Annotated in this window: 50 protein-coding genes, 1 tRNA gene, 1 pseudogene and 2 riboswitches (1 of these 54 only partly in view); of the genes and pseudogenes, 22 read left to right on the top strand and 30 right to left on the bottom strand. The window is 67.0% G+C overall.

Going from position 1 to position 56625, the window contains the following annotated elements:
• The 3 genes in view from ATE62_RS10855 to ATE62_RS10845 are tightly spaced (at most 58 nt apart) and all read right to left on the bottom strand, a layout consistent with a single transcriptional unit that may run on beyond the window.
• Positions 1-687: the beginning of an amino acid permease gene (locus tag ATE62_RS10855; protein WP_058808448.1), read on the bottom strand. The gene continues 714 nt to the left of window position 1, outside the view; only the first 687 of its 1401 coding nucleotides appear in the window; it begins with the start codon at positions 685-687; its stop codon lies off the left edge, out of view.
• A 58-nt stretch (positions 688-745) separates the two neighbouring features.
• A complete protein-coding gene (locus ATE62_RS10850) occupies positions 746-1384 on the bottom strand; it encodes a YoaK family protein (protein WP_058808447.1) in 639 nt (212 codons plus the stop codon).
• A gap of 4 nt (positions 1385-1388) precedes the next feature.
• On the bottom strand, positions 1389-1676 hold the full coding sequence (locus ATE62_RS10845; RefSeq protein ID WP_058808446.1) for a 4a-hydroxytetrahydrobiopterin dehydratase: 288 nt from the start codon (positions 1674-1676) through the stop codon (positions 1389-1391).
• Positions 1677-1729: 53 nt separating this feature from the next.
• Here ATE62_RS10845 and ATE62_RS10840 point away from each other — a divergent pair, with 53 nt between their 5' ends.
• From ATE62_RS10840 to ATE62_RS10820, 5 genes are all read left to right on the top strand, one after another.
• Entirely contained in the window at positions 1730-2161 is a 432-nt protein-coding gene (locus tag ATE62_RS10840) for a metallopeptidase family protein (protein ID WP_058808445.1), read from the top strand.
• On the top strand, positions 2158-2742 hold the full coding sequence (gene ccmA, locus ATE62_RS10835; protein ID WP_058808444.1) for a heme ABC exporter ATP-binding protein CcmA: 585 nt from the start codon (positions 2158-2160) through the stop codon (positions 2740-2742). Before ATE62_RS10840 ends, ccmA begins: the two co-directional genes overlap by 4 nt.
• Before the next feature lie 115 nt (positions 2743-2857).
• Positions 2858-3505 carry a heme exporter protein CcmB gene (locus ATE62_RS10830; RefSeq protein WP_058808443.1) on the top strand — a complete coding sequence of 216 codons (648 nt, stop codon included), beginning with the start codon at positions 2858-2860 and terminating at the stop codon, positions 3503-3505.
• Positions 3502-3912 (top strand): VOC family protein, encoded by a 411-nt coding sequence (locus ATE62_RS10825; protein WP_058808442.1) that lies wholly within the window; start codon positions 3502-3504, stop codon positions 3910-3912. Before ATE62_RS10830 ends, ATE62_RS10825 begins: the two co-directional genes overlap by 4 nt.
• Before the next feature lie 253 nt (positions 3913-4165).
• Positions 4166-5809 (top strand): alkaline phosphatase family protein, encoded by a 1644-nt coding sequence (locus ATE62_RS10820; RefSeq protein ID WP_058808441.1) that lies wholly within the window; start codon positions 4166-4168, stop codon positions 5807-5809.
• Here ATE62_RS10820 and ATE62_RS10815 read toward each other — a convergent pair.
• On the bottom strand, positions 5806-6126 hold the full coding sequence (locus tag ATE62_RS10815) for a DMT family transporter (RefSeq protein ID WP_058808440.1): 321 nt from the start codon (positions 6124-6126) through the stop codon (positions 5806-5808). The two genes, ATE62_RS10820 and ATE62_RS10815, sit on opposite strands and share 4 nt — an antisense overlap.
• 244 nt (positions 6127-6370) lie before the next feature.
• Here ATE62_RS10815 and ATE62_RS10810 point away from each other — a divergent pair, with 244 nt between their 5' ends.
• Positions 6371-7054, top strand: a complete 684-nt coding sequence (locus ATE62_RS10810; RefSeq protein ID WP_058808439.1) for a TetR/AcrR family transcriptional regulator — start codon at positions 6371-6373, stop codon at positions 7052-7054.
• A gap of 12 nt (positions 7055-7066) precedes the next feature.
• Here the strand turns inward: ATE62_RS10810 and ATE62_RS10805 are convergent, their stop codons facing one another.
• A complete protein-coding gene (locus ATE62_RS10805) occupies positions 7067-7732 on the bottom strand; it encodes a TetR/AcrR family transcriptional regulator (RefSeq protein WP_058808455.1) in 666 nt (221 codons plus the stop codon).
• 136 nt (positions 7733-7868) lie between these two features.
• Here ATE62_RS10805 and ATE62_RS10800 point away from each other — a divergent pair, with 136 nt between their 5' ends.
• From ATE62_RS10800 to ATE62_RS10790, 3 genes are all read left to right on the top strand, one after another.
• Positions 7869-8609 (top strand): SDR family oxidoreductase, encoded by a 741-nt coding sequence (locus ATE62_RS10800; RefSeq protein WP_058808438.1) that lies wholly within the window; start codon positions 7869-7871, stop codon positions 8607-8609.
• Between the two features lie 229 nt (positions 8610-8838).
• Positions 8839-9963 (top strand): phosphotransferase family protein, encoded by a 1125-nt coding sequence (locus ATE62_RS10795; protein ID WP_058808437.1) that lies wholly within the window; start codon positions 8839-8841, stop codon positions 9961-9963.
• Complete coding sequence (locus ATE62_RS10790; RefSeq protein WP_058808436.1) at positions 9960-10970, top strand: DUF7065 domain-containing protein; 1011 nt, start codon at positions 9960-9962, stop codon at positions 10968-10970. The genes ATE62_RS10795 and ATE62_RS10790 overlap by 4 nt, the downstream gene beginning before the upstream one ends.
• Before the next feature lie 13 nt (positions 10971-10983).
• Here the strand turns inward: ATE62_RS10790 and ATE62_RS10785 are convergent, their stop codons facing one another.
• Both ATE62_RS10785 and ATE62_RS10780 read right to left on the bottom strand, forming a co-directional pair.
• The gene (locus ATE62_RS10785) at positions 10984-12237 is read right to left on the bottom strand and encodes a cytochrome P450 (RefSeq protein ID WP_058808435.1); all 1254 of its coding nucleotides are present in this window, start codon (positions 12235-12237) and stop codon (positions 10984-10986) included.
• The gene (locus ATE62_RS10780; RefSeq protein WP_082662739.1) at positions 12237-14546 is read right to left on the bottom strand and encodes a TonB-dependent receptor; all 2310 of its coding nucleotides are present in this window, start codon (positions 14544-14546) and stop codon (positions 12237-12239) included. The genes ATE62_RS10785 and ATE62_RS10780 overlap by 1 nt, the downstream gene beginning before the upstream one ends.
• 189 nt (positions 14547-14735) lie before the next feature.
• Here ATE62_RS10780 and ATE62_RS10775 point away from each other — a divergent pair, with 189 nt between their 5' ends.
• Positions 14736-16889, top strand: coding sequence for a molybdopterin-containing oxidoreductase family protein (locus ATE62_RS10775; RefSeq protein WP_058808433.1), 2154 nt, complete (start codon positions 14736-14738; stop codon positions 16887-16889).
• A 9-nt stretch (positions 16890-16898) separates the two neighbouring features.
• Here ATE62_RS10775 and ATE62_RS10770 read toward each other — a convergent pair whose 3' ends face one another.
• Complete coding sequence (locus ATE62_RS10770; RefSeq protein WP_058808432.1) at positions 16899-17495, bottom strand: TetR/AcrR family transcriptional regulator; 597 nt, start codon at positions 17493-17495, stop codon at positions 16899-16901.
• Positions 17496-17582: 87 nt separating this feature from the next.
• On the opposite strand from ATE62_RS10770, the gene ATE62_RS10765 reads away from it, so the two are divergent.
• Both ATE62_RS10765 and ATE62_RS10760 read left to right on the top strand, forming a co-directional pair.
• Positions 17583-19325: an N-acyl-D-amino-acid deacylase family protein gene (locus tag ATE62_RS10765; protein WP_058808431.1), complete on the top strand. Its 1743-nt coding sequence runs from the start codon at positions 17583-17585 to the stop codon at positions 19323-19325.
• A 7-nt stretch (positions 19326-19332) separates the two neighbouring features.
• The gene (locus ATE62_RS10760) at positions 19333-20118 is read left to right on the top strand and encodes an SDR family NAD(P)-dependent oxidoreductase (RefSeq protein WP_058808430.1); all 786 of its coding nucleotides are present in this window, start codon (positions 19333-19335) and stop codon (positions 20116-20118) included.
• Here the strand turns inward: ATE62_RS10760 and ATE62_RS10755 are convergent.
• Positions 20115-20759, bottom strand: a complete 645-nt coding sequence (locus tag ATE62_RS10755; protein WP_058808454.1) for a TetR family transcriptional regulator — start codon at positions 20757-20759, stop codon at positions 20115-20117. The two genes, ATE62_RS10760 and ATE62_RS10755, sit on opposite strands and share 4 nt — an antisense overlap.
• A gap of 100 nt (positions 20760-20859) precedes the next feature.
• Between ATE62_RS10755 and ATE62_RS10750 the strand changes: the two genes are divergently transcribed.
• Positions 20860-22275: an aldehyde dehydrogenase family protein gene (locus ATE62_RS10750; RefSeq protein ID WP_058808429.1), complete on the top strand. Its 1416-nt coding sequence runs from the start codon at positions 20860-20862 to the stop codon at positions 22273-22275.
• A 54-nt stretch (positions 22276-22329) separates the two neighbouring features.
• On the opposite strand, the gene ATE62_RS10745 is transcribed toward ATE62_RS10750, so the two are convergent.
• Genes ATE62_RS10745 through ATE62_RS10735 form a run of 3 tightly spaced genes read right to left on the bottom strand, consistent with a single transcriptional unit; the run spans position 22330 to position 26757 of the window.
• Positions 22330-23688 carry an MFS transporter gene (locus tag ATE62_RS10745; RefSeq protein WP_058808428.1) on the bottom strand — a complete coding sequence of 453 codons (1359 nt, stop codon included), beginning with the start codon at positions 23686-23688 and terminating at the stop codon, positions 22330-22332.
• A 4-nt stretch (positions 23689-23692) separates the two neighbouring features.
• Positions 23693-24475 (bottom strand): DUF1868 domain-containing protein, encoded by a 783-nt coding sequence (locus ATE62_RS10740; RefSeq protein WP_082662734.1) that lies wholly within the window; start codon positions 24473-24475, stop codon positions 23693-23695.
• Positions 24475-26757, bottom strand: coding sequence for a TonB-dependent receptor (locus ATE62_RS10735; protein WP_082662733.1), 2283 nt, complete (start codon positions 26755-26757; stop codon positions 24475-24477). The genes ATE62_RS10740 and ATE62_RS10735 overlap by 1 nt, the downstream gene beginning before the upstream one ends.
• A gap of 30 nt (positions 26758-26787) precedes the next feature.
• Between ATE62_RS10735 and ATE62_RS10730 the strand changes: the two genes are divergently transcribed.
• On the top strand, positions 26788-28026 hold the full coding sequence (locus ATE62_RS10730; RefSeq protein ID WP_082662732.1) for an ROK family transcriptional regulator: 1239 nt from the start codon (positions 26788-26790) through the stop codon (positions 28024-28026).
• Between the two features lie 27 nt (positions 28027-28053).
• Positions 28054-28980 (top strand): aldose 1-epimerase family protein, encoded by a 927-nt coding sequence (locus tag ATE62_RS10725; protein WP_058808426.1) that lies wholly within the window; start codon positions 28054-28056, stop codon positions 28978-28980.
• Between the two features lie 60 nt (positions 28981-29040).
• Here ATE62_RS10725 and ATE62_RS10720 read toward each other — a convergent pair whose 3' ends face one another.
• Genes ATE62_RS10720 through ATE62_RS10710 form a run of 3 tightly spaced genes read right to left on the bottom strand, consistent with a single transcriptional unit; the run spans position 29041 to position 35260 of the window.
• Positions 29041-30492 carry an FAD-binding oxidoreductase gene (locus ATE62_RS10720; RefSeq protein ID WP_058808425.1) on the bottom strand — a complete coding sequence of 484 codons (1452 nt, stop codon included), beginning with the start codon at positions 30490-30492 and terminating at the stop codon, positions 29041-29043.
• Entirely contained in the window at positions 30489-32381 is a 1893-nt protein-coding gene (locus ATE62_RS10715) for an ABC transporter ATP-binding protein (RefSeq protein ID WP_058808424.1), read from the bottom strand. The genes ATE62_RS10720 and ATE62_RS10715 overlap by 4 nt, the downstream gene beginning before the upstream one ends.
• Positions 32378-35260 (bottom strand): type 2 lanthipeptide synthetase LanM family protein, encoded by a 2883-nt coding sequence (locus ATE62_RS10710; RefSeq protein ID WP_058808423.1) that lies wholly within the window; start codon positions 35258-35260, stop codon positions 32378-32380. Before ATE62_RS10710 ends, ATE62_RS10715 begins: the two co-directional genes overlap by 4 nt.
• On the opposite strand from ATE62_RS10710, the gene ATE62_RS23285 reads away from it, so the two are divergent.
• Positions 35249-35590 (top strand): hypothetical protein, encoded by a 342-nt coding sequence (locus tag ATE62_RS23285; protein WP_156420559.1) that lies wholly within the window; start codon positions 35249-35251, stop codon positions 35588-35590. The two genes, ATE62_RS10710 and ATE62_RS23285, sit on opposite strands and share 12 nt — an antisense overlap.
• A 620-nt stretch (positions 35591-36210) precedes the next feature.
• Here ATE62_RS23285 and ATE62_RS10705 read toward each other — a convergent pair.
• Positions 36211-36286: transfer RNA gene (locus ATE62_RS10705), tRNA-Trp, on the bottom strand.
• Between the two features lie 364 nt (positions 36287-36650).
• Here ATE62_RS10705 and ATE62_RS10700 point away from each other — a divergent pair.
• The 4 genes from ATE62_RS10700 to ATE62_RS10685 all read left to right on the top strand — a co-directional run bounded on the left by ATE62_RS10700 (position 36651) and on the right by ATE62_RS10685 (position 40440).
• A complete protein-coding gene (locus tag ATE62_RS10700) occupies positions 36651-37583 on the top strand; it encodes a DMT family transporter (protein WP_058808422.1) in 933 nt (310 codons plus the stop codon).
• Positions 37580-38203 (top strand): glutathione S-transferase family protein, encoded by a 624-nt coding sequence (locus ATE62_RS10695; protein WP_058808421.1) that lies wholly within the window; start codon positions 37580-37582, stop codon positions 38201-38203. Before ATE62_RS10700 ends, ATE62_RS10695 begins: the two co-directional genes overlap by 4 nt.
• A gap of 89 nt (positions 38204-38292) precedes the next feature.
• Complete coding sequence (locus ATE62_RS10690) at positions 38293-39609, top strand: hypothetical protein (protein ID WP_156422280.1); 1317 nt, start codon at positions 38293-38295, stop codon at positions 39607-39609.
• Between the two features lie 30 nt (positions 39610-39639).
• Complete coding sequence (locus ATE62_RS10685; protein WP_058808419.1) at positions 39640-40440, top strand: SDR family NAD(P)-dependent oxidoreductase; 801 nt, start codon at positions 39640-39642, stop codon at positions 40438-40440.
• A 413-nt stretch (positions 40441-40853) separates the two neighbouring features.
• Here ATE62_RS10685 and ATE62_RS10680 read toward each other — a convergent pair whose 3' ends face one another.
• Entirely contained in the window at positions 40854-41261 is a 408-nt protein-coding gene (locus ATE62_RS10680; RefSeq protein ID WP_058810222.1) for a GFA family protein, read from the bottom strand.
• Positions 41258-42814 carry a fatty acid--CoA ligase gene (locus tag ATE62_RS10675; RefSeq protein WP_058810223.1) on the bottom strand — a complete coding sequence of 519 codons (1557 nt, stop codon included), beginning with the start codon at positions 42812-42814 and terminating at the stop codon, positions 41258-41260. The genes ATE62_RS10680 and ATE62_RS10675 overlap by 4 nt, the downstream gene beginning before the upstream one ends.
• A 282-nt stretch (positions 42815-43096) precedes the next feature.
• Between ATE62_RS10675 and ATE62_RS10670 the strand changes: the two genes are divergently transcribed.
• Entirely contained in the window at positions 43097-44317 is a 1221-nt protein-coding gene (locus tag ATE62_RS10670) for an energy transducer TonB (RefSeq protein ID WP_156420679.1), read from the top strand.
• A gap of 69 nt (positions 44318-44386) precedes the next feature.
• Entirely contained in the window at positions 44387-45640 is a 1254-nt protein-coding gene (locus tag ATE62_RS10665) for a hypothetical protein (RefSeq protein WP_058810225.1), read from the top strand.
• Here the strand turns inward: ATE62_RS10665 and ATE62_RS10660 are convergent.
• The 12 genes and pseudogenes from ATE62_RS10660 to ATE62_RS23610 all read right to left on the bottom strand — a co-directional run.
• The gene (locus ATE62_RS10660; protein ID WP_058810226.1) at positions 45637-46260 is read right to left on the bottom strand and encodes a DUF938 domain-containing protein; all 624 of its coding nucleotides are present in this window, start codon (positions 46258-46260) and stop codon (positions 45637-45639) included. The genes ATE62_RS10665 and ATE62_RS10660 overlap by 4 nt on opposite strands.
• A 14-nt stretch (positions 46261-46274) precedes the next feature.
• A complete protein-coding gene (locus ATE62_RS10655) occupies positions 46275-46721 on the bottom strand; it encodes an ABA4-like family protein (RefSeq protein ID WP_058810227.1) in 447 nt (148 codons plus the stop codon).
• On the bottom strand, positions 46718-47362 hold the full coding sequence (locus ATE62_RS10650; protein ID WP_058810228.1) for a TMEM175 family protein: 645 nt from the start codon (positions 47360-47362) through the stop codon (positions 46718-46720). The genes ATE62_RS10655 and ATE62_RS10650 overlap by 4 nt, the downstream gene beginning before the upstream one ends.
• Positions 47363-47394: 32 nt before the next feature.
• Positions 47395-47745, bottom strand: coding sequence for a hypothetical protein (locus tag ATE62_RS23615; protein ID WP_058818508.1), 351 nt, complete (start codon positions 47743-47745; stop codon positions 47395-47397).
• 9 nt (positions 47746-47754) lie between these two features.
• Positions 47755-48678 (bottom strand): nuclear transport factor 2 family protein, encoded by a 924-nt coding sequence (locus tag ATE62_RS10640; protein ID WP_058818507.1) that lies wholly within the window; start codon positions 48676-48678, stop codon positions 47755-47757.
• Positions 48679-48719: 41 nt separating this feature from the next.
• Entirely contained in the window at positions 48720-50312 is a 1593-nt protein-coding gene (gcvPB, locus tag ATE62_RS10635; protein ID WP_058810231.1) for an aminomethyl-transferring glycine dehydrogenase subunit GcvPB, read from the bottom strand.
• Positions 50309-51667 (bottom strand): aminomethyl-transferring glycine dehydrogenase subunit GcvPA, encoded by a 1359-nt coding sequence (gcvPA, locus tag ATE62_RS10630; protein ID WP_058810232.1) that lies wholly within the window; start codon positions 51665-51667, stop codon positions 50309-50311. The genes gcvPB and gcvPA overlap by 4 nt, the downstream gene beginning before the upstream one ends.
• A 138-nt stretch (positions 51668-51805) precedes the next feature.
• Complete coding sequence (gene gcvH / locus ATE62_RS10625; RefSeq protein ID WP_058810233.1) at positions 51806-52177, bottom strand: glycine cleavage system protein GcvH; 372 nt, start codon at positions 52175-52177, stop codon at positions 51806-51808.
• A 3-nt stretch (positions 52178-52180) separates the two neighbouring features.
• Positions 52181-53326 (bottom strand): glycine cleavage system aminomethyltransferase GcvT, encoded by a 1146-nt coding sequence (gene gcvT, locus ATE62_RS10620; protein ID WP_082662729.1) that lies wholly within the window; start codon positions 53324-53326, stop codon positions 52181-52183.
• A gap of 56 nt (positions 53327-53382) precedes the next feature.
• A riboswitch (glycine riboswitch) is annotated at positions 53383-53489 on the bottom strand.
• Positions 53490-53591: riboswitch (glycine riboswitch) on the bottom strand.
• 58 nt (positions 53592-53649) lie between these two features.
• Positions 53650-54303, bottom strand: a complete 654-nt coding sequence (locus ATE62_RS10615; RefSeq protein WP_058810234.1) for an NAD-dependent dehydratase — start codon at positions 54301-54303, stop codon at positions 53650-53652.
• A gap of 305 nt (positions 54304-54608) precedes the next feature.
• Positions 54609-55784: a deoxyguanosinetriphosphate triphosphohydrolase gene (locus ATE62_RS10610; protein ID WP_058810235.1), complete on the bottom strand. Its 1176-nt coding sequence runs from the start codon at positions 55782-55784 to the stop codon at positions 54609-54611.
• Positions 55781-56625: pseudogene (locus ATE62_RS23610) on the bottom strand (SPOR domain-containing protein); the annotation flags it as partial. The gene ATE62_RS10610 and the pseudogene ATE62_RS23610, both read right to left, overlap by 4 nt.

Below are 56625 nucleotides of genomic sequence, written 5' to 3'. Positions count from 1 at the left end.
CGCGGCCATCACGCCGCGCTCGACCCCGTCGGGGCCGATATGCTTGGCGAAGCCATAGGGGCTGAAGGGCTCGAGGTTGGCGGCGTCGAAGGCGGGCAAGGCGACCGCGACGAACACGCCAAGCGCGATGATCTTGACGATCACCAGGATCGCGTTGACCGTCGCGCTCTCACGCGTGCCGAACAGCAGCATGCCCGCGACGATGGCGATGATCGCGATCGCCGGCAGGTTGACGATCCCGCCGAGTTCGGGCCCCTGCATCAGCGCCATCGGGACGCCGAGCGACGCCTCGAGCAAGGGCGCGGCATAGCCCGACCAGCCGACCGCGACCGCGCTGACCACCAGCGAATATTCGAGGATCAGGCTCCAGCCGACGATCCACGCGATGAGCTCGCCGATCACGACATAGGAGTAGGTATAGGCGCTGCCCGACGCGGGGATCATCGTCGCCATTTCGGCATAGGCGAGCGCGGCGCAGGCGCAGATCAGCCCCGCGACCGCGAAGGACAGGATCACCGCGGGGCCCGCCTTGTCGGCGCCGACGCCGATCAGCGTGAGGATGCCGGTGCCGACGATCGCCCCGACCCCGAGCGCGACGAGGTGCGGCCAGCCGAGGGTTCGCGCGAGCGCGGGGCCCTTCTGCTCCTCCGGTACGATGGTCTTGCGGCGCAGCAGGCTGTCAGTCATTCGGGCTCCCCTGTTTTGGTTGCTTGTGAAACGGGACGGGTGAGAAGGCAAGCGACCGTCAGCCCGCGCGGACAACCATCGCGGCGCGTGCGGCCAGCGCCGCGGCGATCAGCGCGGCGAGCGCATAGGCGGACAGCGCCGACCACAGCACGGCCCGCGCCCCGGCAACGGCGCCCGCGACCAGCGCTGCCCACAGCCAGAGATGCGCGAGCCAGCGGCCGTCGCCCGCTCCGCGCAGCGCATTGGCGATCTTGTGCCCCATCTGGACCAGCGTTCCGGTCATATAGGTGACCCCGACGACGGCGCCGTCCTGCCCCGGGAGCGCCGCGTTGACGACCCCCATGGCCAGCGCCAGGCAGATCACCGGCGGCCAGCCCGGAAGCACGGCGCGCAGCCCCAACGCCAGCAGCAGGAGCAGCGCGACGAGCGCAAGTATGGCGGGCAAACGGCGCGGCCCGGCGCGCGCCGCAACGAGCGAGCCGGCGATCACGCCGGTCACGAAGACCATGATGATGCCGCCCGCGACCGCTGCTGCGCCCTGCCATTGGGCAAGGCCGACGGCGAGCCGCGTCGAATTGCCCGTCATGAAGGAGACGAAGAAACCCGACGATTCGACAAAACCGATCGCATCGACGAAGCCCGCGAGGATCGCGATGCCGATCGCCAGATGCTGATGGGCGCGTTCGAAGCGGATCATTGCGTCAGAGCAAAGCCTCGATCGCCTCGGCCAGCTTCGCGTCGCGCTCGGACAGCCCGTCGGCGTCGTGCGTGGTGAGCAATATGTCGACCCGGTTGTAGACGTTCGACCATTCGGGATGATGGTCCATCTTCTCGGCGATGATCGCGACGCTGGCCATGAAGCCGAAGGCCTGCGCGAAGTCGTCGAATTTGAAGCGGCGGGTGATCGCGTCGCGCTGCGGCTCGTGCGTCCAGCCCGGGAAGCGGGCGAGCAGCGCGGCGCGTTCTTCGTCGTCGAGTTTCCGGACCATCGCTTCGTCTCCCCGCTGGTAATGGCGCGACGCTCCCCATAAGGAAGGGCGCGATGAGCGACAAGAGCAGCCTGCGCCCCAACCTGCCCGGTGCATCGACCGGCACCGCCCCCGACGCCGACGCGCTGTTCGCGCTGGCCGAGGCGGCGTTCGAGACGATGCCCGAGATTTTCAAGCCGCACCTGAAAGGCGTGGTGATCGCGATCGAGGAATTCGCCGAGGACGAGGTGCTGAAGTCGCTCGATATCGAGCATCCCTATGACCTCACCGGCCTCTACGAAGGGCGACCGCTGACCGAGCGCAGCATCGATACGAGCGGCGGCATGCCCGACCGCGTGACGCTGTATCGCATCCCGATCCTGGTCGAATGGATCGAGGGCGGCGAGCGCCTCGACTGGCTGGTGCGCCATGTGCTGATCCACGAATTCGGGCATCATTTCGGGCTGTCCGACGACGATATGCACGCGCTCGAGGACATGGCGTGACGGCGCTGCTGCGGCTGGACGATGTGGCGTGCATCCGCGGCGACCGGCTGCTGTTCGAGGGCCTGTCGCTGGCGCTGGCGCCCGGCGAAGCCCTGTGGCTGCGCGGCCCCAATGGCGCGGGCAAGTCGAGCCTGATCCGGCTGGCCGCGGGGCTGCTGCGCCCGGCGGCGGGGACGGTCGAACGCTTCGGGCGGGTGGCATTGATCGACGAGGCGGCGGCGCTCGACGCCGAGCTGCCGCTGCGCCGCGCGCTCGATTTCTGGGCGCGCGTCGACACCGTCGACGGCCACACGGTCGACCGCGCGATGGAAGCGATGGCGCTGCACCCGCTCGCCGAGGTGCCAGTGGCGATGCTGTCGACCGGACAGCGCAAGCGCGCCGCGATGGTGCGGGTGATCGCCAGCGGCGCGCCGATCTGGCTGCTCGACGAGCCCGCCAACGGCATGGACGATGCGGCGCAGGCGCGGCTGGTCGCGGCGGTCGCGACGCACCGCGCGAATGGCGGCGCGGTGCTGCTGGCGTCGCATTTCGCGCTGGGCGTGCCCGATCTGGCCGAGCTCGACATGGGGGCGCTGGCGTGACCCGATCGCCGTCATTGCGAGCGAAGCGAAGCAATCTCCGGCTCGAAACATGGCGCAAGGCCGATGGCTGGAGATTGCCGCGTCGCTACGCTCCTCGCAATGACGAGGTGAGCACGTGACGATGCTCATCGCCCTCTTCTGGCGCGACCTTCGCCGCGCATGGGGCAGCGGCGCGCTGTGGCTGCCGGTGCTGTTCTTCCTGCTGGTGGCGACGGCCTTTCCCTTCGCGGTCGGGCCCGATGCGCCGCTGCTGCAGCGCGCGGGCGGCGGGATGGTCTGGGTCGCGGCGCTGCTCGCAGCGCTGCTCCCGATCGACCGGCTGGTGCGGCCCGACCGCGACGCGGGGGTGCTCGACCAGCTCGCGGTGCGCGGGGTCGCCGACGAGGTCGTCGCGGCGGTCAAGATCGCCGCGCATGCGATCGGTTTCGGGCTGCCGCTACTGATCGCGCTCTTTCCGGCCGCGGCCCTGCTGGCGCAAGATAGCGCGCGCGTCGAGACGCTGGCCACCGGCATCGCGATCGCCGTGCCTGCCCTCGCCTCGCTCGCGGTGCTGAGCGCGGCGCTGACCGCGGGGCTCAAGGGCGGGAGTGCGATCGGCGGGCTGCTCGTGCTGCCGCTGGCGGTGCCCTTGCTGATCTTCGGCGCGGGGATGCTCGATCCGTCGGGGCGCGGCGCGGTGAAGCTGCTCGGCGCGGTGAGCCTGTTGTTGACGGTGATCGGGCCATTCGCCGCGGGCGCGGCGCTTCGGGGCCTCCGCGAATGACGCGCCAGTCGCTCGCGCATGTCGCGCTGGTGGTGCGCGACTATGACGAGGCGATCGATTTCTATGTCGGCACGCTTGGTTTCACGCTGGTCGCCGACGATTATCAGCCGGCGCAGGACAAGCGCTGGGTGCTCGTCGCGCCGCCGGGCAATCCGCCGGGCGGCGCAACGATCCTGCTGGCGCGCGCGGCGAATGCGGAGCAGGCCGAATTCATCGGCAACCAGTCGGGCGGGCGCGTCTTCCTGTTCCTGCAGACCGACGATTTCGCCCGCGATTACCAGCACCTGCTGGACAGGGGCGTGCGGATCGCGCGCGAGCCGCTGGAGGCCGATTATGGCACGGTGGCGGTGTTCCTCGACCTTTACGGCAACAAATGGGACCTGATCGAGTTTCGCAAGCCGGGATGAATGACCGGCGAGTTTCGCGCGGAAGTTGACTAAGTTGACGCCCCATCGCGTGCGCGAACAAGGGGTTAGCGGTGGGCGCATGGCGCTGGGGATGGGCATGGCCTTCATCCGGCAGGGTAGATCATCGCCGGATTTATTAGGAAAGCGTTTTTTTTTGCCTCAAAATATCGCGCCAATAATCCCCAACCACCCTTCCCTATTCGCGGCCGCAGGCGCAATGTCGGTGCCAATTCGACTCCGGGGGGAAGCGATCATGTCCGATACCGCCAAGGCCGCGATCACCAATATCTTCGTACTGATGCTGGAGAATCATTCGTTCGACCAGATGCTCGGGCGGTCGGGGCTGCCCGGACTGAAAGTCGCGCCGGCGGATGCGTCGAACAGCTATAACGGCGTGCGCTATCCGCTGACCAGCCCCGCGCCTTGGTCGATGACCACCGATCCGGGGCATGAATTTCCCGATGTGCTCCAGCAACTCTGCGGCGCCGAGGCGGCCACCGCCTATCTGGAAAAATGCGACAAGGGGACCAAGAAGGACCCGCACCCCGTCGATTGCAGCCAGTGCCATTATCCCGCGATCGACCTCAGCGGCTTCGTCAGCAGCTATGCGACCTCGACCAGCGAAGCGACGGGAACGCCCGACCCCGCGCATTATGGCGACATCATGGGCTGTTTCGACACCAGGGCACAGTTGCCGGTGCTCTACCGGCTGGCGCAGGAATTCGCGGTGTGCGACGCGTGGCACAGCTCGCTGCCCGGGCCGACCTGGCCCAATCGCTTCTTCGTCCATGGCGGGTCGTCGGCGGGGATGGACGTCAGCCCCGAGATGAACAGCGAACTGCCGTGGGAGACGCTGCGCGGCTTCGAATATGAAAATGGCTCGATCTTCGACGCGCTGAAAGCCGCGGGGCACCGTTTCCGGCTGTATCAGGACAAGAGCAATGCCTTCAGCGACAAGCCCTCGCCCTGGTGGCAGGGCGGCTGGATATCGCAGGTCGCGTCGCTGAAGGGCCTCAGCCTCGCCGACATCTGGTCGCTGGGCTGGTTCAAGGGCGACGTGCACGCGCGGCGCGCCGACGGCAGCGCCGCCTATGCCGCGATTCCCTATACCTTCATCGAGCCCAATTTCGGCGCGAGCTTCTTTTCGAAGCAGCATGACCCCGATGGCCGGAGTTTCGACGGCCCGCGCTATGTCGGCGGATCGTCGCAGCATCCCGAGGACGACTGCTATGGCGGCGAGGCGCTGATCAAATTCGTCTATGAGACGATCTTCGGTCCGGAATCGCCGATCCGCGACACCAGCCTGCTGATCATCACCTATGACGAGCATGGCGGCTTCTACGACAGCGTCGTCCCCGGCCGTGCGGTGCAACCCGGCGACACGACGCCCAAGGGGCAGGAATATCTCAACCGCTACTGCTTCGATTTCAGCCGCTACGGCGTGCGCGTGCCCGCGGTGATCGTCTCGCCCTGGGTGCCGAAGGGCAAGGTCGACACGACGCTGTACGACCACACGTCGATCCTCGCGACGCTGCGCACGAAATTGGGCTTGAAGCATCTGACCGAGCGCGACCGGCAGGCGAACGACCTGTGGGACCTGCTCAGCGAGCCCGCGCCGCGGAGCGACATTCCGGCGGTGCTGCCCGATCCGGCGAAGCCGCCGGCGCGCGGCACTCCGCCGCCCTCGCCGCCCGGCGAGCTGCCGTTGCCGCGCTCGGGCAATATGATCGGCTTCCTGCACGTGCTGCTGAAAGCCGAGATCGAACTGGCCGAAAAGGACGGTGCGCGCGGGATCGCCGATATCGTCGCCGACTTTCACCGGATGACGACGCACGCGCATGCCAGCGCCTATGTCGCGAAGATGAAGGCGATGCTGGACGGCCTCGAGACTCGCTAGGCGGGCGACGACAGCTTCATCAGTACCAGCCCGGCGACGATCAGCAGCGCGGCGAGGATGCGCATCATGCTCGCCGCTTCGCCGAGCACGGCGATGCCGACCACGAAGGCGCCGACCGCGCCGATCCCGGTCCAGATCGTGTAGGCCGTGCCGAGCGGCAGCGTCCGCATCGCGAGCGCGAGCAAAGCGAAGCTGGCGATCATCGCGGCGATGGTCACCGCGGTGGCGCCGGGGCGCGTGAAGCCGTCCGATTGTTTCATGGCAAAGGCCCAGACGATTTCGAACAGGCCGGCGATAATGAGATAGAACCATGCCATCGGGCAGTCTCCTTCGAGCGCTGCCGGGCCGTCCCGGACCTGAAGACCCGCCGATGCGGGCGAGGACGTGGCCTCTTGGTCATCGCCTGCCGGGAAGGCAGGACGGGATTTCCCCTATCAAGGTCCGGGATCGCGGTCCACTCCTTCCAGCGCGCGCGATCGCGCTTCCATTTGCCAAGCGCGGCCGAGGACGAATAGGATCTCCCGGCGCCGGGCGGGTCCGGCGACCCGGGAGCAGCAGACCTTGCCGACAGCGAAGACCCTTGCCGATGCGGCGCCCGTCAAAAAGCGGCGCGGCCGTCCGCCCGCATCGGCCGAAGACCTGCGGGTCGCGCACGCCGCCGCGCGCGACCGCATCTGCGGCGCGGCGCTGACGCTGTTCGACCGCGGCGGCATCGACGCGATCTCGATGCGCGAGATCGCGGGGGTGATCGGCGCCTCGCCGATGATGCCGTATAAATATTTCCCGACGAAGGACCATCTGCTCCAGGAACTGCGCACGCGCGCGTTCCTGGCTTTCGAGGCGGCGCTGCGCGGGGCGGTCGGCGAGGCCGACAGCGGCCGCGAAAAGCTCGAGGCGATGCTCACCGCCTATCTCGAATTCGGCCTCCGCGAGCGCCGCGCCTACCGGCTGATGTTCGACTATTGGGTCTATGACAATCCGGGCCGGATGCTCGAGGATTTCGGCGACGCGATCCGCCGCCAGTCGGGCGCGTGGAACGTCGTGCTCGAGGTCGTCGAGGCCTATTTCGCCGAGACGGGCGAGCGCGGCGATCCGATGAACGCCGCGCATCTGATCTGGGCGAGCCTGCACGGCCTCGTCTCGCTCGAAGCCTCGCGCAAGCTCGTCTTCGGACGCGATTGCAGGGAATTGATGGCGCCGATGGTCGCCGCGATCATGCGCGGCGTAGCGGCGGCCGGTCGCTAGGTCGCGCCGCGCTCACCCGTTGCCGGCACCCGCGACCCGCGCGTCCCAGCCCTGCATCGCCACCTCGGCGACCGCACGAAGCTCGGCCTCGCCGACCCCGTCGCGGGCGAGGATCGACATGCCGACCTGCACCGCCTGAATGAAGCGCGCGAGCGCTGCGACATCGGTCGCCGCGGGAATTTCACCCCCGGCGATGGCGCGACGCAGCCGGTCGCCGATCCGTTCGAACCCGATATGACGCGCCGCGCGGACCAGGTCGCCGAGCTCGGGATGCCCTTCGCTGCCGACCGCCGATAGCGTGACCATGCAGCCAAAGGGGATGTCGACGACCCCGCCGGTCAGCGCCGCGGCCGAATCCATCAGCAGCGCGCGGACCGCTTCGCGCGCGCTGTCCGCAGCTTCGAAGCGCGACCAGACCAGCCCGCCATAGGTCCGCTGATAAAAATCGACCGCCTCGGCAAAGAGCGCGTCCTTCGACCGGAACGCCGCATAGAGGCTGGGCGCGCCGATGCCCATCGCATCGGTCAGGTCGGCGATCGAGGTCGCCTCATACCCCCTGGTCCAGAACAGCCGCGTCGCAGCGGACAACGCCGCCTCGCGGTCGAACGCGCGCGGCCGCCCGCGCCCGCGGGCCGGGCTTTCATCGTCGCTTCGGGGCAGATCACCGTCTTTTTGCATCGATCGATACATAATATCGGCGCACCCCTTGCGCAACGCTTCACCCTAATTATGTATCGTTCGCTACAAAAATAGCCATGGCGTCGACCGGCGGCATGCCATCCAGGGAAGACCTCCCCCAATGAAGGACAGAGACATGAGCAATCTTGCAGGAAAACGCGCCCTCGTCACCGGCGGCTCGCGCGGCATCGGTGCCGCGATCGCGCTGGCGCTTGCCGAACAGGGCGCCGACGTCGCGATCGGTTACGAGCGCAGCGCCGACCTTGCCGAAGCGGTGATCGCGAAGATCGAGGCGGCGGGCCGCAAGGGTGTCGCGATCCAGGCCGACAGCGCCGATCCGGCGGCGATCGAGCGGCTGGTCGCGGGCGCGGTATCGGCGCTCGGCGGGCTCGACATCGTCGTCAACAACGCCGGAATCGCGCGCGGCGGCGCGGTCGAGGAGATGAGCCTCGACGACATCGACGCGCTCCTGTCGGTCAATGTGCGCGCGGCGATCCTGCTCGCCAAGGCGGCGATCCCGCATCTCGGCGAGGGCGGCCGGATCGTCTTCATCGGCTCGTCGCTCGCCGATCGCGTCGTCGCGCCGGGCGTCACCGTCTATTCGGCGACCAAATCGGCGCAGATCTCGCTGACCCGCGGCCTCGCGCGCGAACTCGGCCCGCGCGACATCACGGTCAACCTCGTCCAGCCGGGCGCGACCGGCACCGACATGAACCCCGCCGAGGGCGAGCAGGCCGACGTCCTGCGCGCGCAGACGCCGCTCGGCCGTTATGGCGAACCCGCCGATGTCGCCGCCGCCGTCGCCTTCCTCGCCAGCCCGGCGGCGCGGCAGATCACGGGCGCAACGCTGACCGTCGACGGCGGGATCAACGCCTAACCTCTTCCCTGCCGAAAGCGATGCGGCGGCGCGGCAGGGTTTCGGATCGCGCGACCAGCCCGGGGCGGGCTTCCCTGCGGGGAATTTCGGCCCGGGCTGGCCGGTTTCAACCGGCAGCGGCGACGAGGTTGCAAGGCTCGACGCTGCGCGATCCGATCAATAATTTGACAAAATTTCATATTCGTCGCATTTTTGCCGCCGGATCGTTGGAGAGGTTCGGGAGAGATCAATGGCGGAAGACAATGCGCTGGCGGCCAGCCGTGCAATCACGGGGGCGACGCAAACGGGCGAAGACGATCGCGTCGCCGCGGGGCTGGAGAGATTCCTGGCGCGGCAGGACGATGTCGGCGGAACGGTCGCCGACATAAGCATCGATTCGGGCCGCCGCTCGGCGGGCGCATCGAGCGGAACGATCCTTTTCGACGCCGAGATAGAGGCGAACGGCACCCGGCAGGTGCGCAGGCTCGTCTTCCGCTACGACCTGGGCGGCGCCTTTTTCAGCCAATATTCGCTGCCGCCGCAATTTTCGATCATGCAGGGCCTGCACGCGCGCGGGCTCCCCGTTCCCAAGGCGCTCTGGCTCGATGCCGACGGTGCGGTGAACGGCAAGCCCGGGCTGTTCATGGAACGGATCGAGGGGATCGCACCGAGCACCATGCCCTTCAACGAAGGCCCCTATATGGCCGTCGATGCGGCCGGTCGGCACGCGATGCTGCTCGAAGCGGCGCGGACGCTCGCACGGATGCACAAGACCCCGCCCGAGGGTCTTGCCGACGAGCATTTCGCGCAGCGCGGCGGTGCCGGCCATTATCTCGATCGCGAGATAAGCTGGTCGTTGATCGAGCTGCGGCGGACGATCCCGCCTGCCGCGGCCGGGGCGAAAGCCGATTTCTACCGCGACATTCGCGAGACGCTGGAGACGGTTGCGGACTGGCTGACCGAGAACGCGCCGCGCCACCGCGCGCCCGAACTCGCGCATGGCGACGCCAATATCTCGAACTTCATGTATGGCGAAGACGGCAAGGTCGTCGCGCTGCTCGACTGGGAGCTGGCGCATCCGGGCGTCGGCGAGGCCGACCTTGCCTATCAGATCGCCGGCATCGCGCATTTCGCGCTGCTCGCGCCGCCCGTCGAGGGCATCCCCGCGCCCGACGAGATGATTGCGGCTTATGCGGAAGCGCGCGGCAAGCTCGACGACTGGGATTTTGCGCAGGTGCTGGGCGAATGGCGGCTCGCGGTCTTCGCCTCGATGGGCATGAGCCGCCTGCCGCCCGAACTCGCCGACGTCGAGCGGACCTATTGGACCGCGTCGCGAAAGCGGCTGGCGGCGCTGGTACCGGGGATCGACGCATGATCCCCGCCGCCGACATAATCGTCCTGCCGGTCGAGGACGAATGGCCGCACGCCCCCGAAGCCGATGCGCATTGGCAGGAAAGCGTCGTGCTCTGCTTCCAGGATATCGAGCAAGGCTTGGGCGGATTCATCCGCATCGGCCATCACCCCAACCTCGGGACGGGCAATTGCACCTTCGGCGTGGTGGCGCCGGGAATGGGCTATAACCGCTCGCGGCTCGACGTGCCGATGCGCGACGGCGACCGCTTCGAGAGCGGGTTCGCGATCGACGGCTTTCTCACCGCGACTTTCGACAGCGCGACCAACCGCTGGGTGGCGGAAGACACGGATTGTTCGCTCGACCTGCATGTCGAAAATCTCCACCCGCATTATGACGCCTGGGCGCTGTCGGGCCTGACCGGCGGTTTCCGCGAGAAATTCGCGTCGATGCACACCGAGGTCGCGGGGCGCGTGCGCGGGACGATGCGGATCGGCGAGCGGCGCTGGGCGGTCGACGGCTTCGGCCACCGCGACCATAGCTGGGGGGTGCGCAAGCACGACGATCCCGAAGCGGCGCTCGCGACCTTCTTCTGGCTCGTCGGCTCGTTCGGCCCCGAGCTGATCTTCAGCATGAGCGAGTCGATCACCTTTTCGGGCAAGCGCAACCGCACCGGCTTCGTCATCCAGGGTGGCGAGCTCGCGCGGCCGCTGACCCAGGATGCGCGCTTCGGGGTGACGCTCGACGGGATGACGATGCGCGATGCGCGCGTGACCTTCGACGCCGGCGCGCTCGGCGCGCACAGCGTCGAGCTCGAAGGGCTCGGCAATGTCCTCCTCGGCATGGGCGGGCGCTATCTGGAGGTCGGCATGCCGGCGCGCGGGCATTGGAACGGCCGCACCGGCGGGGTGCATCTGAGCACGATGTTCAATGCGCGCGGCGGCACGGGCGAACCGCCGATGCTGTTCGGCACCGCGCCGGCGAACGGCCTCTATCGCGCGCAGGCCTTCCAGGAGGTGCGGAAGCCCTAGGCGATGGCGGCGCCTATCGCGCTTTATAGGCGATCGGCAGGCGCTTGAGCCCGCTGACGAAGTTCGACGCCACCCAGGCGGGATCGCCCGCGAGTTCGATCGCGTCGACGCGCGCGAGCAGTTCCTCGAAGAAGATGCGAATCTCCATCTTGGCGAGATGCTGGCCGAGGCAGAGGTGCGGGCCATAGCCGAAAGCGAGGTGCCGGTTCGGCGGGCGCGACAGGTCGAAGCGGAAGGGATCGGCGAAGGCCTCTTCGTCGCGGTTTGCCGAAGGGTAGCACAGCATCAGGTGGTCGCCCGCCCTGATCCTTTTCCCGCGCAGCTCATAATCCTCGACCGCGGTGCGGAAAAAATGCTTCACCGGGGTCACCCAGCGCACCATCTCGTCGACGCCGTTTGCGGCAAGAATCGACGGATCGGCGCGCAGCCGCGCCATCTCGCCCGGGTTCTCGAGCAGCGCGAGCAGCCCGCCCGCGATCGTCGAGCTGGTCGTGTCGTGCCCCGCGGTCGCGATGATGATGTAATAGGACATCAGCTCGAGCGTGCCGATCGGCTGTCCGTCCACTTCGGCAGTCGACAGCAAGGTCGCGATATCGTCCGATGGATCGCGGCGGCGTGCCTCGGTCAGCGCGGCGAAATAGTCGGTGAAGCCCTTGATCGTCGTCGCGAGGTCCGGCTTCGGGCCCTTACGCACGTCGGGATCGTCGGGGCCGAAGATGTCGCGCGTCAGCACCAGCATCTTGGCCTCGTCCTCGGCGGGCACGCCAAGGATGCGCATGATGACGCGCAGCGGATACCAGACCGCGACATCGTCGACGAAATCGCAGCTGCCGCCGCGCTCGATCATCTGGCCGACGAAATGGCGGGCGAGCGCGCGCAGATCCTCCTCGAGCGCCTTCAGCCGCGCCGGCATGAACCAGGCCTGCGTCAGCTTGCGGTGCGCCATATGGTCGCGGCCGTCCATATGGACGATGTCGCGCAGCATCAGCGCGCTGCCGCCGGTCAATTTACGCACCTGCTCCTCGACCGACAACGGCCGCAGCATCATCCGCGGCGCGTTGAGGAACTGCGCGGCGTTGCGCTCGACCTCCTGGATGTCGGCGAATTTGGTGACGCTCCAGAAGGGACGATAGTCGGCAGGCGCGGTCCAGTGGACCGGATCCTCCTCGCGCAGCCGCGCGAAGAGCCGGTCATAGGTGTCGGGGTCGGCGTAGGTCGCGGGGTCGACGATCGCGTCGTCGTCGATCGGCGGCGCGATCGTCGCCATCAGAAGTTGAACCCGACGCGCACGCCATAGGTCGCCGGCGGTGCCGCGCGCGCGTTGCGCACGAGGCCGCTGATCGGCAGGCCGCTGTCGAAATATTTCTCGTCGGTGATGTTCGCCGCGAACAGCGAGACCAGCCAGCGCTCGTCGGGGGCGGTATAGGTCAGGCTGGCGTCGACGAGCTGCATGCTGCGCGCCGTCGCGCCGCCGGTGCCGGTCAGATTCTCGGCATCGAAATAATAGCCGTCGTTGTGCGAGGCATCGACCGACAGTTTGAGCTCGCCGTCGCCGACCGGCAATTTGACGTCGGCGCCGAGCGACAGCGCGAATTTCGGTGCGCCCGCGAGGCGATTGCCCTTGATGAAGAGCACCCCCGCCCCACCCGCCGACTGGACGTCGCGGTCGTAGCTGGTGTCGAGTACCAAACCGTTCGAGCGCAGGCTGAACATCGGCGACACCTGCCACAACAGGTCATATTGTGCGCCGCTGATCTTGGCGCCGGTGCCGTTCACCAGGATGTTCGAACCGCTCGCCGAGTCGGTGTAGGCGATGTGGATATTGCCATAATCATAGTGGAAGGCGCCGAGGTTGAGCCGCGCGTCGGGCGACAGGCGGATCTTCGCGCCGCCCTCGAACGAGGTGATCGTTTCGGGCGTCACGCCGGGGCTGAGCAGGTTGGTGTTCGAGAGCGTCGCGCCCTTGAACCCCGTCGACACCCCCGCATAGAGCAGCAGATCGCCGGTGTCGTACTGGATGCGGCCGGTATAGGTGAACTTCGATCCCTTCAGCACCTGCCGCCCCTGGTTCGGGGTGCCGAACACGTTGCGCGGGTCGGTGAGCGAGATGAAGTCGTCGCTGGTATATTTTTCGTCGGTGTAGCGCCCGCCCGCGGTGATGCTGAGCCGATCGGTGATCGGCACGGTGATCTGGCCGAAACCCGCGATCGACTTGTTCTGCCAGCGGTTGTCGGCGGTCAGCGCCGACAGCGGCGGCAGGTCGCCGGTGAGCAGCACGTCGCCCGCGGCGTCGAGATAGACCACGCCCGCGATCCACTGGACGGGCGAATCGACCGACGCGATCTGGAATTCCTGCTGCCAGGTGCGCGACGGGAAATCGCCGGTGAAGCCGACCGTGCCGCCCTGGAAGCCGGCGGGATAGCTGGTCGGGTCGGCGAAGAGAATTTCGGTGGCCGACAGCGATTCGGCGGTCTGGTAGGCGGTCAGCGAGCTGACCTCGACCGAGCCGAGGTCGAGCGTGGCCTTGGCCGAATAGGTTTCGGTATTGAGCTGGACGAACGAGCCTGCCGGGCCGGGGCGCAGGATACCGCGCGTCGAGCCATTGGCTTCATTCTCATAGGTCGCGCCGTGCCGGTTGCTGAAGCGCAGGTTCGCCGCCGCCGCCAGCGCATCGGCGGCGGGCACGCCGAAGCTTTGCAGGAAGCCCGCATAATAGAGCTGCGACCCGTTGAGGCCGGTGCCGCCGACGTCGATGTCGAGCCCGACCGCCTGATAGCCCTGCCCCGACCGGTCGTCGGATTCGAAATGCTGGGCGCGCAGCACCAGGTCGAATTGTTCGGACGGCTTGTACACCAGGACGGCGCCGATCGACTTCGAATCGCGGTCGTAGAAATCGTCGTTGCTGCTGCCCGTGCCCGGCGCGTTGAGGTTCCTGATATAGCCGTCGCGCTTGCGGATCGATCCGTTGACCGAGAAGGCGAACATGTCGCCGAGCCCGCCCGAGACGATCGCCGAGGCTTCGCGATTGTCGTAATTGCCATAACCGGCGCGGAAGCGGCCCGAGAGCGGATCGCCCGGCCGCGGCGTCTTCGTCGTGACGACGATCGCGCCGCCGGTCGCGTTGCGGCCATAGAGCGAACCCTGCGGTCCTTCGAGCACCTGCACCTGTTCGACATTGTCGAGGTCGAAGGCGGCGCTGGTCAGCGTCGAGATATAGACGCCGTCGACATAGGTGGCGACGCTCGCCGCCTGCCCCGCGCCGGTGACGGTCGAGCCGACGCCGCGGATGAAGGGGGTGACGTTGCTCGCCTGGTTCTGCACCGTCAGCGACGGCGTCAGCTTGGGCAGGTCCTGCAGCGTCGACACGTTGCGCGCCTCCAGCACATCGGGTTCGACCGCGGTGACCACGACCGGGACCTTCTGGAGATTTTCGGAGCGGCGCTGCGCGGTCACGACGATATCGACGAGACCGCTGTCCTCTTCGGCGGCGCCGGCCGGCGCGGCGCTCTGGGCCCAAGCGGGCGAAACACCGATGGTGGCGATGGCGACCCCGGCCATCAATACAGCCTTATGCATCTTCCTCTCCCTCCAGATCGTGGCGCTTTTCGCTCCATCTTTCTGCTTGCCAGGTCCCGCCGCACTGGCGCATAGCGCGACACGACAAAAATTAATATTCGTCGTATTTTATTCTGTCAAGCGCGCATTTAAATGCTCATTTAATCAGCTTTTTCGCGGGGTTTTGGCGGACATCGGGCGGAGAGGAAAATGGCCGACACCGGCGCGAGTCGAAGCGAGCACGTCAGTTTTTGCCGGCTGTGCGAGGCCTTTTGCGGCACCGTCGTCACCGTCGAGGACGGGCGCCCGGTGAAGCTGTCGCCCGACCGCGACAATCCGCACACCCAGGGGCATATCTGCGTCAAGGGCGCGGCGATCGTCGATATCGCCAACGACCCCGATCGCGTGCTGCGCCCCCTGAAACGCGTCGGCGGACCGGGCGAATTCGCCGAAGTGTCGTGGGACGAGGCGCTGGACGATATCGCGGCGCGGCTGTCGGCGATCATCGCGCGCGACGGGCCCGAGGCGGTCGCGACCTATTTCGGCAACCCCGGCGCCTTTTCGACCGACACCTTCCTGTCGAGCCAATGGTTCCTGCAGCGGATCGGCAGCAGCAAATTCTATGCCGCGGGATCGCAGGACAGCACCTCGCGCCACCTCGCGAGCTGGATCCTCTACGGCGTCGCCTTTCGCAACGCGATCCCCGACCTGCCGCACTGCGACCTGCTGATCGTCACCGGCGCCAACCCGCTGGTGTCGCACGGCGGGCTGCTCACCGCGCCGCGCATGCGCCACGACCTCGACGCGATCGCCGCGCGCGGGCGCGTGATCGTGATCGACCCGCGGCGCACCGAGACCGCCAAACGCTACGAGCATGTCGCGATCCGGCCCGACGCCGACGCCTGGCTGCACGCCGCGATGCTGAAGGCGATGATCGACGCCGAGGCAGTCGACGAGGCGTTCCTCGCCGCGCATTGCACGGGTTGGGGCGAACTGCGCGCGGCGGTGCTCGGCGTCGACCTCGACGAAGCCGCCGCCGCGACGGGTATCGCGCGCGCCGCGATCGAAAAGCTGGCGCTCGACTTCGCCGCCGCGCCGCGCGCCGCGATGTACGGCCGCGTCGGCCTGTGCCGCGGGCGCTTCTCGACCCTCGCCAATCTGCTGCTCGACGCGATCAACATCGCGGGCGGCAAGTTCGGCCAGGTCGGCGGGTCGACCTTCGGCGCCTTCCCGCTCGCCGAGGGGGCCGAGCCTTTGTCGGGCTATGGCGAGCACCGCACGCGCATCGGCGACCTGCCGGTCGTCGCGGGGCTGATGCCCGCCGCGGCGCTGCCCGACGACATATTGGAACCTGGCCCGGGCCAGGTTCGCGCGATGATGGTCATCGCGGGTAACCCTGTCCTGTCGGCGCCGGGGGGCGAGCGGCTCGAGGAAGCCCTCGAGTCGCTCGACCTGCTCTTCTCGGTCGACCTGTACATGACCGAGACCAACCGCTTCGCCGACTATATCCTGCCCGCCGCGACCTTCCTCGAAAAGGACGATATCCCGCTGATCGGCCTGTCGCACATGGTGCGGCCCTTCATCCAATATGCGCGCGCCGCGGTGCCGCCGATGGGCGAGGCGCGCGAGGAGAAGGCGATCTTCGACGATCTGGTCGCGCGCATGGGGCTGGGCTCGGTCGCCCCGACGCCGGGGCTGCGCTGGCTCGAACGCCAGGGGATGACGATCACCCCGCTCACCCTCGTGGAGCTCGGGCTGCGCCACGGCCCGCTCGGCAAGCGGCGCGGCGCGGACGCGCTGAGCTTCGCCCGGCTCGCCGCGATGCCGCACGGGATGATGCTCGACCTGCCGCTCACCTATGACGGCTGGGCCGGTCACCTCGCGACCGAGGACCGCAAGATCCGGCTATGGCACCCGATCGTGGCCGAGGAATTCGCCCGCTTCGCCGCGCATCGCGCCGCGCCGCCCGAGCCGGCGGCGCTCAAGCTGTTCAGCCAGCGCAAGCTCAAGTCGATGAACAGCTGGATGCACAATCCCGAGAAGCTGGCGCGATCGCAGGAGCCCGCGCTGCTCGTCCACCCCGCCGATGCGGCGCGGCACGGCCTGGCCGATGGCGGCCGCGCGCTTGTGTCGAACGATCATGGCGCGGTCGAGGTCGTCGTCGAGGTCAGCGACGATGTCGTCGAGGGCGCGGTCTGCTACCCGCACGGCTGGGGGCATAATGGCGGCTGGCGCCACGCGAACACGCTGCCCGGCGCGAACATCAACCTGCTGCTCGGACTGGGTCCGGCCGCGGTCGAGCGCGTGTCGGGGACGACCTTCATCGACGGCATCCCGGTGGCGGTGACGCCGATTGCGGCCTGATCAGGGTCCCTAACGCCCCATCACGCTGGGGCCGAGGAAGTCGCGCACGAGCGCGTCCATCGCGGCGCGGTCGTCGAGGTCCTCGGGCGGGCGCGCGAGCAGCGCGCGATAGACGAAGCTCAGCCACCATTCGAGCCGCTCGACCGGAATGTCGGTTCGCACCTCGCCGGTCGCGCGCAGCCGTTCGATCACCGGCGACCAATATTCGTGCATCATCAGTTCGATCACGCGCGAATGTTCGGCGAGTTCGTTGACGAAACCGACCGAGCCTTCCTCGAACATGCCCTCGAAGATCGGCATCGCGCGCGCGGCATCGACCAGCGCGATGACCGCCGCCGACAGCAGCGCCCCGCCCTCCAGATCATCGGGGATATTTTCCTTGGCGCGCTCGTTGACCAGCGCGCCCTCGCGCAGCAGCACCGCGGTCGCCAGCTGCTGCTTGTTGGGGAAATAATTATAGATGGTCTGGCGCGTGATCCCCGAGCCTTTGGCCACCGCCTCCATCCGCAGCCTCTTGTAGCCGACCTTGGCGATCACCTGATTCGCGGCGTCCAAAATGCGCGCCTGCGTCCGCCGTGCCACCTCGGTTTCGAGTTCATGATCCATCGTTCAACCCGCAGAAAATCTGAAAATTTGACGAAAATTATTTTTTGTCGCATTCTTGCCCGGAAACGACATACCGGGAGATTTGTCATGTACGGTTTCGACCTCGTCATCAAGAACGGGACGATCATCGACGGAACGCGCTTTCCGCGCTTCAAATCGGACATCGGGATCAAGGACGGCAAGATCGCGCGCGTCGGCCCGATCGCCGACCCCGGCAGCGCGCGCGTGATCGACGCCGACGGCCTGATCGTCGCGCCCGGCCATATCGACACCCACACCCATTATGACGCGCAGATCTTCTGGGACCCGACCTGCTCGAACGCGGGCGAGAATGGCATCACCACCGTCGTCACCGGCAATTGCGGCTTCGGCTTCGCGCCCGTCCATGTGCAGGACCGCGAGCGCGCGATGCTGATGATGGAGACGACCGAACAGGTCCCCGCGATCCAGATGCAGACCGCGCTCCCCTGGTCGTGGGAGACTTTTCCCGAGCTGGTCGAGGCGATGCGGCGGACGCCCAAGGCCGTCAATCTGACGATGTTCCTGCCGCTCAATGCGGTGATGTTCTATGTCATGGGCGAGGAGGCGAAGCACCGCCGGCCGACCGCGGCCGAGATCGAGACGATCAAGGGCTTGATCCACGAAGCGATGGACGCCGGCGCCTGCGGCCTGTCGCTGAGCTTCATGGGGCACGAGAACAACCATGTCGACGTCGACGGATCGCCGATGCCGACCGATGTGATGCACCCGGACGATGCCTGTGCGATGGCGCGCGCGCTCAGCGAGCGGCAGGAGGGCATGATCCAGGTCATATCGCAGATCGGACCGGTCGGCGACCGCAGCATCAGCGAAAAATTGGCGCGCGAAACCGGGCGCCCGATCCTGCACAATGTCTTCTCGGTCAGCGAATATACCCCCGACCTCCACCGCCAGAGCATGGCTTGGCTCGACGCGATGAACGAAGAGGAGGGCGTCGAGATGTACGCCGCGACGGTCATCTGCCGCGCGTGGAACGAGACCGAGCTGTTCAATTCGCCCGGCTGCTCGCTCGACGCGCTCGACGTCTATCGCGAGCTGACCTTCTGCAAGGACCCCGCCGACAAGCGCGCCAAGCTGCTCGATCCCGATTTCCGCCGCCGCTTCAACGAAAGTTACGACCCCGTGATGTTCGAGGCGACCGCGGGCGGACTCGCCGATTATACCGTCATCGGCATGGGTCCCGGCTCGAACGATCCCAAGGCGTATCTTGGCAAGACACTCGGCGAAATCGCCGCCGCCGAGGGCAAGAGCGAGGTCGACGCCTTCATCGACACCGCGCTGGAAAGCGACTTGCGCATCGAGCTCAAGACGCCGGGCATCGCGATCGACCCCGCCAAGGTCGCCGACCTGCTGTCGAACGGCCGCGTGCTCGCGGGCGCGTCGGACGGCGGCGCACACACCAAGAATTTCAGCGGCGGCCAATGGACCACCGACCTGATCCTGTGGCTCGCGCGCGACAATGACTTCCTGTCGCTCGAGGAGATGCATTACCGCCTGTCGTACCAGCCCGCGCGCGCGATGGGGATCAAGGATCGCGGCGCGCTGCTCGAGGGCATGGCGGCCGATATGCTGATCTATGACCTGGACGAGCTCTATTTCGACCAGGACCGGTTCGACGTCGTCCACGACCAGCCGGGGGGCGACTGGCGGCGCAAGGCGCGTGCCGGCGGCTATCGCCAGATTTTCGTCAACGGCGAGCAGACCTTCGAGCGCGACCGCCCGCTCGGCGCGACGCCGGGGGTTTACCTCGGCGACGCCGCCCCGCGGCCGCAGATCGCGCGCGCGGCCTGATCGCTTCATGCTCCCGGACAAGGTCATCCTGATCGTCGGCGGATCGACGGGCATCGGGCGCGCGACCGCCATCGCCTGCGGCCAGGCGGGCGCGACCGTCGTCGTCGGCGCGCGCGACCGCGCCAAGGCCGAGGCGGTCGCTGCCGAAGCCGCACAGGCGGGGGCGCCGCGTACGCTGGGGCTGCCGGTCGACGTGCGCTCCTCCGACGCCGTGAACAGCTTCGTGTCGGCCGCCGCCGACGGCTTCGGCCGGATCGACGGCGCGGTGAACAACGCCGGGGTCGAGGGGCGCATGGCACCGATGCACGCGCTCACCGACGCCGATTATGCCGAGATCATGGACGTGAACGCGCGCGGCGTCTTTTTCGCGATGCGCGCCGAGATCGCGGCGATGGGCGACCGCGGCGGCGCGATCGTCAACGTCGGGTCGGTCGGATCCTTTACCGGGCTGGTGGGCCAGTCGGTCTATGCCGCGTCGAAGCACGCGGTGTGGGCGCTCACCCGCTCGGCGGCGGTCGAGCAGGCGGGGCGCGGCATCCGGGTCAACATGATCGCCCCGGCGGGCACCGAAACGCCGATGCTGCACCGCGTGCTGCAGGGCAATGAGGAGGCGATGCGCGGCGCGGCGAAGATGCACCCGATCGGCCGCTTCGGCACGCCCGAGGAAAGCGCCGCGGCGATCGTCTGGCTGCTGTCCGACGCCGCCTCGTTCGTCTGCGGCCAGTCGATCGGGGTCGACGGCGGCTATTCGGCGACGCTGGGTTTCAACCCGCAGGCGGCGCTCGCCGACTAGCGCGCGAGCAGCCCGCCGACGATCAGGTCGGTGACGGTGACGACATAACGATCGATCAGGTTATGATCGAGCGAGCCGTCGCCCAGCACCGTGCGGCGCGACTGCTCCGACGAAAAGAGATGCGCGCAGGCGCCGTCGATCGCGAAGCTGACCAGGTCGGCATCGACCGCACGGAACTCGCCGCGCGCCACGCCGTCGGCGATCATCGCGCGCCGCGCCTCGGTGACGGGCCGGACGAAGCTCGCACCCACCTTCGCCGACGCTTGCGGAGAAGCTTCGCGAAGCAGTTTGTGGAGCAGGCGGTTGAGATAGGGCCGATCGAAATAAGCCTCGATCATCCCACGGATATGCCGCTCCATCTTGGCGGTCGGCGTCATGTCCGCGGCGAGCAGGCGGTCGAGATGCCCCGCGGCGCGGCGCGCGTCGCCCTCGACGATCGCGATCATCAGCCCCTCACGATTGCCGAAATAATAGCTGACCAGCGCAACATTGGTCCCCGCGCGTTCGGAGATGTCGGCGATCGACACTTCGAGCAGGTCGCGCTCGATCATCAGGCTGCGCGCGGCATCGACGATCCGCTGCGCGGTCGCCGGCTGCGCGGACTGGTCTACGGCCCCGCCTTTGGCCCCGCCCTCGGCCATGCCCATCGCGGCTCCTCTCCTTGACGCGATTTAAATGTTCATTTAATCGCGGCTTAAATGGACATTTAACCCGAGTCAATCGGATCGCAGGAGAGGCCCCATGAATTTCGACACCGGCTATTCGATGCTGATCGACGGCGCGCTCGTGGGCAGCGAAGCCGCGATCGAGGTGATCAATCCCGCGACCGGCGAGGTCTTCGCTTCCGCTCCCGATTGCTCGGAGGCGCAGCTCGACGCCGCCGTGGCGGCCGCGAACCGCGCCTTCAAGAGCTGGCGCAACGTGCCGGTCGCGGAACGCCAGGCCTGCCTGCTCAAGGCCGCCGACATATTGGCCGCCAACGCCGAGCAGCTCGCGCGCCTCTTCACCCGCGAACAGGGGCGCCCCACCGACGGCGCCCGGTCCGAGATCGGCATCGCCGTCGCCTGGCTCCGCGCCTATGCCGCGATGACGCCGCCGGTGCATGTGATCGACAAGGGCGACGGCCAGCGCATCGAAACCCATTATGTGCCGCTCGGCGCCGTCTGCGCGATCTCGCCGTGGAATTTCCCGGTGAACCTGTCGATCTGGAAGGTCGCCCCCGCGCTCGCCGCGGGCAACACGATGGTGCTGAAGCCGTCGCCCTTCACCCCGCTCTGCATGCTCAAGATCGGCGAACTGCTGAAGGACGTCTTCCCGGCGGGGGTGCTCAACATCATCTCGGGCGGCGACGCGCTCGGCCCGCTGATGACCGCACATCCGGGCTTCGCCAAAATCTCGTTCACCGGCTCGACCGCGACGGGCAAGCGCGTGATGGAAAGCGCCGCGAAGGACCTGAAGCGCCTGACGCTCGAACTCGGCGGCAACGACGCCGCGATCGTCCTGCCCGACGTCGACCTCGACGAGGTCGCCCAGAAGATCTTCTTCGGCGCCTTCTTCAACAGCGCGCAGATCTGCGTCGCGACCAAGCGCCTCTATGTCCACAACGATATCTACGACGCCCTACGCGACCGCCTAGCCGCCATCGCGCAGGCGGTGAAGCTCGGCGACGGCAGCGAGCAGGGCACCGTGCTCGGCCCCCTGCAGAACCGCCGCCAGTTCGAGCGCGTCACCGCGCTGATCGCCGATGCCCGCGCCGATGGCCTCACCCTCGTCGAGGGCCCGGCGGGACCCGATACCGGCGGCTATTTCATCCCCGTCACCATCGTCGACAATCCGCCCGAGGATTCGCCGGTGGTGCAGGAGGGAGCCTTTGGCCCCGTGCTGCCGATGATGCGCTTCGACGAGGTCGACGAGGTCGTCGATCGCGCCAATGCCAGCGATTACGGCCTTGCCGGGGCGGTCTGGTCGAAGGATATCGACCAGGCGGTGGCGATCGCGCGCCGTCTCGAGACGGGCACGGTCTGGATCAACCAGAATCTGATGCTGCGTCCCGACACGCCCTTTGCGGGCCACAAGCAGAGCGGCTTCGGGATCGAGAACGGCCTGGAGGGCATGCTCGAATATATGGCGCCGCAGAGCATCTATATCCCTGCCTGATTCCCGAAAATCAAAGGCCGCGCCGGATTCCCGCGAGCGGCCCCGGCATTGCCGTCAGATGTCTCCGTCTGGCTTCTTGTCAGCCAGCGGCCCGGCCGAGCGCCGGTTTGCCAGTTGTTCGAGATGCCGGGCGTGCGACGCGTGTCCGCCCTTCAGCGACCAGGCGATCACGCTCGCAGCCAGACCGCCCAGCGCCGCGGGAAGGATCGTGAGGCCGACGACGGCTGTGGCGATGGCGGGCGAGCGGCTGCCCGCCCCATCGTAGCCAACGGCATCGAGCGTCCAGCCCATGGCGGCGATGCCGAGCGCAGCCCCGCCCTTCAGCACCGTCACGAACAGGCTGACGGCCTGAGGCTCGTAGCGGCAGCCGAAGCGCACATCGTCCGCGTCGATGACATCCGACAATATCGCCCAGGGCAAGGCGAAGACGCCCGCGAGGGCGGCACCGATCAGGAAACCGCCGGCGGGCTGCAAATCGGTGGGCAGAAGGAGAAAAGCCGGCACGAGAAGAGCCGAGACCGCATTGGCAGAGGCGAGCACGTGGCGGGAATCGAAGCGCTGGCTGGCCGTACTCCACACGATCGTTCCGGCCAGCTGGCCGAGGACGAGCGCAGAGAGGATCCGGGCGGCGGCCTCCGCGTCGGCGAGATAATGGGTACCGTAATAGATCATCGAGCGCGCGAACATCGCCGATGCACCGCCGGCCAACAGCCCCAGAACGAGAAGCTTCACATAATCCGTGCTGAACCTCGGCAGGATACGCACACGGCCGGGCGGGATTTCCGGCGTCCGGACAGGGGCACGAAAGCAGCTGGCGGCGATCCACAAGGTCAGGACGGAGAGGCCGGCCGCCACGATACCGAAGGTCTCGAGATCGGCGCTCTTGCCCGAGAGCGATGCTGCGCTGACCTCGGGCGCCAGCCACAGCGTGACGAGCAGGGTCGCAATCGAACTGAAGATATAGCGATAGCCCGATACCCTCCCCCTCGCGCGGCTGTCGGTCACGACATGGGGCATCATCGCGTTGTGCGGGATGTCGAGAAGCCCGTAGAAAATCCGGAAGGCGACGAGCGCGAGGACGATGCCCGCAGCGTCGCCGCTTCCCTCCCCCGCCAGCGCATAGAGCAGCGCGAAGGATGCCGCGCACGCGGGCGCGAACAGCCACAGCATGTGGCCATAGCCGATCCCGTGGCGCTCCGCGGCGGCCGCGAGGCGTCCCGCGCTGAGATCGATGACCATGTCGCCGACCAGCGCGAGCATCATGACGGTCCCCGCGAAACCCGGCGGGAGCCCGAGGATGTCGGTCAGGATGAAAAGCAGGGTCAGGTCCGCCGCCGACCAGAGCAGGTTCTTGCCGAGGTTCCCCGCGGAATAACCGATCGCCCGCAGTTCGGAGGCGCTGGCCCTGCTCACGGCATCACAGGAAGAATTGGCGCTTGAAGGCGAACATGTCGTCGAAGGTGCAATATTCGGGGCGGCCGAATTCGATGATCGGACTGCGGCTTGTCATGCGCGCCTTCCAGCTCGCCATATCGGCCAGCGCATCCCTTGTTTCCCGCGGGCTGAGCGGCCGGATCAGATAGCCGATCGTGATGTGGAACTGATATTCATCGTGGCGCGGCGAGCGAACCCCCACCACGTCCGACCAGCTGTCGCGCAAGGCGCTGAGCGTCTCGGCCTCGGCGGCGTCGCGGGGCGCGAGCGGGATGCGGAGGGTGTTGCCGTCATAACCCGAATCCGACGTGTCGACCTTCATCCGTATCTCGGCAGGCGATGCGACCGGCCCCGTTCGCAGCCGCTCGCCGACGATCCGGTTGCATTCGGCGATCGAAGCGTCGGCGGGGACATCGCGGGGCCATTGCCCCGGCGCACGGTTCGCATCGGTCGCGCCGCCGAACAGGGTCATGTGATAGCTCGACGGCGGCAGCAGCGCGAGCTTGCGCGCATAGTTCCTGCCCGGAAGCTCGCGATAGATGTCGAGCATCGTATCGAACGGCGAGCTTCGCGGACCCTGCTGGTCGAGGTGGCAGATAATCGTATTACCGGCAAAGGGATGAACCCGGCCGTCGGGAAAAAATTTCCGCGTCGCGTCGCGCTCGTTGCTCGCGGGCTTCGCCATCGCCGGCGCTGCAGCCAGAAGCGCCGCGGCAGCGCCCGCCGCGAAAAATTCGCGGCGGGGATATGCTCTGCTGTCGCTCATCAGAAGTCCTTGTTGATGCTGATCCCGAAATAGCGCCGGTCGTCGCGCGGGACAAATCGCGCCACGCCCTGGCCGAACCGCGTCAGGAAGGTCGAATAGGATTTGTCGGTCAGGTTGCGCGCAAGGAGCATCACCCGCAGGCCGTCGTCCGTTGCGATGCCGATATTGGCATTCCAGATCGCATAGCCCGGCTGGATCGTGTCGGGCGTCTGGTTGATGCTGTACTGCGTGTCGGTGCGCCAGTTCACGTCGGTGCCCACCACCAGGTCGATCCCGCCCGACACCGGCGCGCGATATTCGGCGCGGCCGTTGATGCGCCATTTGGGCGCATAGGGCAAAGTATAGCCGTTGATCTGGCACGACGCGTTGGTGCCTGCGGGGCAGGTGAACTCGTCGATCTTCGCGTCGGTATAGGCGGCCGCCCCGCTCAGCGTCAGATGGTCACCGACGGCAGCCGACAGATCGACCTCGACACCGCGGGTCGAGACCCGCCCGGCATTGATCAGCCGGCTGATCGGCGAATTGTTGAACGTGTCGAAGAAGGGCACCTGATAATTTTCGAGCTTCTGCAGGAAGCCCGCGACGTTGAAGGTCACGGCGCCGCCGAAGAGCTTCGACTTCAGGCCGAGCTCATAGGCGTCCGAGGTCTCGGGCTTCAGCGCCAGCGTGTCCTGCGGCAGCATCGAGAAGGCGGGATTATAGGCCGGCCCCTTATAGCCGCGCGAATAGGTTCCATAGATCATCGCACGCGGCGCCAGATCGAACTGGAGACCTGCGCGCCCGGCGAAATCCTTCGAGACCGTCTGCCCGCTCGCGGCGAAGCTGGTCTGGATGCCCGTCACCGGCGTCGGCGACGACGACACGCGGTTGAAGTCATAGCTCAGCTCGTCGCGGATCCAGCGCAGGCCAGCCAGCGCCCGGAAGCGGTCGCTGAAATGGATATTGGCTTCGCCGAAAGCCGAGAGATTCTTGTTGGTCACGCCATAATCGGCAACGCCGTTGGTGATCGTCGTGGCAGCCGCCGTCCGGACCGTCGTCTGCCGCTGATAATTCTCGCTGTTGCGGCCGCGGAAATAGAAGGCGCCGACGACATAGTCGATGAATTCGCCCTTGGGCGAGGTGAGCCGGACCTCCTGCGATATCTGGTCGAAATCGAGCCGCCCCACATCGTGGAGCTGCGCGATGCCGACGACGGCTGCGGGCAGCCGGTCCTGATCCTGCAGCTGTTTGTTGTTCCATCCGCGCCACGCCGAAATCGAGGTGAGCGTGAAGTCGCCCAATTCGACGTTCAATTCGCCCGCGATCCCGAAATTCTCGTCGACCACGTGGGTGTTGTAGTTCGAATTGATGATGCGGCCGTCTTCGCTCGCCACCCCAGGCAGGAACGCCGCAGCGAAATTCGGGAAACTGGTGACGGCACCTGTCGGAAAGGCGGTGAGGAAGGTCCGCGTCGGGACGCCCTGCGGCGTGGTGTCCTTCGACCAGACATAATCCGCGGTCAGCAGCAGTTCGACCGTATCGGAGGGCGTGAAGCGCAACCGCGCCCGTGTGCCGATCTTGTCATAGCCGTTGACGCGCTCGCCGTCGAAGAGGTTGCGAACGTTGCCGCGGTAGGTCGTCGCCATCATGTTGACGCCGATCGCCACGCGTCCGGGCGAGATCGGCCCGGCAAGGCCGACGCGGCCGCGCCCTTCGCCATCCTCGAACGCGCTGACGTCGACGAAGGCGCGAAAATCATCGTCGGGCTTCTTCGAGACGATATTCAGCACGCCAGCCGACGCGTTCTTGCCGAACAAGGTGCCCTGCGGCCCGCGAAGCACCTCGACACGCTCGATATCGAGTAGGTCGAGCGTCGCCTGCCCCTGGCGCGCGAGGACGACCCCGTCGAGAACGGTCGAGACCGACGGCTCCACGCCCGGCGACGTCGATACCGTACCGAGACCGCGCACGAAGACGGCCTGATCCTTGTTCGAAGCGGCCGTGCGGAAATTGAGGGTCGGCACCTGACCCGCGATATCCTTGAGGTTGGCAAGCCCCTGCTGGCGCATGAGTTCGCCATCGACCACCGATACGGCGATCGGCACCTTCTGGATCGATTCCGACCGGCGGGTCGCCGTGACGATGATATCGCCGCCGGCACCGGCGTCGGATCCGTCCGGAACCGCTTCGCCCGCAGCGGCTTGCACCGAATCCTGGGCGAAAGCCGGAGTCGCCAGGAAGGCCGCAAGGGCCGCGCCCTGAACCCATGCGCGGCGGAAATCGGACGTGCGAATCGTCAACATGATGCTCTCCCTCTTACATCAAAGGCGTGAATGATACCGGCGAATCGTCGGCCTTCCGCTTCTATTTCACACTTAATGTGTATCTTTGGTGACATTCACACGTCAAGTGTGAATTCGCTTGCGCTGCCTCGCGCTTGCCGCTCAATTGCAGGCATGATCGAGCTGACCCGAAACGAGCGCCGCGCGCTCGACCTGATGTTCCGCACCGGCACCATCACGCAGGCGCAACTGGCCGAGCGGCTGGATGTCACCCAGCAATCCGCGTCGCGCATCCTGGCGGGCCTCGCCGACCGCGGCATGATATCGAGCGGCGAGCGTGTGAAGATGGGGTCGCGCGGCTATCCCGCGAACAGCTTTTCGCTCGTTCCCGATCATTGCGCCAGCATCGGGATTTCGGTGGCGCCCGGCGCTATGGACGTTCTGATCGCGGATTTCGCGGGCAAGGTCCTCGCGAACGAACATCTTGCCGGACCCAATTCCGACATTGCCGGCGCGGCCACACGCCTTGCGACGTGCATCGATGCGCTGGTGGGGAATATCGCGGGCGGCAGGGCGCCGATCGGCGCCGGGCTCGCTGTCTCCGGCTCCTTCCTCCACCAAGGCATCTTCAACACGCCCTATGGACTCGACGAATGGGCCGATCTCGATCTCGAGGACTATTTCACGGGCAGGCTCGGCATGCCCGTCTATGCCGAGAACGACGGCAACGCGGCCGCCCTTGCCGAATGCCTGGTCGGCGCGGGGCAGCGTTACGACAGCTTTGCCTATCTCTTCATCGGTTCGGGGGTAGGCGGCGGTGTCGTCCTCGACGGAAAGCTCTGGCGGGGCCGGCACGGCAATGCCGGCGAATTTGCCGGCGGGCTCGAACCGACGATCGACGTGTTCCCGAGCCTCGAGGTCCTGCGGCTCGAACTCGGGGCCGACGGGATCAGGTTCGAAACCGTGGACGAGCTGCTCCGCGAATTCGACGCCGGTTGGCCTGCCGTGCAGCGGTGGGTACTCAAGGTAAGCCGTTCGCTGTCGATCATCGCGTCGAACGCAGGGGCGATCCTCGATATCGATGCGATCATATTGGGCGGCCGCCTGCCGAACGATCTCGCGCGGCTGGCGATTCCCCACATCCGCTTCTTCGACCAGCATCGGCGGGCCCAGTCCCGGCCCGTTCCCCATCTCGTTCCCGCGGAAGCCCCGGCCGCTGCCGCTGCCATGGGCGCCGCGCTCCTACCGCTCCAGAAACTCTATCATTGGACCGGACAAGCGCATGGATGAGCTGCGACACCCGGCGGACCGACGTCGATGACAGCAAGACTGCCCGTCATCTCGAGCGGCGATCTCACCGCAACGATCAATCCTCTGGGCGCCGAACTATGGTCGCTGTGCGACGACGCCGGGCGCGAACTCATGACCGACGCCGACCCGCGCTGGTGGACCGGGCGCGCGCCGATCCTCTTCCCGTTCGTCGGCCGTTGCAGCGATGACCGGTATCGGTTGAACGGGCACGAATATCCGATGCCGCAACACGGCTTTGCACGCCGCAAGCCATTCGCTTTGCTGGAGCACAGCGAGACACGGGCAGCTTTGCGGCTCGAAGCCGACGCCGAAACCCGCCTCGTCTATCCCTTCGAATTCTCGCTGGAGATCGTCTTCGATCTCGACGGCGGACGCCTGACCATAAGCGCACGCGTGGCGAATGAGGGCGACACGGCGATGCCATTCTCCTTCGGGTTTCATCCCGCTTTCGCATGGCCGCTGCCTTATGGTGCCGCAGCTTCCAACCACCGGATTCTCTTTGATCGACCCGAGCCTTCTCCGCTCCGGACGGTCGATCGGGCGACGGGCCTGATCGCAGCGGACACCCGGCCTTCTCCGGTCGACGGAGACATGCTCGTGCCGACATACGGGATGTTCGATGGCGATGCGCTCATCTGGGACAAGCTGGACAGCCGCAGTCTCCTCTGGGGTGCGCCCGGATCGCCGAACCTTCGGATTGCCTTTCCGGATACGAGTTGGCTGGGCATCTGGCAGAAGCCCGGCGCCCGCTATCTTTGCATCGAGCCGTGGGCCGGCATGGCCGACCCGGTCGACTTTTCCGGCGAGGTTTGGGACAAGCCCGGCATTTTGAGGCTGCCGCCTGAGGGTATACGAAGCTTCCACCTTAGCGTGTCGTTGGAAGGATGCGCGCTCGCAAGCTGCTGCGGTCCCCGAAGGCCGATGGCCGAATGACGACCGGCACTTTCGGTCGCGCTTTAGGGGGGAGCTGACGTCCTCCGCCACCGGGATGCATCAGCGGTCCAAAGCGGAAACCGATCCCATGAAGATATTATCGGGGTCATAGTGCCGCTTGAGCGCACTGAGCCGCGCGGCCGCCTCCCCGAAATAGGAGGCCATGGGGTCCGGAAGATCTTTTTCCGCATAACCGGCATAGATGCGGCCATTGGCGTACGGGCGCAGGATATCGCGGCACGCATCGACCCAATTCTGCATCGATGTGCGGACGGCTGGCGCCGGTTGCCGGCCGGTCAGGCTGTTGTACCGCAGCAGCATATGGGCCTGCCGATGCGAAAAGCAGTTTTGCGCATCGGGTCGCGCATAGTTCCCGCCCCAGGGGATGCATTCGATCTCCCGCGCCTGCAGTTCGGTGCGATCGGCCTGCAAACGCTCGATCAGTCCGGCGATCGCATCGCCGGGCAGCGGCGCATCGAAAAACTGCGAGCGCTGCGCCAATAGCGCGGTACCCGTATAGGGACGCGAAGGCAGCCAGGCGGGCTCGCCCCGATATGTCCGTGCGCCGCACGCATAGAGCGGCATGTCCTCGGCAGACTTGGCCGCGATCTCGATGCGGCTGGCGAAGGGACCGAAATGTTTCGCCAGCCCTGCGAGCAGGGCATCGCGCCCGTCCCCATCGCTTTGGTCCTTGTCGAGGATGACGCCATAGCATCGCACGAAACAGTCATCGTCCGGATTTTCCGGCGCGACCAAGCTGATCTGCACCGAAGAAGCAGGGTCCGCGACGGGCGCATAATCCTGCCAGAGGGCAAAAATCTCTTTCGCATAGCGTATCGGCCAAGCGCCATCGACTGCGATCCCCGGACGGGGCGGGGCCGGATCGAATTGCAGCTGCGTGACGATTCCGAAGCCCAGGGGGCCGGCGCCGAACAGGGCCCAGAACAGGTCGTCATGCCGGTTCGCGCTGCATTCCAGAAGCCGGCCATCGGCGAGCAGGACATGGGCTGCGGAGACTCGGTCGGCCAAGAGTCCTCGCGATCGCCCCGTCAGTCCGAACCCGCCGACCAGCGACAGGCCGCCGAGCGCCACGAGCGGACATCCCCCGACCGGCAAGGTCATATCCGCCTTCGCCAGGGTGGCGATCGCATCGCCGGACAGCGCCCCGGGGCCGGCCACGATCTTACGATCCGCGTCGATCGCCACGCCGTTCATGCCGGCGCAGTCGAGGATGACCTCGCCGCGATTGGACAGGTCGGCAAAACAATGGCCGCCGCTCCGCACGGAAAAGGAAAGGCCCCGGTCGCGCACGAATTCGAAGGCCCGGACCATGTCCTGCCCGGTCCGGCAAGCGATCAGCAGCTCGGGCAAAGGCAAGGGCAAGTTGGCGGCATGCTGTTTGTAGACCAGGGCGATGTCGTCTTCATCGCGGCCGATGCACCGGCCGGCAAAGTCCCGGCCCAGCGCGCGCTCGGCATCGGCGGCGAGCGCGGAACGGCGGAGCCCGCTCATAGCAGATTGGAATTATACAGCTCTGACTGCAAACGGAACAGCGCCGCATAGGCGCCGTCCCGCTCCATCAGTTCGTCATGGCTCCCCTGTTCGGCAAGGCGTCCGTCCTGAAGGAACAGGATCCGGTCGACACTCCTGATGCTCATCAGGCGATGGGTGATGAGGAATGCCGTGCGACCGCGGCCCAACCGACGCAGCGCTTCATAGGTGGCCTTTTCGGCTTTTGCGTCGAGCGGCGCGGTGGGTTCGTCCCATATGACGATGGGGCAATCGCGATACAGGCCGCGGGCGATGGCAAATTTCTGCCATTGCCCGCCCGAAAGATCGTGGCCTGCATGAAATTCGCGCGAGAGAAGGGTTGCCCATCCGCGGGGCAATTGTTCGATGATCGAAAGCGCGCCCGATTGTTCGGCGGCGCGCAACAATTTCTCTTCATTTTCGACGCCCTCGCGGTAGCGGCCGATCTCGATATTCGCGCGCGCGCTGTCGGGCCAGCGAACGGGGTTCTGCATGACCACCGATACCCGGTCGGCGATCTCTCCGGGAGCCATGTCGGCGAGGTCATGCCCATCCCATGCGACCATGCCCTTCTGCGGCCGATAGAGTCCGGCGAGCAGCTTCGCAAGGGTCGTCTTGCCCGAGCCGTTTTCCCCCACGAGCGCAATCGTTTCCCCGGCTTCGACGGTGAAATCGATCGCTTCCAGGGCCCATCGCCCTTCGCTTCCCGGATAGTGAAAGCTGAGGCCATGAACGCCGATCCGCTGCGGGCTTCGCGGCACGGGACGCGTGGGCTGAGTCTCGGCGCGCCGTCTGGCCGCGTCCATGAAGCCCTGATAATCGCTGATATAGAGCGATTTCTGGACAAGCGTGTGGGCGTTGGTGACCAACTGCTCGAGCGCGCCCGCGGCGACGCGGAAGGCGACGATGGCGGCGCTCGCCAGCGCCAGGTCGATCCAGGAATTGACGATCATGGCGAGCAACAGCGCGACGGCCAGGGCCCAGCCGACCCCCGAGAACAAGGATGCCACGCCGGTGATCGTCGCCTCGCGCAGGGCGATGGCGATATAGTGGTCGCGCAGCTGCCCGGCCGCATGACGAAATTTGTTCAGAATGAAGGGTTGCGCCTGATGCGCGCGAAGCTCCGCGGCGGTTTCGCGCTTCGTCGCCATTTCGCCGTAGATCGTCGACATGCGCATCAGCGAAACGGTCTTTGCCATTCCGTCATATTGCACGCGCGCGGCCCTGATCGCGCCCAGTCCGCTCGGAACGACGGGCAGGAACATCAGCAGGAGCAACGCAGGGTGCAGGATGAAAAGCGCCACCATTGCCCCGGCCACGGCGAACAGGGCGGCAAAGGCCTCGATCAATGCCGCGATCGACCCTTCCAGATGCAAAATCCCCCGGTCCCTCGCGCGCTGCAACTGGTCATAGAAATTCGGGTCGTCGAAATCGGACAGGGGAATGTCCAAGGTCGCTCGGTAAAGCTGTTCCTCGGCCGCCAGCCGCGCCTTGGGGGCGAGGCTGGCCTTGTTGATCGCCAGCACGAACGAGAAGCCGATCCGGAGCGCGAATATCGCGCCGAGCGCCATGATCGCCGGCGCCACCGCGCGCAGCTTGGCCATGACGTCGGCCCCCGAAAAGAGCGGCTCGAATATCCTGTTCATGAACAATAGCGCTGCGGCCACGGTCACGCCGATCAGCAGCTGCGACAGGAATACGGTCAAGGCCTGGCGCGGCGCCGAATGGCGGACGATATCGATGACCGCGGCGCTTGCCATGCGCGCGCGGGCGAGCGTGGCGAACAGGCCTTTGGGCAGGTCCTGGTTCGCCAGGCGCCAATAGGGCGGCAGCAGGTCGCCGTCATCCTCGCGGTCTTCGATCCCGGTCACCGGCGGCGCCCCAGCATGAGCGCCGAGGGCAAGTCGCAGTCCGGGTGCATGCGCAGCAGCTGATAGGCGACCCCGCCATGCCCGGTGAAAAGACCGGGCAGGAACGCGTTCCGCACGACGCCGCATGTCGGGCCATGAACGTCCAGGCTGGTCAGCAGCGATGCGCAGAAGGCTTCGGCCGACATCGGCAGGTTCGTCGCCTTTTGCACTTCAGTGTTCCCGACGAGATCCCAGGCGCCGAAATCGCCGTGGCATATGCAGTGATTCCACCCCAGCCCGCGATCGAAAACCGCGTCGAGCGCGATCTGGACCATATCGCGGCCCCGTTCGCTGTGGAGCGACGGTTCGATATCCAGCCGCGCCAGAGCTATGCCGACCGCGCCATGGCACCACGCGACGCTGTCCGTGACGCCATCAATCTGCCGCAGGTCGAGCCAGTTGCGCTGGACCGGATCATAGAGATCGTCCTCGAACCGGAACGCTCCGTCGGCAAGATCGCGATAGCGTTGATCGCGCGTCGCTTCGTGGAGTTTGTGCATCGCCCAGCCGATGCCGGTCGTACCGTGAGAGAAGCCGCCGAGGCCGCCTTCGGCATAGGGCACGGGCCAACTGACCCGTCCCCCATCTACGAGGCTCTTCCGGGTCAACTGCTCGGCCAGCGCGCGCGCGACATGCAACGGATGGTCGTTGCCGCTCATGTCGGCGAGCTGGACGAGCGGATAGATGGCGCCGGCCAACCCGTGCAGAAGGTCGTTGCTTTCCTCGGTCCGCGCGCCCCATTCGATCAGCGGAACCAGCTTCAGCGCGCGCTCGATCCCGTTCGCCCGGCGACGGGCGTCGATGTCGCCCACTGTCAACAAGGTCCAGATCTGCGAAGCAACGCCGGCATAGCCCCCGACCGGCGGCGGCCGGACATGCTTCGCGCTCTGCATTTCCAGCAATTGCCGCTCTTCCATGCACCCAAGGCTCTTGTCCAACCGGCCCATGACATTTTCGAGGTCCGCCACGGGATCGGCCCTGCCGGCGCGCACTTCGCGCGAATAGGCCGCGGTGAGCAGGAGCAATCCCGACAGTCCGGCGTAGAGATCGGCACCCAGAGGCGACACCGACCAGCCGGCGGGGGTCAGGGTGGGCGCGATCCACGCCACCGTACCGTCTTCCGCCGTATGTCCATTGGCCACGATCTGCGCCATGATCCGCGCCGCATGCGAGCGGCGACGCCTGTCCAGATCGTCCGTGTCGCCCGAGGGAATCCAGACCGATGCACCGTCGTGCATATGCCCGTCCGAGACATAGGCACTCACGACGGTGGCGCGAATGAAATTGGCCTCGGCCTCCAGATCGGCCTTTCGCCAATCGTCCAGCGCCAAAGCGACCAGATTCTGCCTTGGCAGCCATTCGGTGTCGTTCGGCCCGGTCAGCGCGCCATAATCGCTGCGCGTCGTAAAGGCCGGAATGTCTCCATGCCGCAATTCTTCGGCCTCGCCCGCGATGATGACGGGATCGCCGGGAGCGTAAGAGATATTTTCGGCCATTTCGGCAAATAGCGCTTCGGCCTTTTGCCGGGCTTCCGACGGATGCGCCAGGGCGGCTGGATGCCAGAGCATGCGTTCGATTTCGGCATAAGATTCGGTGGGCCGCACCACGACCCGGATCTGCTTGTCGTGGAACCGGTCGAGATTGGGTTGCAGCACCCCTTCCCGATCGAGTGCGCGCAGGGTCGCGCTCAGTTCCTTGAACTGGGCGACGATGTCGGACCAATAGAGGGTTATCGCCGGCTCTTCCGACGGATGATTGGCCGTTCTGGGAAGCTCCGCCGTCACCATTTCCACGCGCGCGGTATCCAGGCCGGCATCGACGATCGCCGGGATCCTGGTCGTGGGCTGCTGACCCGACAGCCCGCCGACACCGGACATGTCCACGCCCCGCCAGCCAAGCGCCTGGCCGCGATCGGGCAGGAGGCCGATGGCCAGCACCCCGCCGCGCGTCAGTTCCAGGCAATGGTCATAGGCTTCGCCATAGCCCGAGGGCACCGGCGTGACATTGGGCGTGAACAGCGTCTCGCAATCGACGAGGACCGGCCTGTTGCGATGCGCGATCAGATTTTCCGCATGGAGATCGGTTCCCCCCAGGAGGCGCATCAGGGCGAGCAGCTGCCCGATACCGCGATAGAATTGCCGACATTCGCCGTCGTTCGCGGCATATTCATGGCCCGCAAACTGCGCCCAGCCATATTCGCCGCGATCCATGACCTGCGGAATTTCGATGTGAAGCGGACCATCGACCTGCGTCGCGAGCCATCGGACGAATTCGCTCAGCGCGGCGTCGATGGCCAGCGACCGGGGCTTGTACACGATCGTCCCGCCATCGGTTTCCAGAATATTGACCGTTCGCCCGCCACCGTGCGTATCGCCCTCGCCCAGCGACACGGCGGTCAATACGAGCGTGTCGCTCCGCAACATCGCGGCAATGCGCGGCCGATCGGCGCACCAGCGGGTCGCCATTTCGACGACGGCCTCGCATTGATTCCGCAGCAGCCGGTCTATGCGCGCGCGCAGGTCGGGATACTCCGTGAAACAATAGTCCCAGAATGCCTGTGTTTTTGCGGTCTCGAAGAAATCGAGCCAGCGTTCGCCGGAGGTCGCGCCGGCGAGGCGGCCCTCGACGCGGGCCGCATTGAGTTCGAGGATGAGAACCCGGTTCAGTCGCCGCGACAGGCGAGCGAAAAAAGCTTCCTCGGCCGCGGCCGCGATGACTCGCCCTTCTTCATTCGCAAGGCCGGTCAAACCGCACAAATGGACCGCCAATCGCTCCCGGAAGGGCGCGATCAAACGGTCCAGTTGCTCATCGAAAATGCGGTAATCCGCATGTTTCGACATATTCGATCAGCAGCAGGGATTGGTCATCGATCCACTGCAGACCGTACCGCATTTCCCGGATCCGGTGCCGGTCTGGCACACGATATCGGCTTCGGCGTGATCACCATTGGTGAACAATGCGCCAGCGGGAGATTCGATGTTGCTGAAATCTTTCCACTTGGCGACCATGGCTTTATTGTGGCTAGACAGGCTCATTACTACTCTCCTTGCTTAGGAAATGCCGCATCCATGGAAAAATGGCCTTATGCCTACTTTAACAATAATATGTATCAGATTGAAACAAAGCTATCTTTCTTGATGCTGGCACAAATCAACGGACCATCTAATTAAAACTCGGGCAATTATTCGAATCAAAAAAAACGATAGCCTGTGCGGAAAATGGGATGAGTTTTTCCAGTACGGAGATTTTAATACAAATGATGCAAAGACCTGCTTGCATCAATGGCGTTGCGTCGATGATATCCGTGCAAAAGACAGGAATTTCCGGATCACAGGGCTTATTTTTCAGCTAAAAATAGTTATAGTTACTAAGCATTCTCCGCAGCGCATGGCTGACAGCCGCGATCGAGGGCTACAGACGGGACGCCTCCGGTATTTTCGCGAGAATCTGGCGCCTGCCGCGTTTTGCCGCGCTGCCTATACGGTTTCGGCGATCGGGGACCACGCCACGCAGGACTCGAACTTGGTACCGTGATTTGGGCAGCAGCCGGGAGTGACGCAGCTAGAGCGCTATAAAATAAAAAAATCTAGAATTTGAGGGGCGTCGATCCGTTGGCAGGTGTCCGATGATCTCGCCGAGCTACCCTGATGCCTGCCCTCAACTCGCTGAAGTTGGACTGCTCATGGGGCGATCCGGGACATAGCGAGTCGATTTTTCGCAAATTTCCTGACGGATTTCTCGATACGTCGCAGGATGCGCGGGGACGTCCTGGGACGCCATGGAACAGGCCTGGCAGGGGCAGCAGGACTCGAACCCGCGACCCTCGGTTTTGGAGACCGATGCTCTACCAACTGAGCTATACCCCTAGGCCGGACAGCGCCATTAGCCGGACATCGGGGGCGGGGCAAGCCTTATGGCATTGCGCAGGGTCCGTGCTTCGTTGCCACACCGTCGAGGCGCCCAAATGGCGAACAGGTCGGGCCGAAAGACGCGCAGGGAAGGCTGGTTGCCTTTCCAAGCGGCTTTCGGGCCGAGATGGAAGCCATTTGGACGTCCCGAAGGGATTTGATCAAAATGGCCCATTGCTTCGTCGAGAAGTCTCGAAATATCGACATATGTCTTCGCCTTCTCTCCTCGCACTGGGCCATTTTGCTTCAAACCTCGACGGCGTGGCAACGAAGCGCGGACCCTTCGCTTGCAAAGCATCCGCCGCCTGATATGCGGCCTTGCATGACCGCCGCCGCCGCATCCGATCCGCCGCAAAATTATCTCGGCGGGATCGCGCTCCGGCTGCTCGCGATGCTGAGCCTGTCGGTGATGTTCGTGCTGGTCAAACATATCTCGGCCGCGGGCATCCATCTGGTCGAGAGCCTGTTCTGGCGGCAGGCGCTGGTGCTGCCCCTGCTCGCGATATGGGCGCTGACGCATGGCGGGCTGTCGATGTTCGCGACCAAGCGCATCGGTATCCACGCACGCCGCGCGATGATGGGGCTGACCGGCATGGCGCTCAATTTCGGTGGCATGATCTTCCTGCCGATGGCCGAGGCGACGACGATCAACCTGTCGGTGCCGATCATCTGTGTGTTTCTCGCCGCGGCCTTGCTCGGCGAACGCGTCGGGTGGCAACGCTGGGCGGCGGTGATCGTCGGCTTCGTCGGCGTGCTCGTCGTGCTCAACCCGACGACGCTGCTGCTGCAGGGGTTCGAGGGCGATCACGGGCTGGGCACGCTGATCGCGCTCGGCGGCGCGGTGATGACCGCGCTGATCACCATCCAGGTCCGCGACCTCGGCCGCACCGAAAGCGCGATGTCGATCGTCTTCTGGTTCAGCCTGATCTCGATGCTGCCGCTGGGGCTGGCCCTGCCCTTCGTGATGACGCCGCACAGCGCGGGCGAATGGGGGCTGCTGATCGGGCTCGGACTGCTCGGCGCGGTGGTGCAATTGTCGCTGACCGGCGCGCTGCGCCTCGCGCCGGTGTCGGTGGTGACGCCGATGGACTATTCGAGCCTGCTGTGGTCGATCGCGTGCGGCTGGTGGTTCTTCGGCACCCTGCCCGCCGATACGACGTGGATCGGCGCGCCGCTGATCGTCGCGAGCGGATTGTTCATCGCGTGGCGCGAACACCGCCTGCACATCGAACGCCAGAAGGATATCGCCGCATGACCCTGCCCATCCTCTATCACTGCGCCGACGCGCGTTCGCTGCGTTGCCTGTGGGCGGTCGAAGAGGCCGGGATCGACGTCGACCTGCGCGTGCTCAAATTCCCGCCGCGCGCGTTCGAACCCGACTATCGCCCGGTGAACCCGCTGATGACGGTGCCGGGCTGGGTCGAGAACGGGCGGCTGATGACCGAGTCCGCCGCGATCTGCGAACGCATCGCCGAAGGCACGAGCCTCGAGGTACGACGCGACGAAACCGATTATTGGGAGTGGCGCAACTGGCTGCACCGGAGCGACGCCACCCTCACCTTCCCGCTCGCGATCATGATCCGCTACACGCGCGTCGAGGTGCCCGAGCGGCGGCTGGCGCAAGCGGTCGAGGATTACAAAGCCTTCTTCGGCGGGCGCGCGAAGAGCATCGAGGCCGCGCTGGGCGACGGGCGCGAGTGGCTGGTCGCGGGGCGCTTCACCATCGCCGATATCGTCATCGGCTACGCCGCCTTCCTCGCGACCACGCTGGGTGCCGACGATGTGCTGGGCGAGCGGACCAAGGAGTGGCTGGCGCGCTGCATGGCGCGCGACGGGTTCGTGCGGGCGCGCGAGCGGCAAACCGCGGCCCCCTGATCGCAACGATCCCGATTTCTTTTGGGATTGCCGCGTCAGCGCGGCGGGGTAGGTTCGACGCGATCACAACCGCTCTTCGGGGGGAAGAGATGATGCGAATCCGGATGACGCCGCTCTTGCTTTCGGCTGCCTTGCTGGCTCCGCACAGCGCACAGGCGCAACTGCCGTCGGGCTGGACGCGGGTCAATGACGGGCTGCCGGCCGACGGCAGCGCGACGTCGACGATCGAATATCTGCTGACCCGGCTGAGGCTGGAGACGGTGCCGGCCAAGCCGAGCGACATCGACCATGACGCATCCTATAAATTCACCGGTTCCTCCTGGCCCTTTGCTTATTTTCAGGGCGGCGATGGCGCGATCAGAAACAGCAGCTTCCCCTTTCACCCGTCGGCCGACTTCGAAAACGTCTGTACGGCGCTGATCGACGCGGAAATCGCGCGCGTCCTGACCGACGATGTACGCAAGGGGCTGGGCATCAATCTGCGGCCGATTTCCATGGCCAAAAGCTGGCTCCTGCCGGTCGAGGAGCGTCCGGCGGACCGTTATGCGCGGCCGCTGGTGCTGGCTTCGAGAACGACATGGGACAAGGAGCAGCGTGGCGACGCGACCTTTTACAACGTCGTGCTCACGGCCGGAGCACCGGTCGATCAGGAAAGATTTCCGCCGGATGAGAACGACCGCCCGATAAGTTCGGATTGGGCGAACCGCGTCCTGACCACGATCACCTATCGCAGCGACAGGGGCGAATGCTTCATGGGCGGCCATTGGGGCGGGCTGCGTGTCCGGATTCCGATCACGATCGGCGCGCGCGACGTCAAGGGTCCCCCGCAAACAGCGGCGGCGCCCAAGCCCAAGGAAAACACCGTCACCGCGCCCAAGGGCGGCAACCCCGCACTGATGCTCACCCGCACCGGCCCGCCTGCGCCGAAGCCCGAGGCGCCCAAGGCGATCGTCTACAAGCCCGGGGTACGGCCGACGCCGCCGGTGGCGCCGAAGCTGCCGCCCTGCCCCAAGGGCATGGGCTGCGCCATCCAGGAGGACGGCCCGCTGACCGCGGAGGGGCTGGCCTATAGGGAGCAGTTGCGCGCCTATGATGTGGCGCTCAAAGCCTTCGAAGCCGACGAGGCCGCGAAGCGCCAGGCCGTCGCCGACCTCAACAAGGCGAAACAGGCCGAATATTCGGCGAACCTCGCGGCGATCGAGAAGGAGCGGACCGACGCGCTCGCCGCGCGCGATGCCAAGATCGCCGCCGACAAGGCCGCCTATAACGCCGCGCTGAAGGCGCATCAGGACGAGAGCACCCGCCTGGCACGCGAGCATGAAGCGGCGATGGCCGAGTGGCGGCGCAAGACCGCGGCTTGCCTTGCCGGCGATATGTCGCAATGCGCGAACAGCGGCGACAAATAGGCTGACGCCGCGCCCCGGGAGGAGCGCAGGATGGATCTGGGACTGGGCGGCGAGCCGATCGTCATCGTCGGCGGCACGCAGGGCATGGGCTATGCCGCCGCAGCGCTGCTTGCCGCGGAGGGCGCGGCGCTGGCGCTGGTCGCGCGCGATGTCGCGCGCGGCGAGGCCAAGGCAAAGGCGCTGCGCGAGTTGGGCGCCGAGGTGATCGTGCGCGGCGCCGATGCGACGCGGCCGGGCGAGGTCGAAGATGCCATCGCGTCAGCGGCCGACCATTTCGGGCGGCTCTACGGGCTCGCGGTGACGGCGGGGCCGGTGCTCAGCCATGGCAGTTTCGAGGAGGACGGCGAAGCCGCGTGGGAAGCGAGCTTCCAGGCGGTGCTGATGACCAGCGTGCGCGCGTGCCAGGCGGCGCTGCCGGTGATCGCGGCGTCAGGCGGTGGCGCGGTGGTGCTCACGGCTTCCTATTCGACGCGCGCGGCGGCGGCGCATCTCTATCCTTATGTGGCGATGAAGTCGGGAATCGCCGCGCTGTCGAAGAATCTCGCCATGGCCTATGGGCCGAGGGGCGTGCGCGTGAACTGCGTCGCGCCGGGCGCGGTGGCGACCGAGGCGCTGGACGGCGCGGCGGAACAGGCGGTCGCGGCCTATGGCGGCGACCCGGGCGAGGCGCTCGACCGCTGGATGCGCGAGCAATGGGGGATGAAGGTCGCGCTCGGCCGCGTCGGCCGCCCGCACGAGCTCGCCGACCTGTTTGTTTTCCTGCTGTCGAAACGCGCGGCCTATATGACCGGCGCGATCATCAACCAGGACGGCGGGACGCAGTTTTTCTGATCGGCGGCGGATTGAATCCGATCGGCGCCAGAGCGGCGTGACACTCCAAAGTTCAGTGAAGTTCAGCCTTGTGCGCGGCGCTGTTTGGACCTTGCGGCTTGTTGGATGCGCGCCGTACGGCGACCGTATTTTTCCACCAACGAACGAGTCGGATGAAGGCTGGCACAGCCGGATAATGTAGGAAAGCCTTATTTACAGGCTACGTCGGCTTTGGGGTGGAGAGCGGACATCTTAATCCTCCCTGCGGCGTAGCCGTGGGGAGGGGGACCGCCGAAGGCGGTGGAGGGGTCGATGCCTGAAACATTGGTTCAAGGCAGCCACCCCTCCACCATGCTTCGCATGGTCCCCCTCCCCATCGCTTCGCGACAGGGAGGATTAGAATGGCCCCTTCCGCCCGAAAGCTGACAAGCCAATCAGAACCACATATCCCTGACCACGCGCCCATCCGACGGCAAATCCTCGAAGCTTTCCAGCCCCTCGAAATGATCGATCGGCAGGTCCGCCACCGCATCGGGGTCGGCCAGCCGGATGTTTACCGCCATCCGGCGCCGGCCGTCCGCCTCCAGCCGCAGCCCGCGCCAGGCGAGCAGGCAGCCGCAGGTCGGGCAGAAGTGGATTTCGAGCGCCGGGTCGGCCTTGCCGACGCGGGTGAAGGTTCGCGTCGCGCCGCTCAGGACGATGCGCCCGCCCTCATAGTCATAGGCCCAGAGCGCGCCGTAGCGGCGGCAGAGCGTGCAGTTGCACGCGGTGATCGAGCCCGGATCGCCGGTGAGCGTCCAGCCCGCGTCGCCGCAGAGGCACGTCCCTTCGAGCGCGGTCAATTGACCATCCGCTCATAGCCCTCCCAATAGGGCGCGCGCAGGTCCTTGCGCAGGATCTTGCCGCTGGCGTTGCGCGGCAGCGCCTCGATCACGTCGATGCTGCGCGGGCATTTGAAGGGGGCGATGCGCTCGCGCGTCCAGGCGATGATGTCGCCCTCATCGACGCTCATCCCGGGCTTGGGGACGACGACCGCCTTCACCGTCTCGCCCCATTTCGCATCGGGGATGCCGATCACCGCGACCTCCTGCACCGCGGGGTGGCCGAAGATCGCGCTCTCGACCTCGGCCGGATAGACATTCTCGCCGCCCGAGATGATCATGTCCTTCATCCGGTCGTGGATATAGAGATAGCCGTCGGCGTCGAGATAGCCGGCGTCGCCGGTGTGGATCCAGCCATCGGCGGTCATCGTCTTCGCGGTCGCCTCGGGCAGGTTCCAGTAACCGATCATATTGTTCGACGAGCGGGTGACGACCTCGCCCACCTCGCCCACCGGCAGCGCCTGACCGTCGTCGCCGAGGATGCGGATTTCGACGCCGGGGAGCGGCTTGCCCGCCGAGCGCATGCGCTGGTTGCCCTCGGGATCATGATCCTCTGGCGGCAGCATGCAGATGGTGCCCGTCGTCTCGGTCATGCCATAGGCCTGGATGAAGTCGGCGCCGAACATCTTGATGCACTGGCGCAGCAGTTCGAGCGGGATCGGCGCGGCGCCGTAGAGGATATATTTGAGGCGGCCGAAATCGGTCTCGGCGCAGCGCGGATGCATCAGCAGCATCTGGAGCGCCGCAGGGACGATGAAGAAGCGCGTCACGCCGTGATGCTCGACCGCATCGAACACGCCGTCGGGGTTGAACTCGGCAAGGACGACACCGGGGAGGCCGGCCGCGAGCGCCATGATGCCGAGCCCAGTGCCGCCGATATGCGCGCAGGGCATGGCGACCAGCACCGCCTCGTCATCCTCCCATTTGGTATAGGGCATGTCGAGCTCGCTCGAATTGCGGCGCAGCGCGAAGAGGTTGCGGTTCGACAGCACCGCACCCTTGGGATTGCCGGTGGTGCCCGAGGTGTAGAGCTGGAGCACCGCATCGTCGGGGCCCGCCGCGTCGAAGGCGGCGCGCGGGGTCGCGGCGATCAGCGCCCGCGCCTCGGCATCGGTCAGGATGCGCGGGTCATGTTCGAGCTTGCCGGCGAGCTGCTGGGGTACGGCCTCGAAGCCCGGGCCGGTGAACAGCATCTTCGCGCCGGTGTCGTTCAGCACATAGGCCCATTCGGTGGGCGACAGCCGCCAGCCGATCGGCGCCATCACGATGCCCGCGCGCGCCGCGCCGAAGAAGAGCTGGAAATAGAGGTCGCTGTTCTTGCCGATCCACGCGATGCGGTCGCCCTTTTGCAGCCCCGCGGCGAACAGCGCGCTCGCGACCTTCGCGGTCAGCTCGTCGAGCTGGGCATAGGTGTAGACGCGATCCTCTTCGCGCAGCGCGATGCGATCCGGCCGGTCGGCGGCCCAATGGGCAATGAACTCGTCGAAGGTCAGAAGGTCGGCCAGATCTTTCATTCAAACTCTCCCGGATGCCGTTCGCGGCAATTCTCAAGCCTGATAACAGGCGCGCGGACGGTTTGACAAGCGGCCTGCGTTCCCTGCGTCGCCGCGCATCTTGGAGACAGTTCGAAGCCTATGCAATCCCGCGCGACCGCGGACGTTCGTCGAACGCCGTTGCGCGTTGGGCGGGCGACGATTGCGCGGGCGCCGCGCCAACTTATTGCTACGCTTGGGCAATCCCTCTATGGTGGATTATCGAAATAACACAGCCGGGCCGCGGCCCGCATGGAGAATCATGTGACCAAGACCCGCCTGCCGATCCTGCTGCTCGCCTCGGCGCTGGCGTTCCCCGCCGCCGCGCAGACGAACGGCGATCCCGAGATCGTCGTTACCGGCCGTTCGCTGAAGGAAACCGCCGACGACCTCGCCGCGTGCCTCGCGCGCAACTGTCCGCCCGACCAGGATGTCGCGGCGAGCCTGGCGCATGCCGAGAACCAGCTGCTGCAGGGCGACTACAAGGATTCGCGTACGACGCTGCTCAAATCGATCGGGCGCAACCGCAAGCATGGCGACAAGTTTCCGGTCGAGGTGTCCGACCTGTTCCGCGCCAACAGCCGCGTCGCCGAGCATGTCGGCGAGGCGAAGAATTTCCAGCTGTCGGTGCTCGACATGCGCAACACGCTGAAGGCCGGGCTGGGCGAAAAGGACCCGCGCGTGATGGTCGCGCAGGTCGAGGTCGGCGACAGCCGCGCCAAGCTGGGTTTCCCGGACGAGGCCGGGCGCATCTACAAGGATGTCGAGAAGCAGGCGCTGGCGAACGGCCAAAATCGCGTCGCGATGTTCGCGCGCGTGCGCCAGGCGCTGCTGATCCAGACCGGGGCCGAAGCCTCGGGTCTCGACGCCGACTATGCCGAGGCGCGCAGCGCGCTCGACAAGATCATCGCCGAGCCGCTCGCGGGCGGCGAGGATTTTGCGCTGGTCGCGAAGGTGATGCGCGCGCGCATGGACCGCAAGAAGGGCGACGCGAGCTCGACCGAGGCGATCCTGAAGGACTTCGCCGACAAGGGCGGCGCGACGCGCCCGATGCTGTTGTTCAGCGAGCCGATCAAGCGCATCGACCTGACCGACGATTATGGCAACGACCAGCCGCAGGCGAACACGCTGCAGCGGCTGACCGCGCTGAACAACGTCGCCAAATGGGCCGACGTCGGTTTCTGGATCAACGCCGACGGGCGGGTCAGCGATGTCGAGGTGCTGCGCAGCGAGGGCACGAAGCAGTGGCTGAAGCCGGTGTTCAAGCAAATCCAGACGCGCGTCTATGCGCCGCTGCGCCGCAGCGACAACGATGCGAGCCCGGGTTTCTACATGATCGAGCGCTATACGCTGACCGCGCGCTGGACCGAGGACGCGACCGGCACCCACATGCGCCGCCGCGAGGCGACGCCGCGGATCGAGCGGCTCGACATCACCCCCGAAAACTACCAGCGGCCGGTGGTCGAGAGCGGCCCCACCGGCTGACCGCATGGCTTGACGCTACGGCGCCTTCGTGAGACCCTTCGCGCACGATAGCGTGAAGGGAGAAGGTTGATGCGTCGCCTTGTTTTTCTCGCCCCGCTCGCCGCGACGCTTTGCGTCGCGCCTGCGATCGCCGCCGATAGCGACGGCCCCATCATCGTCACCGCGCAGCCGCTGGCCGAGACCGCCGCGGCGCTGGCGGCGTGCCTTGCGCGGAGCTGTCCGCCCGATCAGGATATCGCCGCGACGCTCGCGCACGCCGAGAACCAGTTCGTCGCCGGCAGCTACAAGGCGGCGCGCACGACGCTGCTCAAATCGATCGACCGCAACGCGGCGCATGGCCGCGCCTTTCCGGTCGCGGTGTCCGACCTCTACCGCGCCAACGGGCGTGTCGCCGAACATGTCGGCGAGGCGCGCAGCTTCCAGTCGTCGGTGCTCGACATGCGCGACACGCTGCGCGAAGGGCTCGGCCGCGAGGATCCGCGCGTGCTGGGCGCGCAGATCGAGGTGGGCGACAGCCGCGCCAAGCTGGGCTTTCCCGACGAGGCCGCGCGCATCTATGCCGATGTCGAAAAGGAGGCGCTGAGCCAGGGCCTCAATCGCATCGCGATGTTCGCGCGGCTGCGCCAGGCGGTGCTCGCGCAGGTCGCCGCCGAGGACAACAACCTGCCGAGCGACCGCAAGCGCGCCCGCGCAATGCTGGAGGCGATCGTCGCCGACCCGCTGCCCGGCACCGACGACCTGCGGCTGGTCGCGCAGGTTTCGCTCACCCGGATGGACCGCAAGGCGGGCCGCGAGGAATCGACCGCGGCGCTGATGCGGCAATTCGCCGAACAGGGGGGTGCTACCAAGCCGATCCTGATCGCCGCGTCGCCGATCAAGTCGCCCGGCATCGATACGGTGCGCAACGCCGGAAACCAGAGCCTGGCCGACAGCAGCACCAACGCCGCCTTCCTGACCATCGCCGCGGGCGACACGTCGCGGCGGCTGGTCGCCTTGAACTCGATCGGCAAATGGGCCGACCTCGGCTTCTGGGTGACGCCGTCGGGCAAGGTGTCCGAGGTGGAGGTCCTGCGCTCGAGCGGTGGAACGGGGTGGCTCGCTCCCGTCGTCACGCATCTCGAGGGCCGCGTCTATGCCCCGCTCAAGGCAAGCGCCGACGGCGTCAATCCGGGCTTTTACATGGTCGAGCGCTATTCGCTGACCGCGCGCTGGACCGAGGACGCCACGGGCACCAACATGCGGCGGCGCGAGTTCGCGCCGCGGATCGAACGGCTGGATATCACGCCCGAAAATTACGGACGTCCGGTGACCGACGGCGCCTAGGCCGGACGACGGAAGAGCAGCATCAGATTGTTCGCGGGCATCGCGCGCCGTGCGGCGAAGGCGAAGCCCGCGGCGGTCGCGGCGGCCTTGACCACATCGGTATCGCGCAGCCCCCACGCGGGGTCGCGGGCGCGCAGGCTGGCGTCGAAGGCCTGGTTGCTTTCGGCGGTCGGCACGCCGGGCTCGACATAGGGCCCATAGAGGATCAACGGCGCGGCGGGCGCGAGCAGGCGTGCGGCACCGGCGAACAGCCCGAGCGTCGCTGCCCACGGGCTGATATGCACCATGTTGATGCAGAGGATCGCGTCGGCGCGGTCGACCGGCCAGGCGGGCGCCGCGGCGTCGAGCGCGAGCGGCGGTGCGACATTGGGCGATCCCGCCTCGGTCCGCCAGCCGGCGATCGACGCGAGCCCCGCGGGGTCGGGATCGCTCGGCTGCCAGAGCAAATGCGGAAAGGCGGCGGCGAAATGGATCGCATGCTCGCCCGACCCGCTCGCGACTTCGAGGATCGTGCCCGAGGGTGGCAGCCAGTCGGCGAGCACCGCGGCGATCGCGTCGCGATTGCGCGCGGTGGCGGGGGCGTGGCGCTTCGCCGCGGCCTCGCCCGCGTCGCCCGGCATCCAGGGCTGCGGCGTCACGCCTTGGCCTGCGCCCGCGCGCGGCGTTCGCGCACGACCAGCCAGGACAGCAGGCCGACCGGGCCGGCCATCAAAGTCAGGAACAGGAAGGGGACCTGCGCAATGCGCCCGAACCCCTTGTTGTCGGCGTCGCGCGCGATCCAGAGGCCGGTGAACAGGTCGAAGGCGAGGTAATGGATCCAGCCGAGCGTCGTGCCGCCGGGGGTCGCGAACAGCTTCATCACGCCCGCGAGCGTGGTGAAGCTGCCGCCGCCGGCGCCGCCCTGGTCGATCGAGCCGGTCAGGAAACCAATGAGCAGCACGGCATAGGCAAGGCAGAGCAGGAACACCCCGGCATAGAGGATGAGCGCCAATATCTTAGGGCTGCGCGGCAGCGCGGCGAGCGCGATCCAGCCCGCGATCGCCCAGTAATTGGCCAGCAGAAACAGCGTATCCCAGCTCATGCTTCATTCCCTTGTTCGGTCGGTTCGGCCCAGCGGTAGCGCGCGGCGAAAAGCCCGATGGTCAGCGGCAAAGTCGCATAGACCATCGGCGCGAAAGGCACGGTATTGCGGAAAAAGGTCAGCGCCGTCGACACGATCCCGGTCGCGGCGAGGATCGCCCAGATGATCACCTGGCCATAGGCTTCGCGCTGTCCCTGCGCGTCGAGGGCCGGATTGCGCCGCGCGGTGTGGAACAGGCCCGCGGTGAGCACCGACATCAGGACGAAGCCCGCGCCGTAGAGCGCGAACATCTGCCCCAGCCGGCCGTCATAATCGTCGGCGTTGCCCGAGACGAAGGCGGCGAAGCTCGACGCCATCGCGCGCAGCGGATGGACGTAGAGCAGCACGGTGAAGACGAGCGCGAGCGTCAGCAGCAGGAAGCGCCAGTCGCCGTCGCCCGCCATCCGCCGCGCGCGGACATGCGCGAGCCAGAACATCGCGATGAGCGCGAAGGCGATGACGAAGCTCGGCGCGCCCGCCAGCGCCGCCTCGAGCTGGCGATAGTCGGGCGCCATGCCGCCGGTGCCCGCGACCATCAGCGTGACCGCGAACGCAAAGGCCGCATCGGTGAACGCGTCGAGCCGCTGCTGTCCGCTGGTCATGCCCCTTCCCCTTCGCGCGCTTCTTGCCAGCGCTAGAGCAGCCCGCCAAGCCCGAAGAGCAGTAGCGCGCCGAACAGCGCGATCAGGCCGGTCACGACGATCAGGAGCGTCAGCCGCGCCGCCGACAGCCGCCGCGTCGCCGCGAAACCCGCGGCGGTCGCGGCCCCGAAGGCGATGAGCGGCGCCCAGAGAAACGCCCAGTCGTAGCCGAACTCGCGGCGGACGCGGACCATCTCCCACTGCTCGACGACGAGGCCATAGAGCGTGATCGCCGCCAGCCACACCGCGACGAAGACGACCGCGAACAAGGCCCCGGCGGCGAGGCATCCCATGGCACTGCTACGCGCGCCCTCGGCTCGGTCGGGGGGCGGCGTATCGGGCATGCGCGTCTCCTATTCGGCGATATAGCGCCAGGGCGCCTCCGGCGTATCACGATGCCAGAGCGTGAAAAAGGGCGATGCGGGGATCGGCGCATCGGGCGCGAGGCCCGCGGGGCGCTGCTTCGGCGTGATGCGCCCGAAACTGACGCCGAGGTCACCCGACGGCGCGACCAGCCCGAAGTCGGGGCCCCAGTCGATCGCCTGCCCCGGCTGCTGTTCGGGATCGAAGCCCGCGGCGATCGCGGCGGCGCCTTCGGTCAGCCCCGCGTCGGGGCCGAGGTTGATCGCGTCGGCGCGGCCATATTCGCCGAACGCCGGACCCACCCCGGCGACCTGCGCGCGCGCGGCAAAGGCGCGCTCGGCGGCGAGCATCGTCTCAAGCGCATCGGCGGGCGCCGCGCCGCGCCACGCCGCCGCGTCGGGCAGGCCGAGCGCGCGGAAGCCGCTGTCGACCGCGCCCGCGGCGCGCGGCACGCGCTTATACGCCAGCACGCGCCACCCGTCGGGCGTCCGGCCCCAATAAGCGAGATATTTGCCGAGCTGCTCGGTCCCGTCGGGCAGGGTCGCGGTGAAATAACCCGCGGTGAAGCCGTGCCGCCCGTCCGCCGAAATGCCGCCGCGAACCGGGAACCAGTCGGCGCGCCCTTTCGCCGCGGTCGAATTGGCGTGCAGATAGGCGACGATCGCTTCGCGCGAGCGCAGGAAGGGCGTGTCGCCGCGCGCTGGCATGACCGCATCCTCCGCGAGCATCGCGCCGATCGCATCGGGCAGCAGCCGGTCCTTGGCAGCCATAGCGAACGCCTTGTCGGCCTCGACCAGCTCGGCGAGCTGTGCCGCCGGGCTGGGGGCGGCGGCCGTGACGGCGGGCAGATCGAGCGCGTGCGCCGCGGGCGACAGCGCCGCAGCGGCGATCAACAGCAACAGGAAACGCGGCATAGTCCCTCCTCCACCTCGAGCGGCGGACGAGGGACGATCCCTCAGCTGCCGCCGATTTCGCTCAGCGACGGTTCCCCCGGCGCGACCGCGGGTTCGGACCAGGCGAGCACCGGGTTACGCGCCGCGCGCGTTTCGTCGAGCCGCGCGCGCGGGGCGAAGTGCGGCGCCGACTTGAGCGCCGGGTCGCCGTTCTTCGCACGCAGCGCGACGCTGCGCAGCGCCCCGATGAACTGGTCTAGCACCGCCTTCGACTCGGTCTCGGTCGGTTCGATCAACATCGCACCATGGACGACGAGCGGGAAATAGACCGTCATCGGGTGATAACCCTCGTCGATGATCCCCTTGGCGATATCGAGCGTCGAGAAGCCCTCGGCGAGGCCATTGTCGGTGAACAGCGCCTCATGCATGCACGGGCCCGAGCCGCCGAACGGCGCCTCGAGCACATCGTCGAGGCTGCGCAGGATATAATTGGCGTTGAGCACCGCATCCTCCGCGACCTGCTTGAGCCCGTCGGCGCCGTGGCTGAGCATATAGGTCAGCGCGCGGGTGAACATGCCCATCTGGCCGTGGAAGGCCGTCATGCGCCCGAAGGTGTCGGGATGCTCGGCGCCCGCGCTTTCCTCCTCGACGAGCTTGAACGAGCCGTCGGCGTAGCGCGCCGCATAGGGGATCGGGCCATAGGGGGCGAGCGCCTCCGACAGCACGACCGGACCCGAACCTGGCCCGCCGCCGCCGTGCGGGGTCGAGAAGGTCTTGTGCAAATTGATGTGCATCGCATCGACGCCGAGGTCGCCGGGGCGGACCTTGCCGACGATCGCGTTGAAGTTCGCGCCGTCGCAATAGACATAACCGCCCGCGGCATGCACCGCGTCGGAGATCGCCTTCATGTCGCGCTCGAACAAGCCGCAGGTGTTGGGGTTGGTGATCATCACGCCCGCGACGTCGGGGCCGAGGCGTGCCTTCAAGGCTTCGAGGTCCACGCGGCCTTCGGGGGTCGCGGGGATGTCCTCGACGCTGAAACCGGCGAAGGCGGCGGTCGCGGGGTTGGTGCCGTGCGCGCTTTCGGGGACGAGCAGCACGCGCCGGTCCTCGCCGCGCGCCTCGAGCGCCGCCTTGATGCAGAGAATGCCGCAGAGCTCGCCATGCGCGCCCGCCTTCGGCGTCATCGCGACGCCGTGCATGCCGGTGAGCTTGATCAGCCAGTTCGCGAGCTCGTTGATGACGGCGAGCGCGCCCTGCACCGTTTCCTGCGGCTGGAGCGGGTGGATGTCGGCGAAGCCCGGCATCCGCGCGACCTTTTCATTGAGGCGCGGGTTGTGCTTCATCGTGCACGAGCCGAGCGGGAAGAGGCCGAGGTCGATGGCATAATTCTGGCGGCTGAGGCGCGTATAGTGGCGGACGGTCTCGCTTTCGCTGAGTCCGGGCAGGCCGATCGGCGCCGAGCGTGCGAGGGTGCCGAGGTCGAGCGCGGGGGCGGCCTCGTCGAAGTCGACGCCGGTCGTCTCGGTCGAGCCGATCTCGAAGATCAGCGGCTCTTCGAGCATCAGCGCGCGGTTGCCGGTGAAGGTCGTGCTGTCGTCGGCGCCGCCCGCGTTCATTTCGGGGCGCCAGCCGGATGCGTTGGGCGTGCTCATGCCAGCACCTCCTTCAGCGCCGCGGCAAAGGCGGCGATGTCCTCCGCGGTGCAGGTTTCGGTGACCGCGACGACGAGCCCGTTTTCGAGGCCCGCGTTCTCGGGATAGAGGCGGCCGAGCGAGACGCCGCCGAGGATGTCGCGCTCGGCGAGCTGGTGGACCACCGGCCGCGCGGCGGTCGGCAGCAGCAAGGTGAACTCGTTGAAGAAGGCGCTGTTCAGCACCGACACGCCCGGCACCTTCGCCAGTTCGGCGGCGGCCGTCTTCGCGCGGCCATGGTTGATCGCGGCGAGCTGGCGCAGCCCCGCCTCGCCGAGCAGGGTCATGTGGATGCTGAAGGCCAGTGCGCAAAGCCCCGAGTTGGTGCAGATATTGCTCGTCGCCTTCTCGCGGCGGATATGCTGCTCGCGCGTCGAGAGCGTCAGCACGAAGCCGCGCTTGCCATTGGCGTCGACGGTTTCGCCGCAGAGCCGCCCCGGCATCTGGCGGACATATTTGGCCTTGCACGCGAAGAGGCCGACGTACGGACCGCCGAACTGGAGCCCGACGCCGATCGACTGGCCCTCGCCGACGACGATGTCGGCGCCCATTTCGCCGGGCGACTTGATCAGCCCGAGCGCGACGGGTTCGGTGACCACCGCGATCAGCAGCGCGCCCGATGCCTGGCAGGCGCTCGCGAGCGCCGCCATGTCGTCGATGCGGCCGAGGATGTCGGGATATTGGACGACGACGCAGCTCACGTCCTTGTCGACCGCGGCGGCGAGCTCCGCCCAGTCGGTGGTCGGCACGAGTTCGGGATCACCCTCGACGAGCACGTCGCCGGTATATTTCGCCATCGTCCGCGCGACGCTGCGGTAATGCGGGTGGACGCCGGTCGAGAAGAGCGCCTTGGCGCGCTTGGTGATGCGGCGCGCCATCACGACCGCTTCCCAGCAGGCGGTCGAGCCGTCGTACATCGATGCGTTGGCGACGTCGGTGCCGAGCAGGCGCGCGACCTGGCTCTGGAATTCGAACAGCATCTGCAGCGTGCCCTGCGCGATTTCGGGCTGGTAGGGGGTGTAGGCGGTGAGGAACTCGCCGCGCTGGATCAGGTGATCGACGCTCGCCGGGACATGGTGGCGGTAGGCGCCCGCGCCGAGGAAGAAGGGCCCGTCGCCCGCCGCGCGGTTGCGCCGCGCGAGCGCGCCCATATGGCGCTCGACCGCGAGTTCGCTGGCCTGACCCGGCAGATCGGCGATCGGGCCGTCGAGCCGCGCCGCGGCGGGGACGTCGACGAACAGATCGTCGATCGACGCGGCGCCGATGACGCCGAGCATGGCCGAACGGTCGTCGGCGGTGAGCGGGAGGTAACGCATTTTGGTCTCCTAAGCCCCTCCTCTTCAGAGGAGGGGTTGGGGTGGTGGACACCGCTGCAGGTGCACCACCCCGCTGCGACTAGCGAGCAAGCTCGCAAGTCTCGCTGCCCCTCCTCTGAAGAGGAGGGGGCACTGAGGTCAAAGATTGTCGCAGAAGGCCTTATATTCGGCCGCGTTCATCAGCGCGTCGAGCTGGCCCTTGTCGCCGAGCGTCATGCGGAAGAACCAGCCTTCGCCCTCGGGGTCGCTGTTGACCAGCGCCGGGTCTTCCTCGAGCTGGCCATTGCCTTCGGTGACGGTGCCATCGACCGGGGCGTAGACGTCGCTCGCCGCCTTCACCGATTCCACGACCGCGGCGTCGCCGCCCTGGCTGAGTTCGGCGCCGGTGTCGGGAACCTCGACGAAGACGATGTCGCCGAGCTGGCCCTGCGCGAAGTCGGTGATGCCGACCGTCGCGACGTCGCCGTCGACGTCGATCCATTCATGCTCTTCGGTATAATAACGCGGCATCGGTCAGCCTCCCTGTTTGCGGACATAGCGGTGTGGAACGAAGGGCATCGCGGTCACGGTGCAGTGCACGCGCTTGCCGCGGACCTCGGCGGCGACCGACTTGCCGGGGACGGCGTGGTCGCGCGGGACATAACCCATGGCGATGGGGGCGCCGACGCTGGGGGCGAAGCCGCCCGAGGTCACGACGCCGATCTCGTCCTCGCCGTCGAACAGCTTGGCGCCCTCGCGCACCGGCAGCTTGCCGTCGACGGTGAGGCCGACGCGCTTGCGCGGAGACCCGTCGGTATAATGGCCGAGGATGCGCGCGGCGCCGGGGAAGCCGCCCTCTTCGCGGCGGCGCTTCTGGATCGCGAAGCCGAGGTCGCCCTCGATCGGATCGATGGTGGGGTCGAGGTCGTGGCCGTAGAGCGGCAGCCCGGCCTCGAGCCGCAGGCTGTCGCGCGCGCCGAGGCCGATGGGCTTCACCTCGGGCTCGCCGCAGAGCAGGTCCGCGACTTGCTGCACCTTGTCGGCGTCGACCGAGATTTCGAAGCCGTCCTCGCCGGTATAGCCCGAGCGGCTGATCCAGGCATCGACGCCGCCGATCCGGTACGGCCCGCCCATCATGAAGACGAGCGCGTCGAGCGGCCATTGGCCGGTGGTGTGGCGCTTCAGCGCGTCGAACGCCTTGGGCCCCTGCAGCGCGAGCAGCGCGCGTTCCTCGAGATGGTTGATCGTGATCGCGTCGGGGAGTTCCTCGCGCAGATGCCCGATATCCTCCCACTTCACCGCGCCGTTGACGACCATGTAGATGCCCTCGGGCCAGCGGCTGAGCATCAGGTCGTCGAGAATGCCGCCGTCCTCGGCGAGCAGCAGCGAATAGCGCATGCGCCCGACCGCAAGGTTCTTCACGTCGCCGGGCAGCACCGCTTCGAGCGCCTCGTCGAGGCCTTCGCCCGAGAGATAGAGCTGGCCCATGTGGCTGACGTCGAACAGGCCGGCATTTTCGCGGACCCATTGATGTTCGGCCATGATGCCCTCATATTGGATCGGCATCCAATAGCCGGCGAACTCGACCATGCGACCGCCCTTGGCGCGGTGCCAGGCATCGAGCGGCAGGGTCGCGGTGGCGGCCTCCGCACCTTCACCATTTTCTCTATCATCGCTCATATCGCGAACTCCCGTCGTGAGCACGGCAAGGAGCGGCGCGGGTGCCGCCTTGTCGCCATGCCCCCTCTGTCACGGGAACCTGAGAGTTTTCCCCCATGATATCATGAGGTTACCCCTTCGGTGGTCCCAGCATGGAGCTGGAACGCTTTCCAGAGTGTCCGTTCCAGCCTGCGCGGTCCGCTTGACCTGAGAGTTTCCGGGGCGGTTGCTCCTTCGGTGGCGAGGCGCGGGTTGCCCCGCCCCCGCGCTCTCCCGCGCGGCCGGTCGAATCCCTTGGGAGGATGCGACAGACGCCCGAGCCTTGGCGGGCGCCTTTCGCAGAGTCAATCGGCGAGCCGCCGCATCGCGTCATTTTCGTGGATTCGCACGCCGGGCTGCGCGATTCCGATCAGCGCGACGATCGCGCGCGCGACCGCATCGCCGCGGATCGAGCGGTAGCGGCGCAGGCCGCCGTGGAGCAAAGCGTCGGTCAGCGGCGCCGCGACCATCGCAATCCCCTCGCCCAGCCTCTTGGGTCCGGCGCGCTCGCCCATCAGCAGCCCGGGGCGCAATATGTCGAGCCGCTCGAAGCCGAGCGCGCGGAGGCCGTCCTCGGTCTCGCCCTTGGTCTTCAGATAGAAGTTGCGGCTCTTCGCCGAGGCGCCGACCGAGCTCACGACGATCATCTGCCGCGTGCCCGCCATGCGCGCGCCGCGCGCCGCCGCGAGGATCAGGTCGTGATCGACCGCGCGAAACGCCGCCTCCGACCCGGCTTGCCGGATCGTCGTGCCGAGGCAGGAGATGAGCGTCGCGGGGCGCTCGACCGCGACGATGTCGGCCCAGCGCCCGGGCGGCGCGACGAGCAGCGCATGCTGCCCGGGCAGGTCGTCCATCTCGCGCCGCGCGAGGATGGTGAGCGGGCGGTCGCCGGCGTGGGCGATCACCGCCTGCCCGATCATGCCGGTCGCGCCGAGGAGCAGGGTGCTGGGCGTCGTCATGCGCGCGAGCTTATCGGGATGAGAGGCGCTCGAAAAGAGGGTCGATGCCGGACCGCGAAGACGGTGAGATTTGTTTCGCGCAAAGACGCAAAGACGCAAAGAAGAAAGAAGAAGGAAGAAAGACACGAATAAGGAGGTTGCGGCCGTAAGGCCGCTTTTTCCATCTTCACTGCGGCCTGAACCACCGACGAGGAAAAGCGCCGCTTCGCGGCATGCGCGACATCTTCGTGTCTTTGCGTCTTTGCGCGAAATATAGCGGCGCTGCCTGCGAAAGCCGCCGCATGCAACGAAAGACAGCTTCCGGATCAGGCGTGCGCCAGCGCTTCCGGCACTTCGCCGCGCCCGAAGATTTCGGCGTAGCGGTCGATGGCGAAGCGGTCGGTCATGCCGGCGATATAGTCGCCGATGTGGCGCACGGTCGCGCCCTTTTCGTGCGGCAGGCGGGCCGACCAGTCGGCGCCCATCAGCCGCGGGTCGGCGGCATAGGCGTCGAACAGGCGGGCGATGACCCGGTTCGCGGCTTCGGCGGCGGCGAGCTGTTCGGGGTGGTGGTAGAGATTGGCGTACATGAAGCGCTTGAGGTCGCGCTCCGCCGCCGCGAGCTCGGGCGAGAAGCCACCGAGCGTGCGGCCCGCCATCCGCACCTCGTCGGCGCCGGTCACGCCCGCGTCGGCGACATTGGCGGTCGTCGCGGCGATCACGTCGTTGACCATCACCCCGATCTGGTCGCGCACCAGTTCGCGCAGCAGCCGCTCGCGCGGGGCGCCGGGGAAGCGTTCCTCGACCCCGGCGAAATTGGCGGCGACGAAGGGCTGGGCCATCAGCTGGTCGAAATCGAGCAGCCCCGCGCGCAGCCCGTCGTCGATATCGTGATTGTCATAGGCGATATCGTCGGCGACCGCCGCGATTTGCGCCTCGAGGCTGGCGTGGCTATCGAGGTCGAGCGCGAAGCGCGCGTCGATTTCGGCGAGCGCCCAGCCGGGGTTCGTCACCGGGCCATTATGCTTGGCGAGCCCCTCGAGCGTTTCCCAGGTCAGGTTGAGCCCGTCGAAACGCGGGTAAGGACATTCGAGGCAGGCGAGCGTGCGCAGCGTGTGGCCATTATGGTCGAAGCCGCCGTGCCCCGCCATCGCGGCCTTGAGCGCATCCTCGCCGGCATGGCCGAAGGGCGGGTGACCGATATCGTGCGCGAGGCAGAGCGCCTCGGTCAGATCCTCGTTGAGCCCCAATGCGCGCGCGATGCCGCGGCCGATCTGCGCGACCTCGATACTGTGGGTCAGGCGGACGCGATAATGGTCGCCGTCGGGGGCGACGAAGACCTGCGTCTTGTGGCGCAGGCGGCGGAAGGCGATCGAATGGATGATGCGGTCGCGGTCGCGCTGAAAATCGTCGCGCGGCCCGCGCACGACGCGGCCGACCTCCTCGTGCAGGCGCCCGCGGCTCTGTTCGGGACGGCTGGCGCAGTCGGCGACGGCGGTCATTTGACCGGATCGACTTCCTGGCCCGCGTCGCTGTTGAAGAGGAAGCCGTCGCCGCCGGCCTTCTTGTAATCGGCGAGCCAGGCGTCGGCGCCCTTCTTGTTCGGGAAGGGCCCGACGAGCAGGCGGCGGGTGCGGCCCCATTCGGTGCTGGCGCCCGACTTGCCCTTGAACAAGGCCGGACTCTTCTTGGCGAATTTGCCATAATCGAGTGCGAGCGCCTTGGCATTGGCGCCGGTCGCGATCTGGACCCAGAGGCGCGCGGGGTTGGCCTTCTTTTCAGCGACTTCGGCCTTGGCCTTCGCATCGGCTTCCGCCTTGGCCTTGGCGGCGGCGTCGTCCTTGACGCGCTTGGCCTCGGCCGCGGCTTCGGCCTTGCGCTTGTCTTCGCGGAGTTTGGCGAGCGTCGCGCCGTCGACCGCGTCGGTCGACGCGGCCATTTCCTCGGCGGGGATTTCGAGCGAGCCGACGATGTCGGCGAGCGAGGCGAGCGGCGCGGCGGGGGTCGGGGCGAACGTCGGCGCGGCTGAGACCGCCGAGGTCGGCGGCGGTGCGGCTTCGGCGGCGGCGAGCTCGACCGGCTGCGGCGTCGCAGTGGCGGGCGCGGGCGTCGGCGCCGGGGTTGCGACCGTGGCGGGCTGGCCGATGTCGGAGATCGAGAAGCCGGGGCCGACGGGGCCGCTGTCGCGGATCGCCACGCCGATCGGGGCGGCGGACGGCGGCGTCGCGGCAGGCGGCGGGGCGGGTGTCGGCGCAGGCGTCGGCAGGATCGCCGCCGGCAGCGCCGAGGTTCCGGCGACGGTCGCCGGCGGGGTCGCGGCCGGGGCCGGCGTCGGAGCGGGGC

Source organism: Sphingopyxis sp. HIX (assembly GCF_001468285.1).
Taxonomy (GTDB): Bacteria; Pseudomonadota; Alphaproteobacteria; order Sphingomonadales; family Sphingomonadaceae; genus Sphingopyxis.
The sequence above is the reverse complement of the archived record's forward strand: the minus strand, read 5'-3'. Positions and strand labels throughout refer to the sequence as shown.

Coding starts and splice junctions, on each gene's coding strand:
- ATE62_RS10610 (WP_058810235.1), bottom strand. CDS start 55,784: ATGACCGCCGTCGCCGACTGCGCCAGCCGTCCCGAACAGAGCCGCGGG.
- ATE62_RS10785 (WP_058808435.1), bottom strand. CDS start 12,237: ATGGCGACGATCGCGCCGCCGATCGACGACGACGCGATCGTCGACCCC.
- ATE62_RS10685 (WP_058808419.1), top strand. CDS start 39,640: ATGGATCTGGGACTGGGCGGCGAGCCGATCGTCATCGTCGGCGGCACG.
- gcvPA (WP_058810232.1), bottom strand. CDS start 51,667: ATGCGTTACCTCCCGCTCACCGCCGACGACCGTTCGGCCATGCTCGGC.
- ATE62_RS10695 (WP_058808421.1), top strand. CDS start 37,580: ATGACCCTGCCCATCCTCTATCACTGCGCCGACGCGCGTTCGCTGCGT.
- ATE62_RS10675 (WP_058810223.1), bottom strand. CDS start 42,814: ATGAAAGATCTGGCCGACCTTCTGACCTTCGACGAGTTCATTGCCCAT.
- ATE62_RS10650 (WP_058810228.1), bottom strand. CDS start 47,362: ATGACCAGCGGACAGCAGCGGCTCGACGCGTTCACCGATGCGGCCTTT.
- ATE62_RS10655 (WP_058810227.1), bottom strand. CDS start 46,721: ATGAGCTGGGATACGCTGTTTCTGCTGGCCAATTACTGGGCGATCGCG.
- ATE62_RS10845 (WP_058808446.1), bottom strand. CDS start 1,676: ATGGTCCGGAAACTCGACGACGAAGAACGCGCCGCGCTGCTCGCCCGC.
- ATE62_RS10735 (WP_082662733.1), bottom strand. CDS start 26,757: ATGTTGACGATTCGCACGTCCGATTTCCGCCGCGCATGGGTTCAGGGC.
- ATE62_RS10720 (WP_058808425.1), bottom strand. CDS start 30,492: ATGAGCGGGCTCCGCCGTTCCGCGCTCGCCGCCGATGCCGAGCGCGCG.
- ATE62_RS10750 (WP_058808429.1), top strand. CDS start 20,860: ATGAATTTCGACACCGGCTATTCGATGCTGATCGACGGCGCGCTCGTG.
- ATE62_RS10780 (WP_082662739.1), bottom strand. CDS start 14,546: ATGCATAAGGCTGTATTGATGGCCGGGGTCGCCATCGCCACCATCGGT.
- ATE62_RS23285 (WP_156420559.1), top strand. CDS start 35,249: ATGTTTCGACATATTCGATCAGCAGCAGGGATTGGTCATCGATCCACT.
- ATE62_RS10815 (WP_058808440.1), bottom strand. CDS start 6,126: ATGGCATGGTTCTATCTCATTATCGCCGGCCTGTTCGAAATCGTCTGG.
- ATE62_RS10615 (WP_058810234.1), bottom strand. CDS start 54,303: ATGACGACGCCCAGCACCCTGCTCCTCGGCGCGACCGGCATGATCGGG.
- ATE62_RS10640 (WP_058818507.1), bottom strand. CDS start 48,678: ATGCCGCGTTTCCTGTTGCTGTTGATCGCCGCTGCGGCGCTGTCGCCC.
- ATE62_RS10775 (WP_058808433.1), top strand. CDS start 14,736: ATGGCCGACACCGGCGCGAGTCGAAGCGAGCACGTCAGTTTTTGCCGG.
- ATE62_RS10700 (WP_058808422.1), top strand. CDS start 36,651: ATGACCGCCGCCGCCGCATCCGATCCGCCGCAAAATTATCTCGGCGGG.
- gcvT (WP_082662729.1), bottom strand. CDS start 53,326: ATGAGCGATGATAGAGAAAATGGTGAAGGTGCGGAGGCCGCCACCGCG.
- ATE62_RS10690 (WP_156422280.1), top strand. CDS start 38,293: ATGATGCGAATCCGGATGACGCCGCTCTTGCTTTCGGCTGCCTTGCTG.
- ATE62_RS10730 (WP_082662732.1), top strand. CDS start 26,788: ATGATACCGGCGAATCGTCGGCCTTCCGCTTCTATTTCACACTTAATG.
- ATE62_RS10755 (WP_058808454.1), bottom strand. CDS start 20,759: ATGGCCGAGGGCGGGGCCAAAGGCGGGGCCGTAGACCAGTCCGCGCAG.
- gcvPB (WP_058810231.1), bottom strand. CDS start 50,312: ATGAGCACGCCCAACGCATCCGGCTGGCGCCCCGAAATGAACGCGGGC.
- ATE62_RS10660 (WP_058810226.1), bottom strand. CDS start 46,260: ATGCCGGGCGACGCGGGCGAGGCCGCGGCGAAGCGCCACGCCCCCGCC.
- ATE62_RS10740 (WP_082662734.1), bottom strand. CDS start 24,475: ATGAGCGACAGCAGAGCATATCCCCGCCGCGAATTTTTCGCGGCGGGC.
- ATE62_RS10820 (WP_058808441.1), top strand. CDS start 4,166: ATGTCCGATACCGCCAAGGCCGCGATCACCAATATCTTCGTACTGATG.
- ATE62_RS10760 (WP_058808430.1), top strand. CDS start 19,333: ATGCTCCCGGACAAGGTCATCCTGATCGTCGGCGGATCGACGGGCATC.
- ATE62_RS10725 (WP_058808426.1), top strand. CDS start 28,054: ATGACAGCAAGACTGCCCGTCATCTCGAGCGGCGATCTCACCGCAACG.
- ATE62_RS10825 (WP_058808442.1), top strand. CDS start 3,502: ATGACGCGCCAGTCGCTCGCGCATGTCGCGCTGGTGGTGCGCGACTAT.
- ATE62_RS10850 (WP_058808447.1), bottom strand. CDS start 1,384: ATGATCCGCTTCGAACGCGCCCATCAGCATCTGGCGATCGGCATCGCG.
- ATE62_RS10765 (WP_058808431.1), top strand. CDS start 17,583: ATGTACGGTTTCGACCTCGTCATCAAGAACGGGACGATCATCGACGGA.
- ATE62_RS10790 (WP_058808436.1), top strand. CDS start 9,960: ATGATCCCCGCCGCCGACATAATCGTCCTGCCGGTCGAGGACGAATGG.
- gcvH (WP_058810233.1), bottom strand. CDS start 52,177: ATGCCGCGTTATTATACCGAAGAGCATGAATGGATCGACGTCGACGGC.
- ATE62_RS10805 (WP_058808455.1), bottom strand. CDS start 7,732: ATGCAAAAAGACGGTGATCTGCCCCGAAGCGACGATGAAAGCCCGGCC.
- ATE62_RS10795 (WP_058808437.1), top strand. CDS start 8,839: ATGGCGGAAGACAATGCGCTGGCGGCCAGCCGTGCAATCACGGGGGCG.
- ATE62_RS10665 (WP_058810225.1), top strand. CDS start 44,387: ATGCGTCGCCTTGTTTTTCTCGCCCCGCTCGCCGCGACGCTTTGCGTC.
- ATE62_RS10710 (WP_058808423.1), bottom strand. CDS start 35,260: ATGTCGAAACATGCGGATTACCGCATTTTCGATGAGCAACTGGACCGT.
- ATE62_RS10840 (WP_058808445.1), top strand. CDS start 1,730: ATGAGCGACAAGAGCAGCCTGCGCCCCAACCTGCCCGGTGCATCGACC.
- ATE62_RS23615 (WP_058818508.1), bottom strand. CDS start 47,745: ATGCCCGATACGCCGCCCCCCGACCGAGCCGAGGGCGCGCGTAGCAGT.
- ATE62_RS10770 (WP_058808432.1), bottom strand. CDS start 17,495: ATGGATCATGAACTCGAAACCGAGGTGGCACGGCGGACGCAGGCGCGC.
- ATE62_RS10800 (WP_058808438.1), top strand. CDS start 7,869: ATGAGCAATCTTGCAGGAAAACGCGCCCTCGTCACCGGCGGCTCGCGC.